Source organism: Methyloversatilis universalis FAM5, from assembly GCF_000214035.2.
GTDB lineage: Bacteria > Pseudomonadota > Gammaproteobacteria > Burkholderiales > Rhodocyclaceae > Methyloversatilis > Methyloversatilis universalis.
Genome location: NZ_AFHG01000041.1, coordinates 55,031 through 109,514 on the forward strand (window position 1 = coordinate 55,031; position 54,484 = coordinate 109,514).

Sequence of the window (54,484 nt, forward strand, 5' to 3'; positions counted from 1 at the left end):
ATGCCAGCCTCCCTATCCAGAACAGCGCGAACGCCTGCCGTTCGCCCAGCCGGAGGCCGCATCGATATGACCCCGCAAGCACAGAACGCCGCCGAAGCCAGCCCGAGCACGCTGGCGGCCGCAACGCTTTTCGTGATGACCCGCTTCGCCGAGCGCCCCTGCCCGGAAGTGGCCCAGATGGTGATCCGCCATCTTGAAGTGGTGGCCGACGACGAGCGCGCCGATCCGCTGATGCGCGAAGTCTGCGGCGCGCTCATCCACCGCTGGTCGCAGCACGCAGCCAGTTCGCCGGTCTCGCGCACCGCCCACTGAGTTCAGTCTTCCCTCGCATCTGATACCCGGAGTTTCCATGTCCCGCTATACCGGTCCCCGCCTGCGCGTGCTGCGCGCCCTCGGCACCGAACTGCCCGGCCTCACGCGCAAGAGCGCCGAGAACCGTACCTCGCCGCCCGGCCAGCACGGCAACCGTCCGAACCGCCGGAAATCCGAATTCGGCGCCCAGCTGATGGAGAAGCAGAAGCTGCGCTACAACTACGGCCTGACTGAAACCCAGCTGCGCGCGGTATTCAGGGAAGCCGAACGGTCGACGCTGCCCACCGGCGAAAAACTGGTCGAACTGCTGGAACGCCGGCTCGACAACATCGTGTTCCGCGGCGGCCTCGCGCCCACCCTTCCGGCTGCCCGCCAACTGGTGCGCCATCGCCACGTGCTGCTCAACGGCCGGCGGGTGAACATTCCGTCCATCCGGCTGCGTGTGGGCGACACGGTCACGCTGACCGAGAAGGGACGCGCGGTGCAGAGCGTGGTCGATGCGCTGGCCACGCCATCGCTCGAGCGTGCCGAATGGATCGCCTTCGATGCATCCGCCCTCAGCCTGCGTCTGGCGCACCTGCCGCCGGGCGATGCCACGCCCTTCCCTTTCGAATCGCAGAAGGTGGTCGAGTTCTACGCGCTGCGCGTGTAGGCCGCTGCCGTCCTCGGGCCAGCCACGCGCCGGCCCCCATCCTGCCAGCCAGCCCGCCTGCGGGGCCAGCCAGTCATGTCCATCCCTGGAGCGCCCATGACCCCCGCAATCACCCGACTGTTCTCTCCTCCGACCTCCGCCGTCCGGCACGTTTCCTGTCACTGCGGCCCGCACCGTCTGCGGGCCGCATGTCCCGGTTCATCCAACGAAAGAGGTCATTCCATGATGTCATCCGCCCTGCGCAGCGCAGCACTGCCGCTGTTCGCCTCCGCCGGCCTGTTCATCGCCGGCCAGGCACACGCCAGCACCACCCATGCGGCCTTCGACACCCCGGTCGATTCGGTCGCCACCGACGGCTTCAACAACCTGACCGCGGCGCGCATCACCAGCGCACAACTGGCCGCGGGCATCGCGTCCAACGTCGAGAGCGAGGGCGGCGCCACGCTGCGCCGGACCTCGGGGGGCGCCTACCCGGCGTCGGCCGGCCTGTACCAGTTCGCCGGCAACGGCTCGACCTTCGAGATCGCGGTCAGCGACGCGGTGGACGGCCTCACCGGTCTCACCTTCCAGAGCTATGTGAATGTCAGCACCGGCAGCAACGGCATCTATGGCCTGCTCGCCGCGAACAACCTTCCGCGCCTGAGCTTCAACGGTGGCAGCCAGTTCCTGATCGCCAGCAGCCAGGTAAGCGAAAACCTCGGCTACACCGACTTCTTCACCGGTCAGTACGTGGCGTCCGATCCGAGCAATCCGAATCACCTCACCTTCAGCTGGGACCTCGCCGCGCTGGGCGTCACCGTACCGGTCACCAGTTTCCGCATCACCTTCGCCACCGACAACCACGCGCAGATCCAGTCCTTCCAGCTCGATCAGCGGGTGGCGGGTGTGACGGCACCCACCGCTCCGGTTCCGGAGCCGGAAACCTATGCGCTGATGCTGGCCGGTCTGGGCCTGGTCGCGCTGGGCGCGCGCCGTCGCAGGCACTGATCCGCTCACACGCCACCGAGACCCGGCCACCGCCGGGCCTCCGCCTGCGGGTGCCTGAGCGCGCCCGCGTCCGCACACGTTCTTCCCGCCTGCTCGTGAACACCCTTATTGCCCGCCCATGGCCGACCGGCGTCCCACTGTCGGCACTGTCGTACTGCCTGCTGTGTGCGCTGCTGAGCGCTTTCGCCGCACCGTCCGCCACTGCGCAGAACCTGCCCGCCGGCGACAGCACCCCGGTACTGCTGCCGGAGGTCGAAATCGTCGGCACGCCCGATCCCGAGCCGACCGGCGAACTCGAACTGCCGCCGGACCGTCCGGTCACCACGCTCAATGCCGAAGCGATCGCGCGGCGCCAGGCCGGCACGCTGTTCGATCTGGTGCGCGACGTGGCCGGCGTATCGGTCGATGGCGGACCGCGCGCATCCGGCATGAAATTCAATCTGCGCGGCTTTTCCGACAACGAGGACGTGCTGTTCAAGATCGACGGCGCGGTGAAGGGCTTCGAGAAGTACCGTTTCGGCAGCGGCGTATTCATCGAGCCGGAGCTGCTGAAGGCCGTTGAAATCGAGCGCGGTCCGTCGCTGAAATCCGGCTCCGGCGCGCTGGGCGGCACGGTGTCGGCCACCACCCGTTCGGCGGCGGACTACCTGCGCCCGGGCGAACGGTTCGGCGCGCAGGCCAAGCTGGGCTACAACGCCAACAGCCACGAGCGTCTGCGCATGACCACCGTGTATGGCCGGCCGAACGGCTATCTCGATCTAGTGGTGTCGGTGGCGCTGCGCGATTCGCAGGACATCCGTCTGCCGGACGGCCGGGCGCTCGAACTGACCGCCACCCATTCGGAAAGCCGCTTCGCCAAGCTCACCTTCTATGCGACCGACGACCTCACGCTGGAACTGAGCCAGACCCGCTACACCGGCGGACCGGAGCGCGCGCCCTACGACGCCACCGCGGGCAGCAGCGGCCAGTTCGGCGTGGTCGAGCGCAGCATCGAGGACAGCACCACCCTTCTGCGCGCCAGCTATGCGCCCGCGGATTCATGGATCGCGCTGCGCGCCACGCTGGCTTACGAAACGACCGACCTCGCCGACGTGCACCGGATAGGCCAGAGCCGCATCTGCGTATCGCCGTCCACCGCCTTCCCGGCCGCCTTCCGCATCGACCGCTGCAACGACGCCTGGCGCTACCGGATCTGGACCGCCGAGGTGTTCAACGACACCCGGTACGCGCTCGGTCCGGTCACCGGCGTGCTCAGCGTGGGCTACCAGGGCATACGCAACAGCCGCGACATTTCGCGCGTCACCTCGCGCGCGCTGACCAACGAACAGGTCTACCCCAACGGTTTCAACGAGGCGCAGCCGCCCGGAGACAAGGACTCCGACGCGCTCATCGTCGAGAACGCCTTCACCTGGGGCGACTTCACCTTCACGCCGGGTGCCCGCATGGACCGCTATCACGTGAGCGCCCAGGGTCAGACCCGGGCGAACATGCTCGCCGCCGGTCAGGCGCCGGACATCCGCTTCACCCGCGTCTCACCCGCGGCGGCGCTGACCTGGGGCATCCCGCGCAGCGATGTGTCCGCCACCGTGCGCTACCACGAAGCTTTCCGGCCGCCGCTGGTAGATGAGTACTTCGCACGCGGCAGCTTTGCCAGCCGCTGCGCGCGCAGCGCCGGCTGGCCGGCCCTGCCCGGCAATCGGGTGCTCTACCCGGAACCGCTGTACGACCCCTCGGGCATCGGCCGGCCCTACGACCCGGCGCTGGATCTCGCACCCGCCAACGAAATCTGCGGTGGGCTGTACCAGCCGCAGGAATCGTCCAACCACGAACTGACGCTGGCCTGGATGCCTCAACCGGCAAGCGCCGCGGACGGCCGCTGGCAGGCGCGCGCGAGCTATTACGACATCCACACCCGCAAGCTGCTCAGTTCGCTGTCCAACGTCGGCGGCGAGGTCGGCCAGCCGGGCAAGGAACGACGCAAGGGCAGCGAGCTGGAAATCAGCTACGACGGACGCCGCTGGTTCTCGTCGCTGTCCTGGTCGCGGATCGACGGACGCATCACCAACGCGGTCGCCGGCACCGACTACGCTCTGTACGGCGTACCGGGCGACACGCTGAGCGTCAGCGTGGGCCTGCGCGGACTGGACGGCCGGCTCGAGGGCGGCGTGCGCATGCGGGACATTGCCGACCGGCAGGCGGTCACCGGCACCGTCGCCACCGTGTGCTCGCGACCGGGCAATCTTGTCGTACCCGGGGTGGGCGTGATCGGTACCCAGTACGGCGTGCGTCTGTTCGAACTGTTCGCCAGCTGGCAGATCACCGCCGACACGCTGCTGCGGCTCAACGTAGACAACCTGACCAACGAAACCTGGTGCATGCAGGACGGCTTCGCCGGCGCGGTCGGCGTTCAGGCGCCGGGGCGCGCGCTGCGCACCTCGATCACGATGCGCTTCTGAGCGCCCGCCCACGATCAAACCCGCCGATCCGAAAGCAACTTATGAAGCGAATCTCATATGTATAAGAGCGATCGAGCCGGCGAAAATGTCACCTGGACGCCGGCTGCAGGGACCCGGCCATGACGCCGGCCTGTCACGGGCGTTACAGCCATGAACACCCGGAATGCACCGGAACTGGACACTTGACCGGCCACCGGGCAGCCGCCGTGGGAAAAATTGCTGCGGAATCATCGTTCAATCCGGGAATGCGCTCATGGCTCGTCTCTTGCTGATCTGCCACATCGCCCGAACAGGGCAGCGGTGCGCACAACCACCGCAGCCCCTCACCGGAACCGGAGACTTCCGTATGCACATCGTCACCGCCGAACACCGCAGCACGCTGTCGCACACCGTCGACCGTCACGATCTGCGCCGGGCTGCCTGACCTTTCAACGCATCATGCCTCACCCGTCCGATCCCTACTGCCAGGGCTTCCTGCCCGATCCCGCGGACCTGCCGAAGCTGTCCGCCAGCGTCGACGCAGTGATGCTCATCATCCGCCTGTCGGCGCGCTACGGGCCGCTCATGTTCCGGCATGACGATGTCGACGACCTGATGCAGCCGCGCTGCCGTCCGGTCGGTGCGCTGGCGCTCGCCGAGCATGACATCAAGCTCGGCGAAGTCGCCGGCTGCGAGTACTGGATCACGCCGGACATTCTCGAAGCGCTGGGCAGCGGCGGCCTGCTGCTCGACGTACAGGAAGCCCGCGGCGACGCCAGCGGTCTCGCTGACCGCTTCGTCCTGCGTCGCGTCAACCACTGATTCCTTCGGTCCGCTTGCGCGCGTCCAGCGTGCATTGCATGCGCACGCTTGACATCCAATCGTTAATAATTATCATTTACGAGATGATGAACGATTGCCCGCAGTCATGACCCTGCCCGCCCATCCGCCGTCCGATGCGCTGAAATCGCGTCTGTCCGCGCTGCTCGATGAGCTCATCCGTCACGACGGATTCGGCTCGCTGAGCGTGGAAGTGCGGCTGCTCAAGCGCGGCCAGAAGGAAGTCATCATCGATTGCGGCAAACAGTACCGCTACGTCATCGATTTCGTGCCCGGCTGAGCCGCGGTACGTCCATCCTCTCCGGCGGCGCGGGGCCGCGGAGCTGCAGCACACCACACAATTTCCGCCTGAACGCTCGCCTTCGCGGGGAAGGGATGCAGGGGCTCTCACCCGAGGTCCGTCATGTCCTTCCATCGCCTGCTGTCCGCCAGCGCACTGTGCGCGCTGTCCGCCGTCCTTTCCTCCACCGCCCTCGCCGCCAGCGCGCGCTGGGATACTTCGCTCGCCGGCTCTGACGGCAGCGGCGCCTCTTCAGCCAGTCCCTGGGCCACCGGCAGCGTCGCCGCCGAATGGAACGTGTTCGACAGCACCACCACCGACAGCACGCCGGACATCGCTGGCAGCGGCAGCCTGAGCCAGCTGAATCCGGCCGCCGGCAGCTTCCTGACCGGCACCGGCAATCTGTACAGCGCCGGCGGTGCGGCGGTATTCTCGGCCACGCTCGATACGGTGCTGAACGGCACCTGGACGGTATGGCTGCGCACCGCCACCCAGGGCACTTCGCTCGACGGTCTGGCCACGCTGAATGGCGTCGCGGCCGAAAAGACCGTGAGCTACAGCGCCGCGCTGGGCGGCTTCGGCGGTAGCGAAGAAGAAGCCTACTGGCGCTGGACGGTCACTGACGTGACCGGCCTGCAGTTTGCCTTCGGCAGTTCGGCCGCCCATACCAGCCTGGACCAGCTCGCGATCTTCGCGGCACCGGTACCCGAACCGTCCACCTGGCTGTCGCTGGCCGCCGGTCTGAGCCTGCTGGGCGCCCTCGCGCGTCGCCGCGCTTGAGCCGGGGGCCGACGATGAATACCTCCCGCGATCCGGAAAGCCTTTACCACACCTTCCACGCGCTGAAAGCCGAACGCCGGCTGCGCAACCGTGACGCTGCCGCCGCGCTCGGCATCAGCGAATGCGAAGCCATCGCCAGCGGCATCGGCCGTGATGCGGTGCGGCTCGCCGCCCCGTTCGACGCGCTGTTCCGTCGCATGCCCGAACTGGGCGAAGTGATGGCACTCACCCGCAACGAAGCCGCGGTGCATGAAAAGACCGGCCGTTTCGAACAGATGTCGGGCGACGACAAGGTCGGGCTGGCGCTCGGCAGCGCGATCGACCTGCGCATCTTCTACGGCCGCTGGGCGCACGGCTATGCGGTGACCGAAAGCACGCCGCGCGGCGAGTCGCACAGTCTGCAGTTCTACGACCGCCACGGCGAAGCGGTGCATAAGGTGTTTGCCCGCGCCGGCACCGATCTGGCCGCATGGGACACGCTGGTGAGCGCCTTCAGAGCAGAGGATCAGCAGGCCGGCGAAAGCGTGCTGCCGCGACCGCCGGCCACGGAGGAACCGTCGGCCAGCGCGGTCGATGCCGCCGCCTTCCGTCGCGACTGGCTGGCCATGCAGGACACGCACGATTTCTTCCCGCTGCTGAAACGCCACGCGGTGTCGCGCCGGCAGGCGATGCGGCTGGCACCGCCGGACCACGCGCTGCGCATCGACAACGCCTCGGTGCGACCGCTGCTGGAAGCGGCCGCCAGCGACGGCGTATCCATCATGTGCTTCGTCGGCAACCCGGGCATGATCCAGATCCACACCGGGCCGGTGCATCGCATCGAGCCCATGGGTCCGTGGATCAATGTGCTCGACGCCGGTTTCAACCTGCACCTGCGGCAGGACCTGGTCGCTGAAACCTGGATCGTGCGCAAGCCGACCGCGGACGGCATCGTCACCTCGGTCGAACTGCTGGACGCGGCGGGCGAAACCATCGCGCTGTTCTTCGGCGAACGCAAGCCGGGCAAGCCGGAACGCGAGGACTGGCGCAGCCTGGTGCGCACGCTGGCCGATCTGCAGGAGGTCGCCGCATGAAGGCGCTGCGCGCAGCCGGCGCGCTCGTCGCGGCGCTGTGCGCGGTGGCCGCGCTGGCCGCACCGCCGGCCCAGCGTCTGGTGACGGTCGGCGGTGCGGTGACCGAAATCGTCCATGCGCTCGGTGCGGCCGACCGCATCGTCGCCACCGACACCACCAGCACCTGGCCAGCCACCGCGCAGGCCCTGCCCAAGGTGGGCTACCAGCGTGCGCTGGCCGCCGAAGGCGTGCTGGCGCTGCGGCCCTCGCACCTGATCGCGACCGCGGACGCCGGCCCGCCTGTGGTCCTGAGCCAGCTGCGCGGCGCCGGTGTGCAGGTGATGCAGCTGCCGGCGGAGCACAGCGCAGCAGAGGTCGGCCGCAGCATCCGGACGGTGGCGGCCGCGCTGTCCATGCAGGCGGCCGGCGAGGCGATGGCCGCCCGCTTCGAGCAGGACTGGGCCGCCGCCCGGCGCGACATCGCCGCCATGCCCGGCAGGCCGCGTGTGCTGTTCATCCTCGACCACGGTGGCGGTACGCCCATGGTGGCCGGCGACGACACCGCGGCCGACGCCATGCTCGCTTATGCCGGCGCCGCCAACGTGATGGCCGGCCGCTTCCGCGGCTACCGCCCGCTCACGCTGGAAGCCGCGCTGGCCGCCGCACCGGACGTCATCGTCACCACAGACGAGGCGCTGGCCGCGGCCGGCGGCCGGGCCGCCTTTCTCGCCCGGCCCGGCCTGTCGGCCTTGCCGGCGGCGCGCAACGGCCGGCTGGTGAGCATGGACGCGCTGCGCATGCTGGGCTTCGGCCCGCGGCTGCCGGAAGCGGTGCGCGAACTGGCACGCGCGGTGCGCGCCTCATGAATGCGCGCACGCTGACGCTGCCGGCCGCATGGCCGGTCGCCACCACGCTGGGGGTACTGGCCGCAGCACTTGCGATGACGGTGGTGCTCGCACTGGGCAGCGGCGCAGTCGCGCTGTCGCCGGGCGCGGTGCTTGCCGCACTGACCGGCACCGGCAGTGACGACGGCGCGGCGCTGGTGGTGCGCACGCTGCGCCTGCCGCGCGTCATGCTCGGCGTCATCGCCGGCGCTGGCCTGGGCATCGCCGGCGCCGCGATGCAGGGGCTGATGCGCAATCCGCTGGCCGACCCCGGCCTGATCGGTGTCAGCAGCGGTGCCGCGCTGGCCGCTGCCGCGGTGGTGGTGCTGGGCGGCCTGCTGCCGGGCAACGGCGGCGCGCTGTCCGCGGTGCTGCTGCCGGCGGCCGCCTTCACCGGCGCCGCGCTCACCACCGCGCTGGTCTATGCCGCTTCGCGTGAGAACGGCCGCAGTTCGGTCACCCGCATGCTGCTGTCGGGCATCGCCATCAATGCGCTCACGATGTCCGGCATCGGCCTGCTCATGTTCATGGGCAGCGACGCCCAGGTCAGGCAGTTCACCTTCTGGACGCTGGGCAGTCTGGCCGCCGCCACCTGGCCTGGCGTCGCGGCCGCCGCTGCCGCCGCCGCGGTCGCGCTGCACGCGCTGCTGCGCCGCGCCGGACCGCTGGACGCGCTGGCGCTGGGCGAAGCACAGGCCGGTCACCTCGGCGTCGACACCGGGCGGCTGAACCGCAGCTGCGTGCTGCTGATCGCGCTGTCGGTCGGCGCCACCACGGCGCTCACCGGCACGCTGGGCTTCATCGGCCTGATCGCGCCGCATCTGGCACGCCGCCTGGTCGGCCCGGCCCACGCCGGACTGCTGCCGGCCAGCGCGCTGTGCGGCGCGGTGCTGGTGGTGCTGGCCGACACCGCCGCGCGCACCTGGGTCGCACCGGCGGAACTGCCGATCGGCGTGCTCACCGCGCTCATCGGCGCGCCCTTCTTCATGATGCTGCTGCGCAGCCGCGCGGCGCGGGAGCTGCACTGACATGCTGTCCGCCCATCATCTCGTCGTCCGCGCAGGCGGACGGCGTCTGCTCGACGAACTGACGCTCACGCTTGAGCCGGGCCAGCTCTGCGTGCTGGTCGGCCCGAACGGGGCCGGCAAGACCACGCTGCTGCGCGCGCTGTCCGGCGACCTGCTGCCGGGCGCAGGCGAAGTGCGCTACGGCGACCGCCCGGTCAGCGCGCTGGATGCACTGCAGCGCGCCCGGCTGCGTGCGGTGCTGGCGCAGCACCAGCGCAGCGATCTCGACCACCTGGCACGCGACGTGGTCGCGCTCGGTCGCTATCCGCACCACCTCGGCCGCCCGACCGCGGCCGACCGCGCCATCGCCAGCGAAGCGATGGCGCTGGCCGGCTGCAGCGCGCTGGCGCAGCGGGTGTGCGGCACGCTGTCAGGCGGCGAGCAGGCGCGGGTACATCTGGCGCGCGCCCTGGCCCAGATCTGGACCGCGCCGGCGGGCGGACATGCGCTGCTGCTGGACGAGCCGGTGGCCGCGCTGGACATCGCCTGGCAGCACCGCACGCTGGCCTGCGCCCGCGATTTCGCCCGGCAGCGCGGCACGGCGGTACTGGCCATCGTGCATGACCTCAATCTGGCAGCACGTTACGCCGATCGCATGGTGCTGCTGGCCGGCGGCCGGCTGCTGCAGGACGGTCCGCCGGATCAGGTGCTGCGCAGCCCGGCGCTGGCCCAAGCCTTCGGCCTGCGCTGCCGGGTGCTGGACGACGACGGCAGCGGCCGTCCGCTGCTGGTGGCCGAAGCGGCCGATTGAGGCAGGCGTGGACGGCCGGTTTCAGGAACAGCCGCCACGCCGGTCCGCGGACCGGCCTGTATCGCAGCCACTACAGCCACCGCAGGCGCCCGCAGATCCGGCACTGCGCAGCGCCGCAAGCCAGCGCCATGCGCGCCGCAGCACCACACCGGCGCACAGCGCGACGATGGCCAGCGCAATCAGATCGGTCAGGCCGTTCATGGGCAGCAGGCCTGAGCAATACGGTAGGTGATGAAGGCCGCCAGCCAGGCCAGCCCGAACAGATAGCCGGCCATCAGCAATGGCGCGCGCCAGCCGCCGGTTTCACGCCGCACCGTGGCCAGCGTGGACAGGCACTGCGGCGCGAATACGAACCAGGCCAGCAGCGACAGCGCGGTCGGCAGCGACCACTGCGCGGCGATCAGCGGCGCCAGCGCCTGTGCGGTGTCGTCAGCGGTTGCGGACAGCGCGTAGACGGTACCCAGCGCACTCACCACCACCTCGCGTGCCGCCATACCCGGCACCAGCGCCACCGCGATCTGCCAGTTGAAGCCCAGCGGCTCGAACAGCGGCAGCAGCAGGTGGCCCAGCATGCCGGCGAAGCTGTACTCGATGGCCGGCCCGGTCGCGCCGGCCGGCGGCGCCGGGAAGGACGCGAGAAACCACAGCAGCACGGTCAGCGCCAGAATGACGCCGCCCACCCTGCGCAGGAAGATGAGCACCCGCTGCCACAGTCCGATCGCCACATTGCGCAGCGACGGCCAGTGGTAGTCCGGCAGTTCCATCATCAGGGTCTGCCGGCGGTCGCGCGTGCCGAAACGCTTCACCAGCCAGGCCACCGCGATTGCGGACACGATGCCCGCCGCATAGAGCGCGAACAGCACCAGCCCCTGCAGTTCCAGCCCGCCGGCGACCGAGCGCGCCGGCACGAAGGCGCCGATCAGCAGCGCATAGACCGGCAGCCGCGCCGAACAGGTCATCAGCGGCGCGATCATGATGGTGACCCAGCGGTCACGCGGATTCTGGATGGTACGGGTGGCCATGATGCCGGGGATGGCACAGGCAAAGCTGGACAGCAGCGGGATGAAGGAGCGGCCGGACAGGCCGACGCCGCCCATCAGCCGGTCGAGCAGGAAGGCGGCACGCGGCAGGTAACCGGATTCTTCCAGCACCAGGATGAAGAAGAACAGGATGACGATCTGCGGCAGGAACACCAGCACGCCGCCCAGCCCGGCCACCAGACCGTCGACCAGCAGGCTGCGCAGCAGTCCGGGCGGCAGCAGCGCACCCAGTGCGTCGCCGGCCGCGGCGGTCGCGGACTCTATCCAGCCCATCGGTGCTTCCGCCCACGCGAACACCGCCTGGAACACCACGAACAGCAGTGCCAGCAGCAGTACCGGGCCGGCCACCGGATGCAGCAGCACCCGGTCGGCGCGGTCGCTGAAGGCGTGCGCCTGCAGGCTGTCCAGCCCCAGCTGGCGCAGGATGTCGCGCACCCGGCGATGATCGTCCGCAAGCGCGTCGCCGCCGCGGGTTCCGGCTGCTACAGGCGCCGGCGCGGGCAGGTCGAGCCGCTCCAGCAGCGCGCGGGCGCCGTCGGCGCGCACCGCCACGGTGGACACCACCGGCACGCCCAGCGCGGCGGACAGCGCATCCGCATCGACCACGTGACCGCGCGCCCGCGCCAGATCGGTCATGTTCAGCGCCACCACCACCGGCAGCCCCATCCGCATCAGCCCCAGCACCAGTCTGAGCTGGCGGGCCAGCCGGGTGGCGTCGACCACCGCCAGCACCAGATCCGGACGGCGCTCGCCGTCGAAGCGGCCCGCCAGCACGTCGCAGGTCACCTGTTCGTCCGGCGAGTGCGGCGCCAGGCTGTAGGTGCCGGGCAGGTCGAGCAGCGCGACGCGACGGCCGGACGGCAGTTGCAGCCGCCCTTCCTTGCGCTCGACCGTGACGCCGGCGTAGTTGGCCACTTTCTGCCGGCTGCCGGTCAGCAGGTTGAACAGCGCGGTCTTGCCGCAGTTCGGATTGCCGACCAGCGCCACCAGCGGCGGGCCGAGCCGTGAGGTATCGACGGTGACCGTGCTCATGAGGCGTCCGCGGGCACCACCTGGATGCAGGCCGCTTCGGCCCGGCGCAAGGCGAAGGTCGACACCCCCACCCGTACCGCCAGCGGCTCTCCGCCCGGCTGGCCGCGGCGCAGTACCTGTACCGGCTCGCCCTCGATGAAGCCCAGTTCGCGCAACCGCGCCACCCACTCCTGCCCCTCATCGGTCGCCGCGTTCACCGCGTGAATGAACAGCCTGCGCCCGCTCGGGGCGTCACTGAGGCGCTGCGGGCGGGGAATACCTGAATCGGACGGGGTCATCGGAGCGGCGAAGGAATCAACAGAACGAAAGGGACCTACCGGATGCTGATCGGGGTGAGGGTCGTATCCGCCCGCCCGATGCGGGCCGGCTGCCTGAGAATCATTATCAGCTTAGCGGGCACTCCGCGTACAGCGTCTGACCCGGATCAAGCGTCGGCAAGCCGACATCCGTAGTGGCCTGAGGCCACGGCCGGGCGATTCACACCAACATGCTGACCGATCAGAAGAGAATTTACATTAATAACCATTCTCATTTACAATCACTCACATGATCGGTCAGCACTGCAGCGCAGCGACGACCGGACGGACCAGCCAGCCCCGGGCAGCGATCGCCCACCCCTGCAAGCCAGTCCTCTTGAAAACGACCTTTTCCAGGACTTGCCCCGCAGATGAAACGCTTGCCCCCGCAGCAGCCGCTGACCCTCGCTGCCGCCATGCTGATGGCCCTCACCTCCACCGCCGGCGCTGAAGACAAGGCCCCGGTCACCGACGGACCGGTACCGCTGCTGCCCGAAGTCCAGGTACGGGACGACCTGGACCGCCCGAATTCGCCGAACCGCGGCTATCAGTCGGGCATCGTCACCTCCGCCAAGACCAAGCAGCTGGCGAAAGACATTCCGCAGGCCATCACCACGGTGACCGAACAGCTCATGCTGGACAGCAACGCGGACACCATGAAGAACGCGCTGCGCCATGTGGCCGGCCTCACCTTCAATTCGGGCGAAGGCGGTCGCATCGGCGACAACATCATGCTGCGCGGCTTCTATTCCTTCGGCGACCTCTATCTGGACGGCATCCGCGACGTCGCCCAGTACAACCGCGAAACCTTCCACGTCGAGCAGATCGACGTGCTGCGCGGCTCGGCCGCCATGCTGTTCGGCCGCGGTCAGGCCGGTGGCGTGATCAACCGCGTGAGCAAGCAGCCGGGCCTGGTAGACCGCACCGAAGTGTCGGCCACCGTGGGCAGCTACGAATACGGCCGTGTCACCGCGGACGTGAACAAGGTGGTCGGCGAGAACGCCGCACTGCGCATCAGCGCGATGAAGACCGATGCCGGCAGTTCGCGCAAGGGCGTGGAATCGGAGCGCGAGGGCCTGGCACCGACCTTCCGCTGGGGCATCGGTACCGCGGACGAATTCTCCATCGGTCATCTCTACCTGACCACCAACAACGTGCCGGACTTCGGCGTGCCCTTCGTTACGCGCCCCAACGTGGGCACGCTGACCGATACCCGGATCACCCGTCGCCCGCTCGACGTGAGTGCGCGCAATTTCTACGGCACCTCGTCCGACTACGAGCGCAACGACACCCATATCAGCACCGGCATCTGGACCCACCGCTTCTCGCAGGACACCGAACTGCGCACCGTGGCACGGGCGGCCAACTACAAGCGCGACCTGTGGGCGGTGGCGCCGCGTCTGCCCGGCGGGGTAAACAGTTCCACCGTGACCGACGCCACCGTGATCACCCGCGGTCGCCAGGCCCGCGGCGGCGAGGAAGACACCTTCACCGTGCAGAGCGATCTGACCACCAGGTTCCAGACCGCCGGCATGAAGCACGAAGCGTTGTTCGGCATCGAACTGCTGCGCGAAAAGGCGGACCGCTGGTCCTACACCGCGATCAACGTGGCCGCACCGACCACCACGGTCGGCAATCCGGATCCGGGTGTCGCGGTACCGGCGGCCTACGGCAACCGCACCCGCTTCAACCCGGCCGGCTACACCGGCAACTCGGTCGGCCTGTACGCACAGGACCAGATCGAATTCATGCCGAACTGGAAGCTGCTGCTCGGCCTGCGTCACGACCGCATGGACGCCGATTACCACACGCTGGCGTCGACCACCGGCATCACCACCAACTTCAACCTGAAGTACAACGAGTGGAGCTATCGCAGCGGCCTGCTGTACCAGCCGACCGACCTGTCCACCTACTACCTGGCGTGGAGCGATTCGTTCAACCCGACTGCCGACCTCTATCAGCTGAACAACAACGTGCGCTATGACGCCGAGCGCAGCCGCACGGTCGAACTGGGCACCAAGTGGGAACTGTTCGAGGGCGCGCTGTCGGTACGCACCGCGCTGTACCGCGCCACCAAGTTCAACGAGCGCAATACCGATCTGGAACAGGCCAATTCCGCGGTGCTGTCGAAGGAACGCCATACCGACGGCATCGAGTTCGAAGCGGCCGGTCGCATCACCGAGAAGTGGGACATTTTCGGTGGCGTGGCGCTGATGAAGGCGCAGATCGACGAACAGTACGACGGCCAGCTGCTGGGTACCTTCGGGGACGTGGTGGCGGCGGCCGGCGGCACCTTCCAGGCCGGTCAGGCCGCCAACGCCAACCGTCCGGTCTATCGCGGCAAGTACAACCCGTACAGCGTGGGCGAGACGCCGCGCAACACGCCGGACTACACCTTCAACCTCTGGACCACCTACCGCTTCATGCCGAACTGGCGTGCCGGCGTCGGCATCGAGGGCAAGGGTTCGCGTCTGGCCTACTCGATCGGCCAGTGCGACTCCGCTGCCGCCAATGCCACCAACGCCTGGGCCTACACCGCCTGCGCACCGATCGCCCAGGGCCGCGCGCCCAGCTTCGTGCGTACCGACCTGATGCTCGCCTATGAGCTGCCGAAGTTCGACGTGAAGCTGAACGTGCTCAACGTGTTCAACAAGCGCTACTACGAAGCGCTGTACGAGAACGGCGGCTTCGCGGTGCCGGGCACCGAACGCGCCTTCCAGCTGACGGTGGCGGTCCGCTACTGAGCGGCGAAAGGCGGTTCGCCGCCGGCTCTCGCGCCCCGCCATCCTTCTCCATCGACCCGCCTTCCTCACGGACGGCGGGTCTTTTTTCGTCCGTCCAGCCGGCGACCCTCAGTCACTGACCGGCTGCAGTCCGTGTCCGGTCCGCAGCACGCGCCGCCAGCCGCTGCCGTCCCGGCACAGCCCGTAGCGGAAGGGCACGGCGTCCCGTCCGGGCGTCTCGAAACGCAGGTCGCGGAACACCGCGCAGTCCGGTGCGTCCGCAGTGAGCGGTTCGGCCACCGGGAACATCGAGAACCAGCGGAAGAAGGCGAACTCGGGGGCGGTCCATGCCGCCTGACTGAGCGCCCTCGCCTCGCCCTCGCCGAAGCGCGGGCGCACCGTCCATTCCGCCTGCGCCACCGGCCGGTAGTGCGCGGTATAGCGGCGGATGAAGCCATCGTCCGCCGCTGCGCCCATCACGTCGCTGCGCCGGGTGTTGATATGGGCGATGTGAAAGCGCGTGCCGTCATCGACCACCGCGGTCCAGTTGAACGGCGACGCCGGTCGCGGAATCGCGTCGATCGCCACCGCGGCAATGCCCTGCCGCGCCGCGTACTGTCGCGCCGCATCCACCGCCTCCGACCGCCCGACCGCACCGACACCGACCCAGACTACCGCCGCTGCCAGTGCCAGTGCGGCAGGCAACCGGCTGCGCCGCCAGAGCGCGCTGGCCAGCAAACCGGCGATCAGCAGACCGGTCAGCGGCAGATCGATGATGAAGGTGGTGCCCCAGCCGAAACGGCGGTCGGAGAGCGGCGCCAGGATGAGGGTACCGAACTGGGTGATCAGGTCGCCCAGGATGTGGATGGCGATACCGCTGCAGGCCAGCCCGTACAGCGCGCGCCAGTCGATCTGCCGCGCGCGCAGCAGCCGCGGCATCAGCCAGGCGATCAGCAGCGCCCACAGCGGCAGCAGGATGAGCGAATGAGTCAGCCCGCGGTGCCCGCGCAGATACGCGAGATCGGACACGAAATTCAGTACGAAATCGAAATCCGGGAAGGTGGCGGCGAAGGCGGCGGTCGCCACCGCCTGCCACACCCGGGGCTGGCCCGGCCCGGCCGGGGGCCGTGCCAGAAAACGTCCGAGTACGGCTCCGGACAGCGCGTGAGTCAGGGTATCCAAAACATCCTTTCGGTCAGATCCGGCGGACGCGCACCGCCGATGGAACAGTGAACGACACAGTGCGCGCCATTGCTGGCGCAGTGCACAACAAACCGGCGTATACTGCCGCTCCGATTCGCTTCATGGCTTGTTGATGGAATCCGCTACCGCGCTCATCGATTTGCAAGCTTCGCGCGACCCTACCCGACTGCGCGAAATCCCGTACAACTACACCTCGCTGTCCGACCGCGAAATCGTCATCCGGTTGCTGGGCGCCCCGATGTGGGACCTGCTGGTCAGCCTGCGCAGCGAACGCATGACCGGCCGCTCGGCCCGCATGCTGTACGAAGTGCTGGGCGACATGTGGGTGGTCCAGCGCAATCCGTATCTCGAGGATGACCTGCTGGACAACCCGAAGCGCCAGGCCGCACTGGTCGGTGCGCTGCAGCATCGGCTGCGCGAGGTTGACCTGCGTCGTCGCCCCGGGCTGGACCCGGCGGCCCGCGATCGCGACCGCAAGGTCGAGGAACTGGTCGAAGCCACTCGCGCCGCCATCCTCGATTTCGACGCCCGTTTCGAGGACACCCGTCGCCTGCGCAGCCGCATCCGCCGCGTGCTCGGCCGCCATACCCGCGACGCCAATATCGCGTTTGACGGTCTGGCCCGGGTTGCCCACGTGACCGACGCCACCGACTGGCGGGTCGAATACCCGATGGTGGTGCTCTATCCGGACACCGAGGACGAGATCGCGCCGCTGGTGCGGGGCTGCATCGAACTCGGTCTCACCATCATCCCGCGCGGCGGTGGCACCGGCTACACCGGGTCCGCGGTGCCGCTGTCGGCGAAATCCGCGGTCATCAACACCGAAAAACTGATCGACCTCGGGCCGGTCGAGCCCATGGTGCTGCCCGGCCTGTCCGAACCCTACGCCACGATACGGACCGGTGCCGGCGTGGTCACCCGCCGGGTGATGGACGCCGCCGAGCACGCCGGTCTGGTGTTCGCCTGCGATCCGACTTCGGCCGATGCGTCCTGCGTGGGCGGCAACATCGCCACCAACGCCGGCGGCAAGAAGGCGGTGCTGTGGGGCACCGCGCTCGACAATCTGGCGAGCTGGCGCATGGTGGATGCCGACGGCTGGCCGATGGAAATCACCCGGCTGGACCACAATCTCGGCAAGATCCACGACGCGCCGCGGGTGCGCTTTTCGATCCAGCGCTTCGACGCCGACGGCCGCACGCCGCGCGGCGAAGCGGAAATCCTCGAAGTGCCGGGCGCCACCTTCCGCAAGGTGGGCCTGGGCAAGGACGTGACCGACAAATTCCTTGCCGGCCTGCCCGGCGTGCAGAAGGAAGGCTGCGACGGCCTGATCACCAGCGCGCGCTGGATCCTGCACAAGCTGCCGCCGGTCACCCGCACCGTCTGTCTGGAGTTCTTCGGCCAGGTGCGCGAGGCGGTGCCGGCCATCGTGGACATCAAGAACTACCTCGACGGCCTGCCCAAGACCGGCAGCGCCCGCGTCATGCTGGCCGGCCTCGAGCACCTGGACGAGCGCTATGTGCGCGCGGTCGGCTATGCCACCAAGGCGCGCCGCCATGGCCGGCCCAAGATGGTGCTGATCGGTGACATCGTCGGCGACGACGAAACCGCGGTCATGAACGCGGCTTCGGAAGTGGTGCGCCTGTGCAACCAGCGCAGCGCCGAAGGCTTCATCGCGGTGTCCGCCGAAACCCGCAAGACCTTCTGGCTGGACCGCGCGCGCACCGCCGCCATCGCCCGCCACACCAACGCGTTCAAGATCAACGAGGACGTGGTCATTCCGCTGCCGCGCATGGGCGACTACTGCGACGGCATCGAGCGTATCAACATCGAACTGTCGATCGCCAGCAAGCTCAGGCTGTGCGATGCGCTGGCCGACTTCCTGCGCGGCGAACTGCCGCTGCATGCCGGCGACGCCAATGTCGACGCCGAACAGCTGATCGGCGACCGCCGCGCCCAGGCGCTGCAGCAGGTCGCCGCGGTGCGCGGCCGCTGGCAGTGGGTGCTGGACAATCTGGACATGCCGCTGGAACGCGCCGAACCGGTGCTGATGTCGCTCGGCGTGGACATGGCGCCGCTGGTCAATCGTGCGGCCAGCCCCACGCTGTTCCACCGGCTGCAGGACTATTCGGTACGCGTGTCGTGGAAGCGCGAGCTGAAGCCGCTGCTGGACGAGATTTTCGACGGCACGCTGTTCCGCCCGACCCAGGAGCGCATCGAAACGATACGGAAAGAGGTGCTGCGCGGCCGCGTGTTCGTCGCGCTGCACATGCATGCCGGTGACGGCAATGTGCACACCAACATTCCGGTCAATTCCGACAACTACGGCATGCTGCAGGAAGCCAATGCCGCGGTCGCCCGCATCATGGCGCTGGCGCGTTCGCTTGGCGGCGTCATTTCCGGCGAGCACGGCATCGGCATTACCAAGCTCGAATTCCTGACGCCGGAAGAACTGGCGCCCTTCGTCGACTACAAGCAGCGCATCGACCCGGACGGCCACTTCAACGCCGGCAAGCTGCTGCCGGGCGGCGATCTGAGCCGCGCCTACACGCCGTCGTTCTCGCTGCTGGGCACCGAGTCGCTGATCATGGAAATGAGCGACATCGGCGGCATCGCCCATTCGATCAAGGACTGCCTGCGCTGCGGCAAGTGCAAGCCGGTGTGCTCGACCCATGTGCCGCGCGCCAACCTGCTGTACTCGCCGCGCAACAAGATCCTCGCCACCTCGCTGCTGATCGAGGCCTTCCTGTACGAGGAACAGACCCGGCGTGGCGTGTCGCTGCGCCACTTCGACGAATTCGGCGACGTGGCCGACCACTGCACCGTGTGCCACCGCTGCGAGAAGCCCTGTCCGGTGGACATCGACTTCGGCGACGTGTCGATCGCAATGCGCAACGCGCTGCGCAAGCAGGGCAAGCGCAAGTTCAACCCGGGCACCGCCGCGTCGATGGCCTTCCTGAATGCCACCGATCCGGCCACCATCAAGGCGCTGCGCGTGGCCATGATGGGCGTGGGCTACAAGGCGCAGCGGCTCGGCCACAAGGTGGGCAAGGCACTCGGCCTGGTGGATCGCCAGACCAAGGCGCCGCCGCCGACGCTGGGCAAGCCGCCGGTCAAGGCGCAGGTGATCCACTTCATCAACAAGCCCATGCCCGGCAACCTGCCCAAGCGCACCTCGCGCGCGCTGCTGGACATCGAGGACGCCGCGGTGGTGCCGGTCATCCGCAACCCGCAGCGCACCGCGGACGAACAGGAAGCGGTGTTCTACTTCCCGGGCTGCGGCTCGGAACGCCTGTTCTCGCAGGTCGGTCTGGCGACCCAGGCCATGCTCTATCACGTGGGCGCCCAGACCGTGCTGCCGCCGGGCTATCTGTGCTGCGGCTATCCGCAGACCGCGGGCGGCAATGCCGAGAAGGGGCAGGAAATCAGCACCTCGAACCGCGTGCTGTTCCACCGTGTCGCCAACACGCTGAACTACCTCGACATCAAGACCGTGATCGTGTCCTGCGGCACCTGCATGGACCAGCTGCAGCAGTACGAATTCGACAAGATATTCCCCGGCTGCCGGCTGCTCGACATTCACGAATACCTGATGGAAAAGGGCGTCAAGCTGGAAGGCGTGCAGGGCGTGCGCTACATGTATCACGACCCCTGCCACACGCCGATGAAGACGCACGCGCCGCTCAAGGTGGTGAATCAGCTGGTGGCCACCGCAGATGGCAGCAGGATCGCGCTGAACGACCGCTGCTGCGGCGAAAGCGGCACGCTGGCGGTCAGCCGGCCGGACATTTCGACCCAGGTGCGTTTCCGCAAGGAAGAGGAAATGCGCAAGGGGGCGGACGCGCTGCGCGCCGACGGCTTCGGCGGCGACGTGAAAATCCTGACCTCCTGCCCGTCCTGCCTGCAGGGTCTGTCGCGCTACGACAACGACAGCAGCACCCAGGCCGACTACATCGTGGTCGAAATGGCGCGTCACCTGCTCGGCGAGGACTGGGCCGCCCGCTACATCGAACAGGCCAACGCCGGCGGCATCGAGCGCGTACTGCTCTGAGACCCCGCTCAGGCCGGCTCCGCGCTGCGGAGCGCCCTCTGTTTGCCGGCGGCACATCGGCCGCCGGCAGCTGCCCGGCAGCGTCACAAGCGCTGCCGGGCCCCCGCCTCAGCGCCGCCGTGCGGCCGCCGCGCCGTCGCGCAGCTCCTGCATGAAATTCTCCAGCACCCGCTCTTCGGACGAGGCGCCGGGCGCCAGTTCGAGCTTCATCGACTCGCCGCCGGCCATGCGCTGGTCCCGCGCGCACACCATGGTGGCCAGCATGGTGCCGAAGCGCTCGGCCCGGCCTTCCTGCTGCAGGTACCGGTTCTGTACCCGGTAGGCCTCGCGCTCGGAACGCAGCGTGGCATTGCAGTCGTGCTGGTAGAGCGCACCCTTCTGGCGGGCTTCCAGCACATGCACGAATTCATGGACCAGGAAGGAATTGTCAGCCGGATTGTCGAGGTCGAGGTCGGCGCGGACCAGGATCTGCTCGCGGTCGTGGTCGTACAGCGCCACCAGCTTTTCGCACTCGCGCGGCTCGTCCGGACAGGCTTCCTCGACCAGCGCGGCCGGTGCCATCAGCCGCAGCGTCGGCAGATCGGCCAGCGGCACTTCCGGATAGCCGGACAGCGCCGAAGCGACACCCAGCAGATAGGACAGCAGAACGGTATCGGCCATGGCGGCGCTCCGACGCGAATCGATGCGGTTCGGACAGCGCACGCGCGAAACCGTTTCCGCTGACGCTCCGGCACACTGCCGACATGCCCGCAGCCGTCGGGCTGCCGAACTCGGGCACGTCGCCCGTGTCGGAGGGCGCGTGCGATGCAAGAATGCGCCGGTCGCACCGCCCCCGCAAGCCAGCCCGAAACGGAGTCCGCCATGTTTTCGAATTCGTCCGCACTGCGTCTGAGCGCTGCCGCACTCAGCGCCCTCACCGCCCTGGCCGCGCACGCGCTGCCGGCCGATCCTCGTGCACCGGCCGCCCGCCCCGGGCAGCCGCCCACGCTGGCCGGCAGCTGGAGCTGGACCGATCCGCAGCAGTGCAGCGAAACCTATGAGTACGCCGCTGACGGCAGCGGCCGGGTGAGCAGCGGGCAGGAACGCGCCGAAATGGCCTACATCTTCGACCCGGTGCCACTGAAGGACGGTTTCTACCGGCTGGAAGCGACCATCACGCGCGACAACGGCGGCACGGACTGCGCCGGCTCGGCCAGCGATGACACCAACGAGCGCTACACCGTCTATCTGAAATTCCACCCGGACGGCGACCAGCACATCGTGTGCATGGAAGCGGATCTGAAGCACTGCTTCGGTCCGCTGAAAAGAGGTCGCGGCTCCAGCCTCTGAGGCGGGGCCGCATGCTGCAGTGCCGGCGGACGGCGGGCCTTGCGCCGCCTACAATCGGAAGATTCCGTCTTCGGAGCACGCCATGATCCCGCCCTCCTCCGTGCATCGCGCGCTGCTGGTCGGCGCACTGTGTCTGGCCGTCTGGCCCGCCGTCGCGCGGGTCAGTTCCGCCGCGCCGCTTTCGGCGCCGCGCATCGAAGGCCTGTGGCGCTGGACTGACGAATCCCAGTGCGTCGAAAGCTACGAGTACCGCGGGGACGGCAGCGGTCGCGTGGTCAGCGGCGACGAAAGCACCGATGTGAGCTATGTGTTCTCGCCGGTGCCGGTGGCGGACGATTTCTTCGAACTGAACGTGACCATACGGCGCAATTCGGGCGGCAAGGACTGTCTCGGCCAGAACGGCGACGACGCCGGGGAAACCTATCGGGTGTTCGTCTACTTCAGGCAGGGCGGTGACAGCCATCTGGTGTGCTACCGCCCGGACATGAGTCAGTGCTTCGGCCCGCTGCAGCGCCAGCCGCGGTTCTGAAACGATGATCCGCCCGTCCGCGCTGTCGGTTTCCGCTCTGCTCGCCGTCATCGTGCTGACCGCCTGTGCCTGGGGCGGCGGCGGTCCGCCGGACGGACGCTGGCAGATCCGGGAAATCGGCGAACTGAAGGTGCCGGCCGACGTCGACGCCCACATCGAATTCCTGCCTGACGGCCGGCTGGCAGGCCGTGGGGGCTGCAACCGCTACACAGGCAGCTGGGCGCGCGCAGGGCACGAAATGCGCTTCGGTCAGATCGCCGCCACCCGCATGGCCTGCATGGGGCCGGGCATGGTGATCGAAGCCCGGCTGTTCGAACTGCTGGACAAGGTGGTTCGTCAGGACAGGCCCGACGACCGGACACTGTATCTGGTGACCGGTGACGGCCGCCGCATCACCGCGACACGCTGACCGGCGCAGGTTTCAGCGCAGCAGCACCTCGACCCGCGCCAGTTCGTCCGGCGCCGCCAGCAGCTTCACCACCTCGCGCAGATCGGCGCGGTCGATGTAATGCGGGGCGCGGCTGGCCACGATTTCACGGCGCACCACGCCGCCGAAGCCGATCACCGTGGCACCGGCTTCACCAGCTTCGAGATCGGTGATGCCGTCGCCCACCATGACCAGCCGGTCAGCGCCTGCGCCCACACGGCGCGCGATTTCCGCCTTGCCACCGCTGCGCGCGAGCGGCGAGGCGGTATCGAAGCCGGCGTAGTGCCCCGCCTCGTCGAAACGCAGATCGACCGCATGCACGCGCGCATCCGGCACACCGAGGAAGCCGGCGATGGCCAGTACCGCCTGGCGGATGCCGCCGCTCACCACATGCACCTCCCAGCCGAGCGCGGCCAGTGCCGCGACCGCCTGCGAGGCGCCATCGACCCGCGTGTCGATGTAGAGCTGGCCGATGGCGGCCAGCGTGCCGGCGTCCGGCCGGATGAGATCGAGCCGGGCAGCGTAGGCCTCTTCCAGCCTGAGCCGGCCGTCCATCGCGGCGTTGGTCAGCGGCACCACCTGGTCGACCACGCCGGCGCGTTCGGCCAGCACGTCGATGCCTTCTATCGTGGACAGCGTGCTGTCGCAGTCGAACAGGATGACCTGCTTCATGCGTCGGCTCCGGCCTTCACCGTGGCATAGCCCCAGTCCAGCCAGGGGGTCAGCGCGACGACGTCCTCGGTATTGACGGTGGCGCCGCACCAGATGCGCAGGCCCGGCGGCGCATCGCGGTAGGCGGAAATGTCGAAGGCGGCGTTCTCGCGCTCGAGCAGCGCGCACAGCCGCTGCACGATGGCCCAGCGCGCATCCAGCGGCTGCGCCTCGAACCACGGGTCGGTGATCTTCAGGCAGACCGAGGTGTGCGAGCGCACGTCCGCGCGGTCAGCCAGGAAGTCGACCCAGTCAGTCTTCGCCACCCAGCTTTCGAGCACCGCGAAACTGGCCTTGCTGCGCGCGATCAGCGCCGGCAGGCCGCCAAGCGACTCGGCCCAGCGCAGCACGTCGATCTGGTCCTCGACGCAGAGCATCGACGGCGTGTTGATGGTGTTGCCCTCGAACAGGTCTTCGGTGAGCTTGCCCTTGTTCATCAGGCGGAACACCTTGGGAATGGGCCAGGCCGGAGTGTGGCGGTACAGCCGCTCGACCGCGCGCGGGCTGAGCACGATCATGCCGTGCGCCGCCTCGCCGCCCAGCACCTTCTGCCACGACCAGGTGGTCACGTCCAGCTTGTGCCAGGGCAGATCCATCGCGAACGCGGCCGAGGTCGCGTCGCAGATCGACAGGCCGGCGCGGTCATCGGCGATCCAGTCGCCATCCGGCACGCGCACGCCGCCGGAGGTGCCGTTCCAGGTGAACACCACGTCACGGTCCCAGCTCACCGCCGCCAGATCCGGCAGGCTGCCGTAGGACGCGACCACCAGACGCGCGTTCGCCAGCTTCAGCACGGGGCCGACGTCGGTCACCCAGTTGGCGCCGAAGGCTTCCCAGGCCAGACAGTCGACCTCGCGTTCGCCGAGCAGGGTCCACAGCGCCATTTCGACCGCACCGGTATCCGAACCGGGCACGATGGCGATGCGGTAGTCGTCCGGAATGCCCAGCACCTCACGGCTGCGGACGATCACCTCCTTCAGCTTGGCCAGGCCTTCCTTCGCACGGTGGGAACGGCCGATGAAGGCGTCCTTCAGCACGTCCAGCGTCCAGCCCGGGCGCTTCACGCAGGGGCCGGAAGAGAAATACGGGCGGGCCGGACGGATTTCAGGCTTGGCGACGGTCATGGCGCTTTCGGGTCGGACAGGGAAAGCCGGCGAGTATAGCGGCGGTGGCATTGCGGCGCAGCACGACGGCCGCCGCATCTGTGCGGTCCAGTCCGCATCGGCATGAAGGACGGCAGACCGCCGTCCAGGGCGCGCGGCGGCCAGCGACCGCGTGAGAGGCAGGCCAGGGCCCGGAACGCGGTCGGCCCCGGTCCGCGGCGACGTTTCAGTTCACGGCGGCCAGCGGCAGATTGAGCAGCAGATTCTGCGGTTTCATCTGCACCAGACCGGCGTCGTCCATGGCCAGCGCCATCCACACCGGGCGCGCCTCGCCGTCGCGGCGCAGTTCGGCGCGCATGTCCGTCGGATCGTCGAAATCGAGGCGGAACAGCGCGACGATGCGGGCGGTCCGGTCAGGCGCCAGCGCGCCGCCCTCGTACAGCGTGTTGAGCAGATCCATCGCCTCGCGGTCGAGCCCGATATGCCAGGCCCAGCGGTCGTCATGGATGTCCTTCTGCGGCGTGATGCGCACCGTGCAGCCGTAGAAGTGGGCGATGAAGCGCTCCATCACCCGGCACAGCGCATCGAGACCGGGCTGGCCGACATTGAGCGGCAGCACCGCGCGGCGCCCGGCGCGCGCGTACAGTTCGGCCGCGTTGGTCGGGTCCAGCACGTCGAGATCGGCCCGGCGCGGCGCGCCGCCCGCCTGCAGGATGAGGCGGCCGATATTGCCGAAGCCGCCGGTTTCGGCGTAGTCGCCCAGCACCTCGGCGTCCGCCATCAGCACCCGGCCGCCCTGCGGCGTGGCACGCTGGCTGCGGAAGAACAGCTCTGCGGCGCGCCACATCAGCGGATCGTCGCAGTCGTGCAGCAGGCCGTGCAGGATGAGCTCGGTCAGCTGCGGCACGAACACCGGTGCGATGCCGGAAAGCCCGTCGAGGAACAGTTCCAGCCAGGCTGATTCGATGTCCGGCTGGGCCAGCACCCGGTTGCGGAAGGCGACGAAGGCGAACCAGTTGTCGCGCGCGTCCGGATCGCGGATGGCCGCGATCTCGCCGTGCTCGACCACCCGCGCCGGCGACTGATCGAGCGCGGCCACCAGCGCGCGCTCGGCCGGGCAGCTGTCATCGACCAGCGCCAGTTCGGGCCGCGCCAGCCAAGCGCGCAGCAGTTCGTCGGTGACCAGCAGCCGCCCCGCCGGGGTGCGGCGCACCAGCGAATAGGACGACTGCGGCCACCAGCGGTGTGTCATCCGCCGCGCACGAGCAGTTCGCCGCGCCCGCTCACGCCCATGTCGCCCATGTAGCGACGGACGGTGCAGGCGCTGGCATCGAGCGCGCCGAACGGACCGGGCAGGCCCTTCCAGCTCGCGTACAGCAGGCTCAGGAAACCCAGACGGTGGCTGCCACAATCGACCACGCCCGGCAGCATCTGCGCTGGCAGCGCGTTCAGGATGAGGGTGCCGCGCTTCATCAGATAGCCCGGATAGGCGCCCACCTTGCCGGCCACCGCGATGGTGCCGGCAATCATGCGGGCGCCACAGTAGTCGCCGGCATTACCGCTGACCAGGATCTGGCCGCGGCGCATGCGATCGCCCAGACGCTCGCCGGCGTTGCCGCCGACCAGCAGCAGGCCGCCGGCCATGCCTTTCATATCGCCCGGGATCGCCGCACCGGCGAAATCGGCCACGTCGCCGGTCACCTCGATGCGGCCGCGCTTCATGCCGGTGCCGCAGAAGGCGCCCGCACTGCCCTTCACCACGATGTCGCCACCGAGCAGGCCCTGGCCGACGTAGGCGCCGGCATCGCCATCGACCGTCACCCGGCCGGACTTCATGCCGGCACCGATGCGCTCAAGCTTCGAACAGTCGCCACGGAACACCACATCGCTGCTGTCGTCGCCCGACAGCTCGAACAGGTCGTCCACCCGCACCGTGCGCTTGCCGACCGACAGCGTCAGCGCCGCGATGTCGGCCAGCGACAGGCCGGCGAGCGCGGTCGGATTCAGGCTGCCCACGTCCACGCGCTGGGCCGGCGCATTGCGCAGTGCAAGAACCAGAGCACTCATTTCAGAATCTCCCGCAGGTGGTACTGGAACTGGCCGAGCTTGCCGCCGTAGTTGCCAGCGGACAAGCGGCGGATGCCGCCGGCCGCGCCGATCTTGCACACCTCGCGCATGCCCACTTCCATCGCCTTCTTGACCGACGCGTCAGTCAGGCCGTCGATCACGATTTCCAGCACCGCGCCGATGCGCTCGTCCAGTTCCGATTTCGTCGCGCCGCGCAGCGTCGGGCAGAAGGCGTCGTTGGTCGAGGCGGACAGCGCCTTGTACTTGGAACCCACCTTGGAACCGGAACGCACCACGCCGCCCGGGAAAGGCATCACCACGTCGGTCAGCTTGCGCATTTCGCGGATGGCGGCCTCACAGGCCTCCAGTGCCTGCACCTGGGTGTCGGCCAGCACCAGGAAGTTGCCGCCACCCACCGATTTCACCATGCGCGCGGTGTCCTGCACCAGGAATTCGCCGTCCATGACCGGCACCCGCCAGTAGCGCTTGCCGGCGATCTGCTTCGAGGTCTGGAAGCCGTCGCCGAAAAAGCGCAGCGTCTTGCCCAGCGGTACCGGATCGCCCTCTTCCAGGCCAGCGAAGATGGCGCTGGTCGGGCTGGTGAGCACGCACTGGCCCACCCGCCGCTCGATCTGCTTGATCAGTTCCTTGCTCGACACCGCGAACAGCAGCACCGACACACCCGGACGGCCATCCGGCGTTTCGGCCGGCGACAGCACGCGTTCGATGCCCGCCTCGGCGCCACAGGCGATGACAGAGGTCGCGAAACCGGTCATCGCGTTGGCCGAATTGAGCGCCCAGGTTTCGTTGTAGGCGGTGATGATGAGGCGTATGCCCCGCATGCCGAACGCTTCGGCGAAGGTATCGTCGATCGATACACCGTTGATGATCATGGGCTCAGCTCCGCTTGCCGCAGGCGTGGGGAATCAGCTTGGAACCGCCGCCGCATTCGCACAGTTCGTCGTCGCTGATCTTGAAGTTGTTCATACGCACCGAATGAAAGCGGCGGAAGTAGGGTTCGATCTTCTTCTCGATGCCGCGATCGAACTCAGGCTTCACCACGTGGGTGTTGCCGCGCACCACCTTCACCACCTTGCCGTCGCGCACCACCAGTTCGCCGTCCTTGAACACCAGGTCCGGCTTCTCGAACATGCGCTCGCGGTCGGCGTTCTCGGTGTAGACCACAATGTCGGCGGCCGCGCCCGGCGCCAGATGGCCCCGGTCGGTCAGGCCCAGGATGCGGGCCGGCGCGGCGCGGGTCATGATGGCGATCTCGTACAGCGAATACTCGCGCTCCAGCGCGGCCAGATTGCTCATGGCCTTCGCGTCCGGATTGATGGTATCCAGCATCGCGTTGCGGAAGCTGCGGTCGGTCAGCAGCTTGATCAGGTGCGGATAGGTCGTGAACGGCGCGCCGTTCGGGTGATCGGTGGTCAGGAAGATGCGCCACGGATCTTCGACCATCAGGAAGATTTCCAGGCCGATCGCCCACTGCAGCGCATTGACGAAGTTCTGGTCCTTGTACTTGAACGGCACCACGCCGCAGCCGGCTTCCATCTCGATGTCCATCACCGCCGACTTCTTCGGCGACGCGAACGCGGCATTGCGGTACTGCGACATGTTGTCGCCGGAGGCGGTCACGGTCTGGCCGAACAGCACCTGGCCGACGTCGGCACTGACGTTCTTGTGGCGATTGATCGCCTCGGCGATGCGTGCGGCGCCTGACGAGAACTTGCGATCACCCTCGGTACCGTAGCTGTGGAACTGGATGTGGGTCAGGTGGATGGGCCGGCCTTCCGCCGCTTCCATCGTCGCCAGCGTGGTATCGACGTTGCCGGCCACGCCCAGATTGCTCGCGTGCACGTGCAGCGGATGCGGCACGCCCAGCTCATGCACCGCGCGGGTGAGCGTCTGGATGATGCGGCGCGGGGTCACGCCGTAGTAGGCGTTCTGTTCGTCGAGATCGAGCTTGCGCTGGTTGAACTTGAAGGCCGAAATGCCGCCCGGGTTCACCACCTTGATGCCCAGGGTCTGCGTCGAATGCAGGATCCAGGCAACGTAGTCGTTGATGCTCTTCTGATCCTCGTTGGCCACCAGCATGCGCAGCAGGAAATCGTCGCTGCCCAGCATCGCGTAGCCGCCGGTGTCGACGATGGGCGTGTCGCCCATTTCCATGTGCGCCTGACGCGCGTTCATCGGAATGATGGCGGGCTCGAAGCAGGAGGTGTAGCCCATCTCGGCGTAGCGGTAGCCGGCAGCCAGCGTGCCCGGAGCGCAGTAACCGCAGCTCGAACGGGTCACCTCTGTACGCGCGACCGGGTCACCGCGGTGGTCTTCCGGCAGCATTTCGCGGGCGATGTTCACCTTGCCGCCGCCGATGTGGGTGTGCATGTCGATCGCACCCGACATCACCACGCGGCCCGACACGTTGTACTCGGCACTCACCTTGTCGCCGTCGGCCAGCGCCGCGACGATGCGGCCATCCTTGACATAGATGTCGCGCACCTGGTCGTTGATGCCGTTCGCCGGGTCGATCACCCGGCCTCCAGTCAGCTTGATGACGCTCACGCGCTCACCTCCTTCAGTTGTGCGGTGATGGCGGCCGCCACCTTCGCAGCGGACGGCAGGCGGGTGGCGCGCAGCGCGCGCAGCGGCAGTGCCGCACCCTTGTCGCCGCGGAAGAAGTGCCCGACGTGATGCACGCCCGGCGTCGACACCGGGATGAACACCTCGGGCTCGTGCTCCAGTTTCAGCGTGGGCGGCGCGATCACCACCTTGGCCTCCGGCGGCGGCGGGGTCTTGTCGTTCAGCGCGCTGATCCACACCACGGTATCGGTTTCGCCCTGCTCGACCAGACGGGCGGTACCGTTGTGCACCGGGTCATACAGCGGAATGCCGCTGGCAAAGCTGGTACGCATCGGATAGCCGGTCTGCCAGGCGTGCACCATCGAGGCGTTCAGTTCGCCATCGGCACCGCCCAGACCGAGACCGTTAGAGCGGGTCGTCACATTGAGCGCACGCACCGCGCTCATGATGGCGTTGATGTTCAGATCCACCTGCGCCGGCTCGAAATCGCCCGCCATCCACACCAGCACCGAATACTTCGCCGCCCGCAGCGCCTCCACCAGCGCCTGCCAGCGTGCGAGTTCGATGCCCAGCGGCGCGGCTTCGCTCACCGGCTGCTTCGCGAGCAGCGCATTCAGCGTGGACAGCGCTTCCGGCATGCGGGCGCGATCAAAGTCGAACACGTCGGCTGCGCGGCCGTCCGGCGACTGCCCGGCCGCGGTGTTCAGCCCGCCACCCAGATAGACGATGCGGCGCGCCGCCGGTGCCGGCTCGAACATCGCCTCGTCGTTCCAGACATAGCGTTCGAAGAAGCGCGAGGCCTTGCTCACGACGTCGGTGCCCACCAGTACGATCAGATCGGCGCGATTCTTCACCTCGGCCAGCGTGGTGGTCACGTAACCCACGTCCTGCACCACCCGGGTCGAACGCCAGCCGATCTCCGAATACAGATGGTCGACCACGCCGCCCGCGGCGTCGGCCAGTTCCATCACTTCACGCATGCCGCCCACATCCAGCGCCATGCCCGCAAACACCGGCTGCGCCGACGCCTTCACGCGGCGGGCCACCTCGGCACAGGCGGCTTCAAGGCTGGCCGGCTGGCCGCCCACGCGGGCGCTGGCGCCATCGTGCGACACGCCCAGACGCGCGAAGCCGGCCTGCGCCTTGGCACAGCCGCCGCCCACCACCGCGAGCGCTTCGCCGGCGGTGTCCACGCTCAGATCGTCACAGGCCAGTCCGCAGAAAGGACAGGCCACCTCGGTGACGACGGTCGAACTCGCTTCATTCGTCATGAGTCATCCGTTTCATCAGGTTAAATCGAACCCGCAGCCTGTAACGATACAACAAGCCCAAAACCCAGGTAGGACGCGCCTTAGCGCGCCGCACCGCAGCATCCGGAGCGCGCGATCCATCGTGGTCAACCTGTTTCACATGCGTAGCAGCGCGATCCGTAAACGACCGGTGCCTGCAGCCGTCAAGGCCGCCGGCACCGTAGCTGCAAGGCGCTTGCCTGACTGGCGCCGGATTTTGGGATAATCCGCCCCTCTTTACACGACCCAGTCTCCGGATGAACGCTCCGCACGCGACCGCCACCGCCCTGCAAGTCCGGGCACCCGCGCGCCTGCACATGGGTTTCGTGGATCTCGACGGCAGTCTCGGGCGCCGTTTCGGCAGTGTCGGGCTCACGCTCGACGGCCTGTTCACGACGGTGCGGGTCAGCCGGTCCGACACGCTGACGGTCACCGGACCGGACGCCGATCGCGCCCGCCGCTACGCCGCGACCGTGAGCGAACGCTTCGGTCTGCCGCCCGCGCGGATCGACATCACCGGCGCCATTCCTTCGCATTCGGGCCTGGGCTCCGGCACGCAACTTGCTCTCGCCGTCGGGGCAGCGCTGGCCCGTTTCCATGGCGTGACAGTCCGTTCCCGCGATGTCGCCGACCTGCTCGATCGTGGCGCACGTTCGGGCATTGGCATCGGGAGTTTTGACGGCGGCGGCTTCATCGTCGATGGTGGTCGGGGTGCGCTGGACGCGCCGCCGCCCATCGTCGCGCAGATGGCCTTTCCTGACGAATGGCGCCTGGTGCTGATATTCGACCGTGCCGCGCACGGCCTGCACGGCGCTGCCGAGAAGGAGGCCTTCCGGGTGCTGCCGCCCTACCGGCCCGGACTGGCCGACCGGCTGAGCCGCCTGGTGCTGATGCGGGCGCTGCCGGCGCTGGCCGAGCGCGACATCGAACTGTTCGGTGCCGCGATCAACGAACTGCAGCACTGCGTGGGCGACTATTTCGCGCCGGCGCAGGGTGGCCGCTACACCAGCCGACTGGTGAGCGAGGTAGCCGAATTCATGGCCGCACAGGGTGCCGCCTGCATCGGCCAGAGCTCCTGGGGTCCGACCGGTTTCGCGCTGGCCGCCTCGGAGCAGGAGGCGCAGGCCCTGGTGGCGTCGGTACGCGCCCGTTACGGGCAGACCGAAGGGCTGGAACTGATGGTGTGCGCTGCGCGCAACGAAGGCGCGCAGTGGAACGAACTGCCGGGCTGATGCCTCAGGTGCAGGCCGGGAACAAGGAACGGACGCGCGTGCGCATCCGGTGAGGCGTCGAGAAAAGACGTAACAGAGAAGCCAGCCTTCGGGCGGAAAGAGCGAGAGAGACCATGGAAAACCCGTACATCCTGCACATGTTCAGCCCCACCAACAACATCAGCCCCTTCGATGTGAACATGGCGTGCGACGCCGGTTTCCAGGTGCTCATGCCCTACTCCGGTGTCGGTCTGGACCAGATCTACGGCCTCACCCAGGACGCCATCTTCTCGCGCGGCCCCAATGGCGTGAAGCGCACCGGCATCTTCATCGGTGGCCGTGACATCGGCATGGCCGCCGACATGCTGGACGCCTGCCGCGGCGCCATGGTGCCGCCGTTCGAGGTGTCGGTGTTCGCCGACCCGTCCGGCGCCTTCACCACCGCCGCCGCGCTGGTCGCCTGCGTCGAGCGCCAGCTGCGCAAGGCCCACAACACCGAACTCGAAGGCAAGACCGTGCTGGTGCTCGGCGGCACCGGCCCGGTCGGCACCGCCGCCGCGGTGCTGGCGTCCAGCGCCGGCGCCAAGGTGCTGGTCGGCAGCCACTCCAGCGCGATGCGCGCCCGGGTGGCATCCGAAGTGGTGAATGCCCGCTACGGTTCGTCGGTCGAGCCGGTCGAAGCCGGTTCCAACGAACAGAAGGAAGGCCTGATGCCCCAGGCCAACGTCATCCTCTGCACCGCCAAGGCCGGCATCCAGGTGCTGAGCAAGGCGCAGCTGAAGAACGCGAAGTCGCTGCTGGTCGCCGCCGACGTGAATGCCGTGCCGCCGGCCGGCATCGAAGGCCTGGGCGTGATGGACGACGGCAAGCCGCTGGAATCCGGTTCCGGCAAGGCGGTGGGCATCGGCGCACTGGCGATCGGCAACGTGAAGTACCTGTGCCAGCGCGGCCTGTTCCAGCGCATGATCAACACCGACAAGCCGGTCTATCTGGACTTCCGCGACGCCTTCGCCACCGCGCGTCAGCTGGTTGCCTGAGTCCGGTCCGGCTCTGACGGAACGGCGGCCGGTGTCTCACTGGCTCATCGTGGCAGGCAGCGCGCGACCGCTTGCGCAGGCCTGCGTCGACGCCGGCATGAGCTGTGACGTGATCGACCCCTGGGGCGACGCCGACACACGGGCACTGGCGCGGCGCCATGCCCGCGCCGTCATCGGCGAGGACGGTTTCGAGACCGCGCTGCCCGGGCTGATCGGGCGCATGCGACGCGAGCACGGCTGGGACGGCATCATCGCCGGCTCGGGCTTCGAAGCACGGCCGGATGCGCTGACCGCACTTGCGGCTTTCGCGCCGGTGCTGGGCAATGACGCAGCAACGGTTGCACGCTGCAAGGATCCGCGGGCAGTCGCGGAAGCCGCCCGGGCAGCCGGACTGCGCAGTCCCGACATCCGTCTGCACGACGGACCGGATGCCATTCCTGACAGCGGCTGGCTGGTGAAACCGCTCGGCGGCTGCGGCGGCCTCGGAATACGGCATGCGCGCAGCGGCGAAGCGGTGCCCGCCGGACATTACGGCCAGCGATGCGTGGCCGGCCAGCCCGCTTCGATGCTCTTTCTGGCCGACGGCCGGCAGGCGCGGGTGATCGGCATGAGCCGGCAGACGCCGGGCAGCCTGGCCGGTCCTTACGCATGGTGCGAAGCGACCGGCGATCTGCCCTGCGACCGCTCGGTCAGCGCGCGACTGGAACGCTCGCTGGACCGGCTGAGCGCAGCCTTCGGGCTGCGCGGGCTCAACGGCATCGATCTGGTGATGGATGCCGACGGCGAGCCGGTGCTGATCGAGATCAATCCCCGCCCGACCGCAACCATGATGCTGTACGGGCACCGGGTTGCCGGCGGTCTGTTCGCAGCGCACATAGCCGCCTGCCGTGGCCGGCTGACGGACGTGAATCCGGTGGCCGGTGCGGTGAAGGGGCTGCGTGTGGTGTACGCGCCCCGCGACATGACGGTCGGCGACGACGCGCGCTGGCCGCGCTGGTGCGGTGACCGCCCTGCGGCCGGCAGCGTCGTGCCGCGCGCCGCGCCGCTGTGCACGGTGCATGCGGAAGCCGGCGACGGCGCGGCGGCAGGCCGGCTGCTGAAGCAGCGCGAACGCGAGGTGCTGGACATGTTCGGCGTCCATCCGGACGCCGCGCAGATGATGACAACAGTCTTTTCCTGAGGAGAACGAAATGAGCAGTCCCGAACACGGACCGGTACTGACCGGCGCACAGCCCAGCGTAGGCAAGCATGTGATGGCTCTGGTCGAAGGTCTGGTGCGCGACGCCGATGCACTGCGCATCAAGGTCGACGCGCTGCCCGGCGGCGGCCGCGTGATCGACGCCGGCATCAACGTGCCGGGCGGCATCGAAGCCGGCCGCCGCATCACCGAAATCTGCATGGGCGGCCTCGGCACCGCCACGTTCAACACGCGTGAAGCGCACTGGCCGCTCATCATCAACGTGCATTCCACCCACCCTGTCGTCGCCTGTCTGGCCAGCCAGTACGCCGGCTGGAGCCTGTCGCACGGCGAGGGCAAGGACGCCTTCCACGCGCTGGGTTCCGGCCCGGGCCGCGCGCTGGCGGTGAAGGAGCCGCTGTACAAGGAACTGGGCTACAAGGACGACGCGCAGCACGCCGTGCTGGTGCTGGAAGTCGACCGTCAGCCGCCGGCCGAAGTGCTGGCCAAGATCCGCCGCGACTGCAATGTGCCGGACGATGGCGTCACCCTCATCCTGACCCCGACCCGCAGCCTGGCCGGCACGGTGCAGGTGGTGGGCCGCGTGCTGGAAGTGGCGCTGCACAAGGTGCACGCACTCGGCTTCCCGCTGCAGCAGATCGTCGATGGCTCGGCCAGCGCACCGATCGCGCCGCCGGCGCCCGACTTCCTGAACGCCATGGGCCGCACCAACGACGCCATCCTGTTCGGCGGCGTCGCCCAGCTCTATGTCGACTGCGAAGACGACGCCGCGGCAGACCTGGCGCAGAAGCTGCCCTCCTCCGCTTCGCGCGACTACGGCCGTCCGTTCGCCGAGGTGTTCAAGGAAGTGAAGTACGACTTCTACAAGATCGACCCGATGCTGTTCGCGCCGGCCCGCGTGGTGGTGAGCAATCTGCGCACCGGCAAGAGCTTCCGCGCCGGCCAGATCAACACCGAGCTGCTGGCGAAGTCCTTCGGCGAGGGCAAGTGAGCCCGTGCTGAAGTCGCATCCGGCGGGTCAGGCGAGGCCTTCGCCTGACATCGCCATCGTCACCGACGATCCGGGCTGGCACGGCAAGCGGCTGGTCGAGGCCTTCCGCGCGCGCGGTCTCAGCGCGCGCTATGTCGCGCTCGGCGAGTGCCACATCGACCTGCAGCGCGGCATTTCCGGCGTGGTGATGCCCGGCTTCGAACAGGCGCTGCCGCAGGCGGTGTTCGTGCGCGGCGTGGCCGGTGGCTCGCTGCAGCAGGTGGTGCTGCGCATGGATTTCCTGCACTACCTCGGCGAACTGGGCATACCGGTCTACAACCACGCGCGCGCGATCGAGAAGAGCGTGGACAAGGCGATGACCAGCGTGCTGCTGCATCACGCGGGCATCCCGACGCCGCCGACCTGGGTGACCGAACAGGACGCCGAGGCGCGCGCGGTGCTGATGCGCGAATTCGCCGCCGGGCACGACGTGCTGGTAAAGCCGCTGTTCGGTTCGCAGGGCGAAGGCATCGTGCGGCTGAAGGCCGGCGACGCGCTGCCGGCAGCGGAAACGCTGGGCAATGTCTGGTACATGCAGCGCTACAGCGCACGCTCGCGCGACAGCGTGGGCGAGTGGTCGGACTGGCGGGTCATGGTGATTGCCGGCCGGCCGGTGGCCGCCATGCTGCGTCGGGGCAAGAGCTGGCTCAACAACGTCGCCCAGGGCGGCGTGTGCGAAGCCATTCCGGTGTCGCCGGACGATGCGCTGATGCAGCTGGCGGTCGACGCCACCCGCGCCTGCGGCATGGATTACGCCGGCATCGACATCCTGCGTGACGACCACGGCCAGCTCACCGTGCTCGAAGTGAACAGCATACCGGCATGGAAAGGCCTGCAGGGCGTGACCAGCCTGAACATCGCGCAGGCGCTGGCCGACGATCTGATCACGCGCATCCCGCGCGCGGGCGAGATCGCGTGCTGAGCGCGGTGAACCACGAAACGCTGGAAGCGCTGTTCCGCCGCGCCTGCCGGCTCGACATCGAAGCGCTGAAGCCGGGCAATGTCGGCCTGCACGGCGACGGTCACCGCATGCAGGTGGCCGACTTCATCGCCAGCGCCGACGCGGCAGCGGCGCCGCTGTGTCGCCCCGGCGCCACAGTCGGCGAACGGATCGAGGACGCGATGCGCGCGACCTGGGCCGCGGTCGGCTGCAACACCAATCTGGGCATCGTGCTCGGCTGCGCACCGATTGCGCATACCGCACTGCAACGAAAGCCGGACGAAACGCTGCGCCATTCGCTGCAGCGCACACTGACCGCGCTCGATGTCACCGACGCGTCACACGCCTATGCGGCAATCCGTCTGGCGCATCCGGCCGGCATCGGGGAACGATCCGAACACGATGTGGCCGAAGCGCCGTCGATCACGCTTAAGCAGGCGATGGACATCGCGGCGCACCGCGACAGCATCGCCGCACTGTACGCAAACGGACATGCACTGGTGTTCGATCATCTGCTGCCCAGATTTATTGCAGCGCGTCGTTCATGGTGCAGCGAAGCATGGGCGGCGACCACTGTGTTCATGTTCTGTCTCGCATTGATTCCCGACACCCATATCGCGCGCAAACATGGTGCGGAAACGGCGCGTTCGATCCGCGAAAAAGGCGTGCAGATGTACGATCGGCTTGAACAATGCGGCGATCCGGTTATGATGCAAGACGCGCTGCTGGCATGGGATGAAGAGCTTAAAAACCACGGAATCAATCCCGGTACGAGCGCCGACCTCACCGTGGTGACGGCCTTTCTGGCCGGTGTGATCGAAGAAACCTGCGCCCAGCGCGAGAAGAAGTTTTGATCCTGTGTTTCGCACCCCGGAACATGGGTTATCCACCCGGGGGGGGAAACCCCCTATAACTGCCTTGTAAATGAGGAGATTCAATATGGCGAAGATTAACGGTCTGCGTGTCGGCGAGTCCCTGGTTGGTGACGGCAACGAAGTTGCTCACATCGACCTGCTGATTGGCCCGCGCGGCAGCGCTGCCGAGACCGCGTTCGCGAACGCCCTGGTCAACAACAAGGATGGTTTCACCTCCCTGCTGGCCGTCGTTGCCCCGAACCTGGTCGTCAAGCCGGCTACCGTCATGTTCAACAAGGTGACCATCAAGGGCGCCAAGCAGGCTGTCCAGATGTTTGGCCCGGCACAGCGTGGCGTTGCCATGGCCGTGGCTGACAGCGTTGCTGACGGCACCATCCCGGCTGACGAAGCCGACGACCTGTTCATCTCGGTTGGCGTGTTCATCCACTGGCTGGCCGAAGACGACGCCAAGATCCAGGACTACAACTACCGCGCGACCAAGGAATCGATCGCACGCGCAGTTGCCGGCACCCCGACCGCAGCCGAAGTGGTTGCCAAGAAGGGCTCGGCCACGCACCCGTTCGCTGCCAACTAAGTCTTACGACTCGGTTACAGCACACGTGCTGAAGACGCCTCCGGCCGCAAGGCCGGAGGCGTTTTTCTTTTGTTCAGTCCTGACGCGACCGTAAGGCGCGGTCTCCGGCATCACGCTCTCACGCGTCCTTCCGTTTCACCCGGTTTCCATGCGCAGCACACTCCAAGCCCCCACACGCGCCACCCGCAGGGAATGGACGGGTCTCGCGGTCATCGCGCTGCCCTGTCTGGTCTACGCGATGGACCTCACGGTGCTCAACCTGGCCCTGCCGGCGATCAGCGCCGACCTCAGGCCCGACCCGGCGCAGCTGCTGTGGATCATCGACATCTACGGCTTCATGGTGGCCGGCCTGCTCATCACCATGGGCACGCTGGGCGACCGCATCGGCCGGCGCCGGCTGCTGCTGATCGGTGCCGCGGCCTTCGCGCTCACCTCGCTGCTGGCCGCCTTCGCACATACGGCCGAAACGCTGATCGCCGCCCGCGCGCTGCTGGGCATCGCCGGTGCCACGCTGGCGCCGTCCACGCTTTCGCTCATCCGCAACATGTTCCATGACGAGCACGAACGGCAGTTCGCGATCGGTATCTGGATCACCGCGTTTTCGGTCGGCAGTGCCATCGGTCCGCTGGCCGGCGGTCTGGTGCTGCAGCACTGGAGCTGGGGCGCCACCTTCCTGCCCGCGGTGCCGGTCATGCTCCTGCTGCTGGCACTCGGCCCCACGCTGCTGCCGGAGTACCGCGACCCGCAGCCCGGACCCATCGATCCGGCCAGCGTGGTGCTGTCCATCGCCGCGGTGCTGAGCTGCATCTACGGGCTGAAGCAGGCCGCGGCACACGGGTTCGGCCTGACCGAAGCCGCCGCGCTGGCGGCCGGCATCGTGTTCGGTCTGCTGTTCGTGCGCCGCCAGCGCCAGCTGACCGATCCGCTGCTCGACCTCGCGCTGTTCGCGCGACCGGCCTTCAGCGCCACCATCGCCGCCTACGCGCTGTCCTGCCTTGCCATCTTCGGCGTCTACATCTTCATCACCCAGTATCTGCAGTGGGTGCTCAGCCTGTCGCCGCTGCAGGCGGGTCTGGCCATCCTGCCGTGGTCGCTCGGCTTCGTGTTCGGGTCGCTGCTCACGCCGCGCCTCGCGCGCCGTGTGGCGGCCTCGCGCATCCTGATCGGCGGCATGGCGGTGACCACCGCCGGCTTCGCGCTGCTGTGCGCCACCGGCGGGCCGCACACGCTGCTGGTGCTGATCGCCGCCACCGTGGTCATGAGTCTGGGCATGGCACCGGTATTCACCGTGGGCAATGACATCATCGTCAGTTCGGCGCCGGCCGAACGCGCGGGCGCGGCCGCGGCGCTCTCGGAAACCAGTGCCGAATTCAGCGGCGCGCTGGGCATCGCGCTGTTCGGCAGCCTGGGCACGCTGATCTACCGGCACGGGCTGGAGGCTCGACTGCCGGGCAGTGTCAGCCCCGGCACCCTGGGCGACACGCTGGAACAGGCTGCGGCCGCCGGCGCTGCCGGCGAAGCGCTGGCGACCGCGGCGCGGGCCGCTTTCACCGACGCGCTGCAGTTCACCGCGCTGTGCGGTGCGCTGCTGGTCGGTGCGGCCTGCGTGCTGGTGATCCGGCTGCTGCGCACGCGGGACTGAGACGCGCGCCTCAGCCTTGCGTCTCCAGCCGCTCCGCCAGTTCGATCACGCTCGTGACCGACAGATCGACCGCTGCCGCTGCCTGCGCCTCGCCGAGTCCCGGGCCATGCTCGTCCGGGCGCGCGACAAAGGCGGTACGCAGGCCGGCGGCGGCGGCGGCCTCCAGATCGGATGAATGGGCAGCCACCATCATCACTTCATGGGGCGCCAGATCGAAGGCATCGGCGGCCGACAGATAGACCACTGGCTTGGGCTTGTAGTCACGTGCCAGTTCGGCCCCGGTGATCGCGTCCCAGGGCAGGCTGTTGCGCCGCGCCAGATTCACCATCAGCGCGATATGCCCGTTCGAGCACGGCGCCAGCCGGTAGCGCGCACGCAGCCGCTGCAGGCCGGGCGCCACGTCCGGCCAGGCATCGAGGCGGTGCCAGGCCAGGTTGAGGTCGACCCGGACCGCCTCGGCGGTGTCCTGCAGTCCGTGCTGCGCCAGCACGATATCGAGATTGCGGCGGTGCAGGCGGTCGAGCTTGCAGAACGGAATGCGGCCGGCCCGCACTTCCTCCATCGCCGGCTGGTACTGCGCCCGCCAGTCGTCGGCGAAGGCAAATGGATCGACCCGGTCGCCGAACACCGCCGCGACCTCGCGCGCGATCGAGCCGCGCCAGTCCACCAGGGTGCCGAACACGTCGAACACCAGCGCCCGCACCTGCTTCACTGCCTCCTCCATGCCGCTCTCCTCCGCTCCGCTGACCCGTGACTGCACGGCATGCGATTATCCGCGCTCCGCACTTCAGGCGCATGCACCATGCCACCGCAGCCGCTGCACATCCGCCCCGCCATTGCCGACGACGCGGCGGACATCACCCGTCTGGTAAACACCGCCTACCGGCCGCAGGCAGGGGAGGAAGGCTGGACCCACGAATCGGCCCTGATCCGCGGTGCGCGCACCGACCCGGCCGCGGTTGCGGCACTGATCGCCTCATCCGGCGACCATGCGGTCCTGCTGACCGGCCTGCTCGACGACGCCCTGGTCGCCTGCGTGCGCATCGAAGCGGATGCCGACGGCGCCCATATCGGCATGCTTGCGGTGACGCCGGCCCGGCAGACCGGCGGGCTCGGCAGGCAGATGCTGCAGGCGGCCGAAGACTGGGCGCGCACGCGCTTCGGTGCCACCGTGGCGCTGCTCACCGTGATCGGCGAACGCACCGAACTGAAGGCCTTCTACCTCCGGCGCGGCTACCGCGACTGCGGCCGGCGTCTGCCCTATCCGGCCGACGGACGCAGCGGCCAGCCGCTGCGCGGTACGCTCGATCTGCACCTGCTGGAAAAGGATCTGGCCGAGCGCGCGTGAGCTTGCCGGCGACGCCGGCACACCGTCACAATCGCCCGCGCACCGCACCCCTCTGCCACCACACACGACCTCTCAGGACGAACAACTGCGATGACCCTGCAGCGCCTGCTCGTTTCACTGCTTCTGTGCGTGACCACGCTCGCCGCCTTGGCCCAGCCGACACAGACCGTGGTCGACATTCCGAGCCGGCCCGGCGTGACCGAACGACTGCTGGTCGTTTCACCGCCGGCGGCACGCGGGTCGGTGCTGCTGCTGGCCGGAGGTCACGGCGGTCTGCAGATCCAGTCCGGCGGCGGCATGAAGTGGGGCGACGGGAATTTCGTGGTGCGCACCCGCCGCCCGTTCGCCGACCGCGGCCTGCGGGTGGCGGTGCTCGACGCGCCCTCGGACCGGCAGACCGCGCCCTTTCTCGCCGGCTTCCGGCAGACACCGGAACACGTGGCCGACATCCGCGCCGCGATTGCCTGGCTGCGCAGCCAGGGGCCGGGACCGGTGTGGCTGGTGGCCACCAGCCGCGGCACGCAGTCGGCCGCCCATGCCGCCATCGAACTGGCCGACGCCGGCGGCCCGGACGGTCTGGTGCTGACCTCCACCATCCTGTCAGACAGCCGGGGCCGGCCGGTGCCGGCCATGGCCCTCGAACGCCTCCGCATCCCGGTGCTGGTGGTGCATCACGACCAGGACGGCTGCAGCCACTGCGCGCCGGCCGACCTGCCTGCGCTGACCGGGCGGCTGAGCGGCGCATCGCGCAGCGAAACCATGATGGTCAGCGGCGGTGAAAGCCGCGGCGACCCCTGCGAGGCCTTCGCCTTCCACGGTTTCAACGGCATCGAAGCCGAAGTGGTGGGCCGCATCGTCGACTGGATGCAGCTGCCCTGAGCCGGCCACGTCCTGCCCCGCCCCGCACTCTCCTTTCCATCCCTTCACGGAGCCCGCACTTGAACACCCGGAAATCCACCGTCCTCTCCGCCTTCGCCCCGCTCGCGCTGGTCGCGCTGCTGCATGCCGGCACTGCCGGCGCCGCCGCACCGGCCGCCTTCACCGGTCCGGATTTCAGCGGCACTTATGACTGCACCGGGCAGGATCACCACGAAGGCCCGTATACCGGCACCGTCACGCTGGAGCGGGTGGCCGCCCAGAGCACCGGGGCCTACGGCGCCTACACCTTTACGCTGGACGTGCCCGGCTATGGCGTCTATCGCGGTCACGCCGCCTCGCACGGCCGGCAGATGGCCATCCACTTCGCGCTGCCGGACCAGAGCACCCGCGACTACGGCACCGGCATCGCCCGCTTCGAACGCAGCCGCTCCGGTGACTGGCGCTTCCGCAAGTTCTACTACGAACCGGAATTCAAGGACGGCAACCACGGCTTCGAGGACTGTGTCCGCCGCAAGCGGGACTGAGATCGTCCTGTAACACTGGGCGGTCACACTGCGCTGCGATCCTTGATTGCTGTCATGAAGTGAGTTGATACACGGTTGGCCGACCTCCCCCCGGGTCGGCCATTTTTTTGCCGCGCACATCGTCCTGTCACGAGGCGGTCACAGTTCATTCATAAAGTCCGCAGCGGCGAATCGCCAGACCCCGGACTCCCAGATCATGAGCATCGAATTCACCGACGTGAGCCCCGCGCTGCGTCGCATCGTCATCACCGGCCGGCTCGACGTGCCGGGCACCGACGCCATCTCGACCCGCTTTGCCGCACTGGCCGCCAGTTCCGAGCACCGCATCGTGGTCGATCTGACCGGCGTGGCGTTTCTCGCCTCGATGGGCATCCGTGCGCTGGTGATCAACGCCAAGGCACAGCAGCAGCGCGGTGGCCGGCTGGTGCTGTTCGTGGGCCAGAACGACGCGGTCGGCAAGGTGCTCGACGCCACCGGCATCCCGCAGATGATTCCGGTCTTCAGTGATCTGGCCGACGCCGAGCGTGCGGCACTCGCCTGACGACGACACACGGGTACTGCACGGCTTCGGCGCCGCGATGGCCGACGCCACGCGCTGGCTGCATGCCCGCAGCGCGGCGCAGGCGGTGCCGGCCGACGCGGTGGCGCGGCTGGACCAGTGCCTGGACGAAGCGCTGGCCAACATCGCCGCCCACGGCGGCGACGCCGCGCTGCCGGTCACGCTGCATTTCGATGTCAGTGCACTCGGCGGCCGCTGCGAAGCGGTGCTCGTCATCCGCGACCACGGCGCCGCCTTCGATCCGCTGACCATCGAGCCGCGCCCGCAGGCGGGATCGCTCGAAACGCTGCAACCGGGCGGGCTGGGCATCACGCTGATGCGTCATTTCGCCGACCGCCTGCATTACCGCCGCGAGGACGCCTGCAATCACCTCACGGTGGTGGTGGCCTGGTCCGAAACCGTCTGATCCGCGGCGCGCATTCCCGCCCCCTGAATACGCCTCCACAGCCCTTCATGTCTTCCGACCCGATACGGCGCACGCCCTTCCAGCGCAGCGCCACCGACCGCCGTGCACGCAGCGACGCGGTACCCGGCTGCCGTCGCGGCAGTGATCGCCGCAGCCGCCCGATCACCTGGCTGGCGCTGTTCCGCGACGCTGACCCGGAGCGGGTCGAAAACGCTCTGGCCGGCTGCGAAGTGCTGGCGCTCCCCGCCGGCACGCCGCTGCTGCGGCCGGGCGAGGCGAATGACGCGGTCTATCTGCTGCTGTCCGGAAGACTGGGGGCGGTGCTCGACAGCCGTGCGCCCGCGACCTCGGCGGTTGAAGTGCTGCCGGGCGAAACCGTGGGCGAAATGTCCGCCGGGGACGGCCAGCCGGTGTCGGCGCTGGTGCTTGCGCTGAGCGACGCGCGGGTGCTGCGGCTGCCGCGCGAACTGTTCTGGCAGCAGCTCAGCACGCTGCCGGGCATCGCCCGCAACCTGCTGTCGGTGGTGTCGGTGCGCATGCGGCGCAGCAACGAAGTCATGCTCAGAGCACAGCGACGCCAGCTGGAACTGGAATACCTGCAACAGGAACTGGACGTGGCGCGCCAGCTCCAGGCCAGCATGCTGCCGCACCGCGAACCGCTGTTTCCGGAGCGCAGCGACATCGACGTGGCCGCCCGCATCGCGTCCGCCTCGGCGGTGGGCGGCGACCTGTACGACGCCTTCCTGGTCGACCCGCACACGCTGTTCTTCTGCGTCGGCGACGTGTCCGGCCACGGCATTCCGGCCGCGCTGTTCATGGCGCGGGTGGTGGGCCTGGTCCGCATCACCGCGATGGGTGTCCGCGCACCGGAGCTGCTGCTGCGCCAGGTCAACGACCAGCTGTGCGAAGGCAACGAGGTGAACATGTTCGTCACGCTGCTGTGCGGCTTTCTCGACACGGTCAGCGGCCGGCTCCGCTACGCCGCCGGCGGTCATCCGCCGCCGGTGCTGCTGAACGACGAGGGCGCGCGGCTGCTGCCGTTGCCGCGCGGCGCCCTGCTCGGCGTGTTCGAACAGGTCGCGTTCGAAGCCGCCGAAGTCACGCTGCACCCCGGCGATACGCTGCTCGGCTATACCGACGGTCTGACCGAAGCGCCGGATACGGACGGAGAGGAATTCGGCGAGTCGCGCCTGCTGGCCCGCACCGCCCGCCACGACGGCGACGCTGCCACGCTGATCGCCGCGCTGCGCGATGCGGTCAGCGCCCACGCCGGCGGCCGTCCGCTGCCGGACGACCTCACGCTGCTCGCGCTGCGCCGCCCGCCGCGCTGACGCGTCAGTAGGTTTCGGCCTCGATGCCCAGCACCGCCTGACGGACGTGGCCTTCGGAGCCGGGCACGAAGCTGCATTCGGTCGACGCCCCCTCGCAGCCGCCGAGGATGGGGCAGCGGCCGAACAGTTCGGCCGCCCAGTCGACGAAGGCGCGAACCTTGGGCGACAGATGACGGTTGTGCGGATAGACCACCGAAATCGGCATCGATGACGGCCGCCACTGCGGCAGCACCTCGCGCAGCGCGCCCGACTGCAGGTGGGCCTGCACCATGAAGCGTGGCGGCTGGATCAGGCCGAAACCCTGCAGGCCGCTGGCGACGTAGGCATCGCTGTCGTTCACCGACACCTTGCCCGGTACCTTCACCTCGGTCACCTCGCCCTCCACGACGAAATCAAGGTCGTAGATGCGTCCGGTGCGGCTCGAAAAATAATGCACCGCGCGATGATGCTGCAGGTCGGCCAGCACGCGCGGTTCGCCGTGACGGTCGATGTAGTCGGGCGACGCGCAGGTGACTGTTTCCATCGTGCCGATGCGCCGACCCACCAGCGACGAATCCTGCAGTTCGCCGACGCGGATGACGCAGTCGACGCTCTCGCGCACCAGATCGACCGGGCGGTCGCCCATGCCGATCGCCAGTTCGATGTCCGGATAGCGGCTGTGGAATTCGCACATGCGCGGAATCAGCACCAGCCGGCCGATCGGCGGCGGCACATCGATGCGCAGCTTGCCGCGCGGGCCGCGCGACACCTCGCGGAACGACGTTTCCGCCTCCTCGACGTCGGCCAGGATGCGTGCGCAGCGTTCGTAATAGGCCGCGCCGTCCGGCGTCAGGCTGATGCGACGCGTGGTGCGGTTGAGCAGCCGCACCTGCAGCAGATTCTCCAGCTGCTGTACCGCGGTGGTGACGGTGGCGCGCGGCAGGCCAAGGCTGTCGGCCGCCCGCGTGAAGCTGTTCGAATCCACCACCCGAACGAAAACCTGCATGGCCTGGAAGCGATCCATGGCACTCCCCGCGGTGTAAACAGACGCCTGCTGCCGTCCGACCGGGCGGCAACAGTGGTGATCAATTGTTCAGACTACGATAACAGTGTTATCGGATTTGCACAGTTTATCCATCAATCACCAACATCGACAATCCGCTCACGCCTTGACGCCGGCATGCCTGGCCCGGATTGACCGATGACTTCCGCCGTACCGCCCTCCTCTGCCACGCCGCCCGCCGGCGCCTCCGCCCCTCAGGCCGCGCTCCGGATACGCAATCTGGACATTGCCGGCCCGAACGGCCGGCTGCCGCTGCGCCTGTATCAGCCGGCGGCCGAAGCGCTGCTGCCGCTGGTGCTCTACCTGCACGGCGGCCGTTTCGTCGGCGGTTCGCTCGACGACGCCGAGCCGATGGCCCGCCACATCGCCGGCCACCTGCCCGCGGTGGTGGTGTCGGTCGATTACGCGCTGGCGCCGGCACACCCCTTCCCCGCCGCGCCGGAAGACGCCTATGCCGCGCTGCGCTGGGCGGCGGAACACGCTGCCTCGCTGGGTGCCGACGACCGGCGCATCGCGGTGGCCGGCGAAGAGGCCGGCGGCAATCTGGCCGCCTCGCTCGCGCTGATCGCGCGCGACCGGCAGGACCTGAAGATCGCCGCCCAGGTGCTGATCGGCCCGATGCTGGACCCGAGCATGACGCGCGCCGGTCATGCCGCACCGCTGCCCGCCGCGGTCAGCGCCGCGGATTTCGCGCACTGCTACCGCCAGTACCTGCCGCAGCTGTCGCAGCGCCTGCACCCGTATGCCGCACCGCTGGAATCCTGCCGCCAGGCCGGCCTGCCGCCCGCCTACATCGCCACCGCGGCCCAGGACCTGCTGCACTGCGAAGCCGAAAGCTATGCCGGCGCACTCATTTCGGCTGGCGTGCACACCCAGGTCGAACGCTACGCCGGCGCCGATCATGCCGCTCTGCTCGCCCATCCGCAGCTGCGCGACTGCCTGCTGCAGTTCCTGCGCTGCCGGCTCGGCGCCTGCAGTGACGCCGGGCGCCCCTGAACACCACAACAACAGCCACACATTCATCGCAACCGGGAGCTCTGCCATGACCTTGCCCTACAGGCGCACCACCCTCGCACTGCTGCTCACCTCACTGCTCGCCGGCGGCGGCTTCGTCGCGCTGCGCGCGCAGGCCGACCCGCCGAAGGCGGCCGCCGCACCGGCCGCACCCGCGGTCGAGGTGGCGGAAGTGAAGCCGCAGACCATCATCGACTGGCAGGACTATTCCGGACGGCTGGAAGCCGTTGACCGCGTGGACATCCGTCCGCTGGTGTCGGGCACGCTCACCGCGGTGCACTTCCGCGACGGTGCCTACGTGAAGAAGGGCGAGGTGCTGTTCACCATCGATCCGCGTCCGTACGCGGCGGAGGTGGAGCGCGCGCAGGCCCAGCTGGCCGCCGCCCAGACCCGCGCCGCCTACAGCGCGACCGAACTGGCGCGCGGCCAGCGTCTGTCCGCCGACAACGCGATCGCCAAGCGCGACCTGGACGAGAAGCAGAACGCGGCCCGCGAAGCCGATGCCCAGGTGCAGGCGGCACAGGCCGCGCTGACCGCGGCGAAACTCAATCTCGAATACACCCGCATCGTGGCACCGGTGTCCGGCCGCATTTCGCGCGCCGAAGTGACGGTGGGCAATATCGTCGCCGCCGGCGCCGGTACGCCGCCGCTCACCACGCTGGTGTCGGTCGACCGCATCTACGCCGCCTTCGACGTGGATGAACAGAGCTTCCTGAAATACGTGAATCCGGCGCAGCGCAGCAAGGCCGAACCGGTGCCGGTCTATCTCGGCCTGGCCGACGAGGACGGTTACTCGCGGCGCGGCGGCATCTCGTCGGTCGATAACCGGCTCGACACCTCGTCCGGCACCATCCGCGTGCGCGCGGTGTTCGACAACGCGGACGGCCGGCTGCTGCCGGGCCTGTATGCGCGCATCCGCCTGGGCGGCGGCGCGCCGCGCGAGGCGGTGCTGATCGACGAACGCGCCATCGGCACCGACCAGGACAAGCGCTACGTGCTGGTGCTCGACGAGCAGAACCGTACCGCCTACCGCGAGGTGCGGCTGGGCGCACGGCAGAGCGGCCTGCGCGTGATCGAGAGCGGACTGGCGGCCGGCGAGCGCATCGTCGTGAGCGGCCTGCAGCGCACCCGGCCGGGCGACACCGTGGCGCCGAAAGAGGTGCCGATGAACCGCGAAAGCCTGGTCGACGCCCCGGCGCAGCCGGCCCGTCAACGTGCCGCCGTGAAGGCCTGATGCCATGAACATTTCAAGGTTCTTCATCGACCGGCCGATCTTCGCCGGCGTGCTGTCGGTCATCATCCTGCTGGCCGGCGCGCTGTCGCTGTTCCAGCTGCCGATTTCCGAATACCCGGAAGTGGTGCCGCCCTCTGTCGTGGTGCGCGCCCAGTTCCCGGGCGCCAACCCCAAGGTGATCGCCGAAACCGTGGCTTCGCCGCTGGAAGAGGCGATCAATGGCGTCGAGGACATGCTGTACATGCAGTCGCAGGCCAACAGCGACGGCAACCTCACGCTGACCGTGTACTTCAACCTCGGCATGGACCCGGACAAGGCGCAGCAGCTGGTGCAGAACCGGGTCGCGCAGGCGATGCCCCGGCTGCCGGAAGACGTGCAGCGCCTGGGCGTCACCACGCTCAAGAGTTCGCCCACGCTCACCATGGTGGTGCACCTGATTTCGCCGGACGACCGCTACGACACCACCTATCTGCGCAACTATGCGGTGATCAACGTGAAGGACCGCCTGGCGCGCATCAAGGGCGTCGGCGAGGTCGGCCTGTTCGGCGCCGGCAACTACGCGATGCGCGTGTGGCTGGACCCGCAGAAGGTGGCCCAGCGCGGCATGACCGCGACCGACGTGGTGCGCGCGATCCGCGAACAGAACGTGCAGGTGGCCGCCGGCGTGATCGGTGCCTCGCCCAGCGGCCGCGACGTGCCGCTGCAGCTTTCGGTCAATGCGCAGGGCCGGCTGCAGAGCGAGGAGGAATTCGCCAACATCATCCTGAAGTCCTCGCCGGACGGCAGCATCACCCGGCTGGCCGACGTCGCGCGTGTTGAACTGGCTGCGTCGGAATACGGACTGCGTTCGCTGCTGAACAACAAGCCGGCGGTGGCGCTGCCGATCCGCCAGGCACCGGGTGCGAACGCGCTCGACGTGTCGGCCGCGGTACGCGAAACCATGGCCGAACTGGCCAAGGATTTCCCGCCCTCGGTCGAGTACCGCATCGTGTATGACCCGACGCAGTTCGTGCGCGCGTCGATCAAGGCGGTCATCACCACGCTGCTGGAAGCGATTGCGCTGGTGGTCCTGGTGGTCATCGTGTTCCTGCAGACCTGGCGCGCCTCCATCATTCCGCTGCTGGCGGTGCCAGTGTCCATCGTCGGCACCTTCTCGCTGATGCTGGGCTTCGGCTACTCGATCAACGCGCTGTCGCTGTTCGGCATGGTGCTGGCCATCGGCATCGTGGTCGATGACGCCATCGTGGTGGTCGAGAACGTCGAGCGCAACATCGCCGAAGGGCTGTCGGCACGTGAGGCGACCTATAGAGCGATGCAGGAAGTGAGCGGCCCCATCATCGCGATCGCGCTGACGCTGGTGGCGGTGTTCGTGCCGCTGGCCTTCATGACCGGCCTGACCGGCCAGTTCTACAAGCAGTTCGCGATGACCATCGCGATCTCGACCGTCATTTCCGCCTTCAACTCGCTCACGCTGTCGCCGGCGCTGGCCGCCCTGCTGCTGAAGGGCCACGATGCGAAGCCGGACGCGCTGACCCGGGTGATGAACGCGCTGTTCGGCGGCTTCTTCGCGCGCTTCAACCGCTTCTTCAACCGCAGTTCGGAGCGCTACGGCAGCGGCGTGAAGGGCGTGATCCGGCACAAGGGCGCGGCCATGGGCGTGTATGCGCTGCTGCTCGGCGCGACGGTCGGTCTGTCGTATCTGGTGCCCGGCGGCTTCGTGCCGGCGCAGGACAAGCAGTACCTGATCAGCTTCACCCAGCTGCCGGCCGGTGCGTCGATCGACCGGACCGAGGACGTGATCCGCCGCATGGGCGACATCGCGCTGGCGCAGCCTGGCGTCGAGAGCGCGGTGGCCTTCCCCGGGCTGTCGATCAACGGCTTCACCAACAGTTCGAGCGCCGGCATCGTGTTCGCCACGCTGAAGCCCTTCGACGAGCGCCGGAGCCCGGAACTGTCGGCCGGCGCCATCGCTGCGTCGCTGAACGCCAAGTTCGCCGACATCAAGGACGCCTACATCGCGGTGTTCCCGCCGCCGCCGGTCATGGGTCTGGGTACGCTGGGCGGCTTCAAGCTGCAGCTGCAGGACCGGGGTGCGCTCGGCTACGCCGAACTGGATGCGGCCAAGGAAGCTTTCATCGCCGCCGCCGCGAAGGCGCCAGAACTGGGTCCATCCTTTTCCAGCTACCAGATCAACGTGCCCCAGCTCGACGTGGATCTCGACCGGGTGAAGGCCAAGCAGCTCGGCGTCGGCATCACCGACGTGTTCGACACCATGCAGATCTATCTCGGCTCGCTGTACGTGAATGACTTCAACCGCTTCGGCCGCGTCTATCAGGTGCGTGCCCAGGCCGACGCGCCCTTCCGCGCCGAAGCCGCCGACATCCTGGCGCTGAAGACGCGCAACGCGAATGGCGACATGGTGCCGCTGTCCTCGCTGGTCAAGGTGAAACAGAGCTTCGGCCCGGAAATGGTGGTGCGCTACAACGGCTACACCGCGGCCGACATCAACGGCGGCCCGGCGCCCGGCTATTCGTCCGATCAGGCGCAGGCCGCCGCCGAGCGCATCGCGGCGGAGGTGCTGCCGCGCGGCGTGAAGTACGAATGGACCGACCTGATCTACCAGAAGATTCTGGCCGGCAACGCCGGAGTGTGGGTGTTCCCGATCAGCGTGCTGCTGGTGTTCCTGGTGCTGGCCGCGCAGTACGAAAGCCTCACGCTGCCGCTGGCGGTCATCCTGATCGTGCCGATGAGCATCCTGGCCGCGCTGACCGGTGTCTGGCTCACCGCCGGTGACAACAACATCTTCACCCAGATCGGGCTGATGGTGCTGGTCGGGCTGTCGGCGAAGAACGCCATCCTGATCGTCGAGTTCGCCCGCGAACTGGAACTGCGCGGACACGGCATCGTCGAGGCCGCGATCGAAGCCAGCCGGCTGCGGCTGCGCCCCATCCTGATGACCTCCATCGCCTTCATCATGGGCGTGGTGCCGCTGGTCACCTCGAGCGGCGCCGGCTCGGAAATGCGTCATGCCATGGGCGTGGCGGTGTTCTCCGGCATGCTGGGCGTCACCTTCTTCGGCCTCTTCCTGACGCCGGTGTTCTACGTGCTGCTGCGCAAGGCCTCCGGCCGCAAGCTGACCCACGCCGGCCATACCCCGCTGCCCGATGTCGCAGCGGCGGCCCACTGATCCGGAGCAAGACATGAACGCATTCGATCTCTCTGCCCTGCGTCGCGGCGTCGTGCTGAGCGTAAGCCTGCTCGTGCTGGCCGGCTGCTCGGTCATGCAGACCTACGAGCGCCCGGCGGTCGATACGCCGCAGGCCTTCAAGGAAGCGGCGGCGGGCAACAGCGACTGGAAGCCGGCCCAGCCGTCGGAAGACCAGGCGCGCGGCGAATGGTGGACCGTGTTCGGCGACGACCGCCTGAACACCCTGGTCGCCCGGGCCATGGACGCCAACCAGGACCTGAAGGCCGCGGCCGCGCGGCTGGCCCAGGCGCGGGCGCTGGTGCGCGACGCCCGCTCGCAGCAGTCGCCGCAGGTGGGCGCGGGCTTCGGCCCGACCCGCCAGCGCCAGTCGCCCGCCGCCCGCGGTCTGGACGACGGCGCTGACGGCAGCGCGCTCACGCTGTGGCGCGCCCAGGCCACCGTGTCCTATGAGGTGGATCTGTTCGGCCGGGTCGCCGCCGGCGTCGACGCCGCAACCTTCACCGCGCAGCAGCGCGAGGCGCTGTTCCGCTCACTGCAGCTGGCCTTGCAGGCCGACGTTGCCCAGACCTATTTCCTGCTCGGCGAACTGGACGCCGAACAGGCGCTGTATGCGAGCACCGTCACGCTGCGGGCCGATGCGCTCCGGCTGATGCAGCGGCGCTACGACGAGGGCGACGTGAGCGAGCTGGAACTGGCCCGCGCGAAGACCGAACTGGCGTCGGCGCAGTCGGAATCGCTGGGCGTGTCGCGCCGGCGCGCCAGTGCCGAACACGCGCTGGCGCTGCTGACCGGCCGTGCGCCCGCGGACTTCGCGCTGGAGGCCCGGCCGCTGCAGGCGGTCACGGTGACGGTGCCGCCCGGCCTGCCATCCGCACTGCTGGAGCGGCGACCGGACATCGCTGCCGCCGAACGCGCGATGGCGGCCGCCAACGCCCGCGTCGGCATCGCGCAGGCGGCCTGGTTTCCGCGGCTCAACCTGACCGGTGCGCTGGGCTACGAATCGTCCGAACTGGGCAATCTGTTCCAGTGGAGCACGCGCAGCTTCGTGCTCGGGCCGCTGGTCGGCACTGCGCTCACGCTGCCCATCTTCGACGGCGGCGCGCGCGAAGCCGGTCTGGAGCGCGCCCGTGCCGCCTATGAGGAAGATGTGGCCCACTACCGGCAGACCGTGCTGAACGCCTTCCGCGAGGTCGAAGACCAGCTGGCCGCGCTGCGCATCCTGGCGCAACAGACGCAGACCCAGAACGAGGCGGTGCGCGCCGCCGCGCGCGCGGCAGAACTGTCGCAGATCCGCTACCGCGAAGGGTCGGTCAGCCAGCTCGACGTGATCGACGCCGACCGCAGCGTGCTGCTGCAGCGCCGGGTCGCCACCCAGCTCGAAGGCGAACGCGCGCGGGCTGCGGTCGGTCTCATCCGTGCGCTGGGCGGCGGCTGGGCGCAGGCTGCACCGGACACGACATCCGCATTACCATCCGACGCAGGGCCGGACCAGATCCTGCACGCACGCAATCACTGAGGAGAAGCACCATGAACACGCAACAGAAAGTCGCCTTCATCACCGGCGGCAACCGCGGCATCGGTCTGGAAACCGCACGTGGCCTGGGCAAGCTGGGCATCGAAGTGGTGATCGGCGTACGCAATCCGGACAAGGGCGAAGAAGCGGTCGCCGCGCTGCGCGCCGAAGGCATCCACGCCTCGGCCATCGGCTTCGACGCGGAAAAGCCGGAAAGCTTCCGCACCATCCATGATCACTTCGAGCGGGTCTATGGCCGGCTGGACATCCTGGTAAACAACGCCGGCATCGCGCTGGCCGACTTCTTCGCGCCGAATGCCAGCACGGTGTCGCAGGACGTGCTGCGCCGTACCTTCAACGTCAATCTGTTCTCGGTGATCGAACTGACCCAGGTGCTGCTGCCGCTGATCCGCAAGGCGCCGGCCGGCCGCATCGTGAACCTGTCGTCCATCCTCGGTTCGCTCGGTGTGCACAGCGCGCCGGATTCGCCGATCGGCCCGGCCAAGGAAGTGGCCTACAACGCCTCCAAGACCGCACTCAATGCCTTCACCGTGCATCTGGCGGCGGAACTGAAGGGTACTGCGATCAAGGTGAATTCCGCCCACCCGGGCTGGGTGAAGACCGACATGGGCGGCCCGAACGCGCCGATGGAACTGGCCGACGGCGGCAAGACCAGCGTGCAGCTGGCCACGCTGCCGGCGGACGGCCCGACCGGCGGCTTCTTCCACATGGGCGAAGCGCTGCCCTGGTAAGCGACAGGATTCAAGCAGCAAGCTTCAAATCGAGGCCGTGCGGCAATTCATCGCCGCACGGCCTCGCCGGCAGTGTCGGCTTATCGGGTCACTGTGCCGCCCTCCGGCGCAGAACACTTGTGCGCCGCGGCTCGCCCGCGTGCCGCACCCGCGCTAGATTCGCGGCTCCTCATCACGTTTCCGGAGCCCGTCTTGAGCCGCCCTGCCATCCTCGTCGCCCGCTACGTCCTGCCCGAACTGCTGGACCGCCTGTCGCAGCATTTCGAGGTCGAATCCAACCAGGCCGATCAGCTGCTGTCACCGTCCGAACTGATCGCCCGGCTGCAGGGCAAGCGTGGCGCCTTCATCACCGCCAACGAGAAGATCGACGCCGCGCTGCTCGACGCCTGCCCCGACCTGCGTGCGGTGTGCACGATGGCGGTGGGCTACAACAACATCGACCTCGCCGCCTGCACCGCACGCGGCATCGCGGTGAGCAACACGCCGGACGTGCTGACCGAATCGACCGCCGACTTCGGCTTCGCGCTGATGATGGCGGCCGCCCGCCGGGTCACCGAAAGCGAGCGCTTCCTGCGCGCCGGACAATGGACCCACTGGACCTACGGCCTGATGAATGGCGTCGACGTGCATGGCGCCACGCTGGGCATCTTCGGCATGGGCCGCATCGGCCAGGCCATCGCGCGGCGCGGCGCACTCGGCTTCGGCATGAAGGTGATCTACCACAACCGCAGCCGGCTCTCGCCGGACATCGAGGCGCCGCTGGGCGCGCGCTGGGTGGACAAGGACACGCTGCTGCGCGAGGCCGACCACCTGGTGCTGGTGGTGCCCTACTCGCCGGCAGTGCATCACGCCATCGGTGCGGCCGAACTGGCGCGGATGAAACCGACCGCCACGCTGACCAATATCGCGCGCGGCGGCGTGGTCGATGATGCGGCGCTGGTCGACGCGCTGCGCGCGCAGCGCATCGCCGCCGCCGCGCTCGACGTGTTCGAGGGCGAACCGAAACTGCACCCGGGCCTGCTCGGCCTGCCCAACACCGTGCTCACGCCGCACATCGCGAGCGCCACCGGCGCCACCCGCAAAGCCATGGCCGACCTCGCCGCCGACAACCTGATCGCCATCCTGACCGGCGGCACACCGCCGACGGTGCTGAATCCGGAGGTACTGCAGCGCTGAGGCCGCATCGCGGCGAGGCGCCGCGCCCACAAAACCCGCTCAATCCTGCACCCGAACCTCCGGTGGGAGCGGCGCCCCCCGCCGCTATCGGGCCTTCAGTCACGCGCCGTCTCCGTTTCAACGTCGAAATCGCGGCGAGGGCGCCGCTTGTATGTTCACCTTCGGCAAGCGTAGTAGTGGACGCTTGTCGGGCGGAGGGACGAGCGCCGCATCTGACGGCAAGCACGTACAGACAGTGGGAGAGATGTCCCGCCTTCACCCCAAGCACCGATGAGGAATCCTTCGGACCGCGTCCGTCACGGTACCGACCATATCCTGCAAGCCTGTGCCCCGGTGATCCCGACAAGCCCTTCAACCTTAGTCCGGAGGTGCTCATCGTGACAAGTCAGACCGAATCCACTTGCTTTGGCATCGACGTCTCCAAGCGCTGGCTGGACATCGCCGAGCACGGCCGCTCGCCGGTACTGCGCATTGACAACACCGCCGCGGCCATCCGCGGCTGGCTGCGCACCTTGCCCCCGGGCGCTGTGCGCTTCGCCTGCGAGTCGACTGGCACCTACCACCGTCT

Annotated in this window: 50 protein-coding genes and 1 pseudogene; 37 read left to right on the forward strand and 14 right to left on the reverse strand. The window is 68.5% G+C overall.

Annotated elements, in window-relative coordinates; genetic code table 11:
- Window positions 1–66: 66 nt before the first annotated feature.
- From METUNV1_RS06930 to METUNV1_RS06980, 11 genes are all read left to right on the forward strand, one after another.
- Window positions 67–312, forward strand: a complete 246-nt coding sequence (locus METUNV1_RS06930; protein WP_008060201.1) for a hypothetical protein — start codon at window positions 67–69, stop codon at window positions 310–312.
- A 37-nt stretch (window positions 313–349) separates the two neighbouring features.
- A complete protein-coding gene (rpsD, locus tag METUNV1_RS06935; protein ID WP_008060203.1) occupies window positions 350–964 on the forward strand; it encodes a 30S ribosomal protein S4 in 615 nt (204 codons plus the stop codon).
- Between the two features lie 222 nt (window positions 965–1,186).
- On the forward strand, window positions 1,187–1,951 hold the full coding sequence (locus tag METUNV1_RS06940; protein ID WP_008060206.1) for a PEP-CTERM sorting domain-containing protein: 765 nt from the start codon (window positions 1,187–1,189) through the stop codon (window positions 1,949–1,951).
- Window positions 1,952–2,046: 95 nt separating this feature from the next.
- The gene (locus tag METUNV1_RS06945) at window positions 2,047–4,407 is read left to right on the forward strand and encodes a TonB-dependent receptor domain-containing protein (protein ID WP_008060208.1); all 2,361 of its coding nucleotides are present in this window, start codon (window positions 2,047–2,049) and stop codon (window positions 4,405–4,407) included.
- A gap of 438 nt (window positions 4,408–4,845) precedes the next feature.
- Window positions 4,846–5,208 carry a DUF779 domain-containing protein gene (locus METUNV1_RS06950; RefSeq protein WP_008060212.1) on the forward strand — a complete coding sequence of 121 codons (363 nt, stop codon included), beginning with the start codon at window positions 4,846–4,848 and terminating at the stop codon, window positions 5,206–5,208.
- A gap of 106 nt (window positions 5,209–5,314) precedes the next feature.
- Window positions 5,315–5,506, forward strand: a complete 192-nt coding sequence (locus tag METUNV1_RS06955) for a hypothetical protein (protein WP_008060221.1) — start codon at window positions 5,315–5,317, stop codon at window positions 5,504–5,506.
- Window positions 5,507–5,629: 123 nt separating this feature from the next.
- Entirely contained in the window at window positions 5,630–6,286 is a 657-nt protein-coding gene (locus tag METUNV1_RS06960; protein ID WP_008060225.1) for a PEP-CTERM sorting domain-containing protein, read from the forward strand.
- 14 nt (window positions 6,287–6,300) lie between these two features.
- Window positions 6,301–7,359 (forward strand): hemin-degrading factor, encoded by a 1,059-nt coding sequence (locus METUNV1_RS06965; RefSeq protein ID WP_043359283.1) that lies wholly within the window; start codon window positions 6,301–6,303, stop codon window positions 7,357–7,359.
- On the forward strand, window positions 7,356–8,204 hold the full coding sequence (locus METUNV1_RS06970; protein WP_008060230.1) for a heme/hemin ABC transporter substrate-binding protein: 849 nt from the start codon (window positions 7,356–7,358) through the stop codon (window positions 8,202–8,204). Before METUNV1_RS06965 ends, METUNV1_RS06970 begins: the two co-directional genes overlap by 4 nt.
- Window positions 8,201–9,250 carry a FecCD family ABC transporter permease gene (locus METUNV1_RS06975; protein WP_008060232.1) on the forward strand — a complete coding sequence of 350 codons (1,050 nt, stop codon included), beginning with the start codon at window positions 8,201–8,203 and terminating at the stop codon, window positions 9,248–9,250. The genes METUNV1_RS06970 and METUNV1_RS06975 overlap by 4 nt, the downstream gene beginning before the upstream one ends.
- A gap of 1 nt (window position 9,251) precedes the next feature.
- Window positions 9,252–10,040: a heme ABC transporter ATP-binding protein gene (locus METUNV1_RS06980; protein WP_008060234.1), complete on the forward strand. Its 789-nt coding sequence runs from the start codon at window positions 9,252–9,254 to the stop codon at window positions 10,038–10,040.
- Window positions 10,041–10,061: 21 nt separating this feature from the next.
- On the opposite strand, the gene METUNV1_RS06985 is transcribed toward METUNV1_RS06980, so the two are convergent.
- The 3 genes from METUNV1_RS06985 to METUNV1_RS06995 are packed head-to-tail and all read right to left on the reverse strand — an operon-like array spanning window position 10,062 to window position 12,390.
- On the reverse strand, window positions 10,062–10,241 hold the full coding sequence (locus tag METUNV1_RS06985; protein WP_008060235.1) for a hypothetical protein: 180 nt from the start codon (window positions 10,239–10,241) through the stop codon (window positions 10,062–10,064).
- Complete coding sequence (gene feoB / locus METUNV1_RS06990) at window positions 10,238–12,112, reverse strand: ferrous iron transporter B (RefSeq protein ID WP_008060237.1); 1,875 nt, start codon at window positions 12,110–12,112, stop codon at window positions 10,238–10,240. Before feoB ends, METUNV1_RS06985 begins: the two co-directional genes overlap by 4 nt.
- A complete protein-coding gene (locus METUNV1_RS06995) occupies window positions 12,109–12,390 on the reverse strand; it encodes a FeoA family protein (protein ID WP_081471334.1) in 282 nt (93 codons plus the stop codon). The genes feoB and METUNV1_RS06995 overlap by 4 nt, the downstream gene beginning before the upstream one ends.
- A gap of 389 nt (window positions 12,391–12,779) precedes the next feature.
- On the opposite strand from METUNV1_RS06995, the gene METUNV1_RS07000 reads away from it, so the two are divergent.
- Entirely contained in the window at window positions 12,780–15,152 is a 2,373-nt protein-coding gene (locus tag METUNV1_RS07000; protein WP_043359286.1) for a TonB-dependent receptor, read from the forward strand.
- A gap of 108 nt (window positions 15,153–15,260) precedes the next feature.
- Here the strand turns inward: METUNV1_RS07000 and METUNV1_RS07005 are convergent, their stop codons facing one another.
- Window positions 15,261–16,313 carry a metal-dependent hydrolase gene (locus METUNV1_RS07005; RefSeq protein ID WP_043359288.1) on the reverse strand — a complete coding sequence of 351 codons (1,053 nt, stop codon included), beginning with the start codon at window positions 16,311–16,313 and terminating at the stop codon, window positions 15,261–15,263.
- Between the two features lie 133 nt (window positions 16,314–16,446).
- Between METUNV1_RS07005 and METUNV1_RS07010 the strand changes: the two genes are divergently transcribed.
- Complete coding sequence (locus tag METUNV1_RS07010) at window positions 16,447–20,382, forward strand: DUF3683 domain-containing protein (protein ID WP_008060261.1); 3,936 nt, start codon at window positions 16,447–16,449, stop codon at window positions 20,380–20,382.
- A gap of 108 nt (window positions 20,383–20,490) precedes the next feature.
- Here the strand turns inward: METUNV1_RS07010 and METUNV1_RS07015 are convergent, their stop codons facing one another.
- Window positions 20,491–21,042: a DUF6647 family protein gene (locus tag METUNV1_RS07015; protein ID WP_008060264.1), complete on the reverse strand. Its 552-nt coding sequence runs from the start codon at window positions 21,040–21,042 to the stop codon at window positions 20,491–20,493.
- A 201-nt stretch (window positions 21,043–21,243) separates the two neighbouring features.
- Here METUNV1_RS07015 and METUNV1_RS07020 point away from each other — a divergent pair, with 201 nt between their 5' ends.
- The 3 genes from METUNV1_RS07020 to METUNV1_RS07030 all read left to right on the forward strand — a co-directional run bounded on the left by METUNV1_RS07020 (window position 21,244) and on the right by METUNV1_RS07030 (window position 22,649).
- Window positions 21,244–21,711 (forward strand): hypothetical protein, encoded by a 468-nt coding sequence (locus tag METUNV1_RS07020; protein WP_008060266.1) that lies wholly within the window; start codon window positions 21,244–21,246, stop codon window positions 21,709–21,711.
- Window positions 21,712–21,793: 82 nt separating this feature from the next.
- On the forward strand, window positions 21,794–22,240 hold the full coding sequence (locus tag METUNV1_RS07025) for a hypothetical protein (protein WP_008060270.1): 447 nt from the start codon (window positions 21,794–21,796) through the stop codon (window positions 22,238–22,240).
- Window positions 22,241–22,244: 4 nt separating this feature from the next.
- Complete coding sequence (locus METUNV1_RS07030) at window positions 22,245–22,649, forward strand: META domain-containing protein (protein WP_008060272.1); 405 nt, start codon at window positions 22,245–22,247, stop codon at window positions 22,647–22,649.
- Between the two features lie 12 nt (window positions 22,650–22,661).
- Here the strand turns inward: METUNV1_RS07030 and METUNV1_RS07035 are convergent, their stop codons facing one another.
- The 7 genes from METUNV1_RS07035 to METUNV1_RS07065 all read right to left on the reverse strand — a co-directional run bounded on the left by METUNV1_RS07035 (window position 22,662) and on the right by METUNV1_RS07065 (window position 30,405).
- Complete coding sequence (locus METUNV1_RS07035) at window positions 22,662–23,339, reverse strand: HAD-IB family phosphatase (RefSeq protein ID WP_008060274.1); 678 nt, start codon at window positions 23,337–23,339, stop codon at window positions 22,662–22,664.
- Window positions 23,336–24,502: a phosphoserine transaminase gene (locus METUNV1_RS07040; RefSeq protein WP_008060276.1), complete on the reverse strand. Its 1,167-nt coding sequence runs from the start codon at window positions 24,500–24,502 to the stop codon at window positions 23,336–23,338. The genes METUNV1_RS07035 and METUNV1_RS07040 overlap by 4 nt, the downstream gene beginning before the upstream one ends.
- Before the next feature lie 205 nt (window positions 24,503–24,707).
- A complete protein-coding gene (locus METUNV1_RS07045; protein WP_008060278.1) occupies window positions 24,708–25,733 on the reverse strand; it encodes a DUF6352 family protein in 1,026 nt (341 codons plus the stop codon).
- Window positions 25,730–26,548, reverse strand: a complete 819-nt coding sequence (locus METUNV1_RS07050) for a formylmethanofuran dehydrogenase subunit C (RefSeq protein ID WP_008060280.1) — start codon at window positions 26,546–26,548, stop codon at window positions 25,730–25,732. The genes METUNV1_RS07045 and METUNV1_RS07050 overlap by 4 nt, the downstream gene beginning before the upstream one ends.
- Window positions 26,545–27,441 (reverse strand): formylmethanofuran--tetrahydromethanopterin N-formyltransferase, encoded by an 897-nt coding sequence (gene fhcD / locus METUNV1_RS07055; RefSeq protein ID WP_008060282.1) that lies wholly within the window; start codon window positions 27,439–27,441, stop codon window positions 26,545–26,547. Before fhcD ends, METUNV1_RS07050 begins: the two co-directional genes overlap by 4 nt.
- Window positions 27,442–27,445: 4 nt before the next feature.
- A complete protein-coding gene (locus METUNV1_RS07060; RefSeq protein ID WP_008060283.1) occupies window positions 27,446–29,116 on the reverse strand; it encodes a formylmethanofuran dehydrogenase subunit A in 1,671 nt (556 codons plus the stop codon).
- Window positions 29,113–30,405: a hypothetical protein gene (locus tag METUNV1_RS07065; protein WP_008060284.1), complete on the reverse strand. Its 1,293-nt coding sequence runs from the start codon at window positions 30,403–30,405 to the stop codon at window positions 29,113–29,115. Before METUNV1_RS07065 ends, METUNV1_RS07060 begins: the two co-directional genes overlap by 4 nt.
- A gap of 275 nt (window positions 30,406–30,680) precedes the next feature.
- Between METUNV1_RS07065 and METUNV1_RS07070 the strand changes: the two genes are divergently transcribed.
- The 8 genes from METUNV1_RS07070 (at window position 30,681) to METUNV1_RS07105 (ending at window position 38,930) form a co-directional block, all read left to right on the forward strand.
- Window positions 30,681–31,655, forward strand: a complete 975-nt coding sequence (locus tag METUNV1_RS07070) for a beta-ribofuranosylaminobenzene 5'-phosphate synthase family protein (protein ID WP_043359290.1) — start codon at window positions 30,681–30,683, stop codon at window positions 31,653–31,655.
- Between the two features lie 113 nt (window positions 31,656–31,768).
- Complete coding sequence (locus tag METUNV1_RS07075; RefSeq protein WP_008060288.1) at window positions 31,769–32,671, forward strand: NAD(P)-dependent methylenetetrahydromethanopterin dehydrogenase; 903 nt, start codon at window positions 31,769–31,771, stop codon at window positions 32,669–32,671.
- Between the two features lie 31 nt (window positions 32,672–32,702).
- Window positions 32,703–33,851, forward strand: a complete 1,149-nt coding sequence (locus tag METUNV1_RS07080) for an ATP-grasp domain-containing protein (protein WP_043359292.1) — start codon at window positions 32,703–32,705, stop codon at window positions 33,849–33,851.
- 10 nt (window positions 33,852–33,861) lie between these two features.
- Complete coding sequence (gene mch, locus METUNV1_RS07085) at window positions 33,862–34,860, forward strand: methenyltetrahydromethanopterin cyclohydrolase (protein ID WP_008060290.1); 999 nt, start codon at window positions 33,862–33,864, stop codon at window positions 34,858–34,860.
- A gap of 4 nt (window positions 34,861–34,864) precedes the next feature.
- Entirely contained in the window at window positions 34,865–35,821 is a 957-nt protein-coding gene (locus METUNV1_RS07090) for an ATP-grasp domain-containing protein (protein WP_008060291.1), read from the forward strand.
- A 5-nt stretch (window positions 35,822–35,826) separates the two neighbouring features.
- Entirely contained in the window at window positions 35,827–36,693 is an 867-nt protein-coding gene (locus tag METUNV1_RS07095; RefSeq protein ID WP_043359320.1) for a triphosphoribosyl-dephospho-CoA synthase, read from the forward strand.
- Window positions 36,694–36,778: 85 nt separating this feature from the next.
- Window positions 36,779–37,288 carry a formaldehyde-activating enzyme gene (gene fae, locus METUNV1_RS07100; RefSeq protein WP_008060293.1) on the forward strand — a complete coding sequence of 170 codons (510 nt, stop codon included), beginning with the start codon at window positions 36,779–36,781 and terminating at the stop codon, window positions 37,286–37,288.
- 148 nt (window positions 37,289–37,436) lie between these two features.
- Window positions 37,437–38,930: an MFS transporter gene (locus METUNV1_RS07105; RefSeq protein WP_008060295.1), complete on the forward strand. Its 1,494-nt coding sequence runs from the start codon at window positions 37,437–37,439 to the stop codon at window positions 38,928–38,930.
- A gap of 10 nt (window positions 38,931–38,940) precedes the next feature.
- Here the strand turns inward: METUNV1_RS07105 and METUNV1_RS07110 are convergent, their stop codons facing one another.
- Window positions 38,941–39,654 carry a haloacid dehalogenase type II gene (locus METUNV1_RS07110; protein WP_008060297.1) on the reverse strand — a complete coding sequence of 238 codons (714 nt, stop codon included), beginning with the start codon at window positions 39,652–39,654 and terminating at the stop codon, window positions 38,941–38,943.
- A 78-nt stretch (window positions 39,655–39,732) separates the two neighbouring features.
- On the opposite strand from METUNV1_RS07110, the gene METUNV1_RS07115 reads away from it, so the two are divergent.
- The 6 genes from METUNV1_RS07115 to METUNV1_RS07140 all read left to right on the forward strand — a co-directional run bounded on the left by METUNV1_RS07115 (window position 39,733) and on the right by METUNV1_RS07140 (window position 43,977).
- Window positions 39,733–40,278: a GNAT family N-acetyltransferase gene (locus METUNV1_RS07115; RefSeq protein WP_008060304.1), complete on the forward strand. Its 546-nt coding sequence runs from the start codon at window positions 39,733–39,735 to the stop codon at window positions 40,276–40,278.
- A gap of 90 nt (window positions 40,279–40,368) precedes the next feature.
- Complete coding sequence (locus METUNV1_RS07120) at window positions 40,369–41,157, forward strand: alpha/beta hydrolase (RefSeq protein ID WP_008060305.1); 789 nt, start codon at window positions 40,369–40,371, stop codon at window positions 41,155–41,157.
- A 59-nt stretch (window positions 41,158–41,216) separates the two neighbouring features.
- Window positions 41,217–41,681, forward strand: coding sequence for a hypothetical protein (locus tag METUNV1_RS07125; RefSeq protein WP_008060306.1), 465 nt, complete (start codon window positions 41,217–41,219; stop codon window positions 41,679–41,681).
- A 196-nt stretch (window positions 41,682–41,877) separates the two neighbouring features.
- Window positions 41,878–42,222 carry an STAS domain-containing protein gene (locus tag METUNV1_RS07130; RefSeq protein ID WP_008060307.1) on the forward strand — a complete coding sequence of 115 codons (345 nt, stop codon included), beginning with the start codon at window positions 41,878–41,880 and terminating at the stop codon, window positions 42,220–42,222.
- The gene (locus METUNV1_RS07135; RefSeq protein ID WP_008060308.1) at window positions 42,206–42,646 is read left to right on the forward strand and encodes an ATP-binding protein; all 441 of its coding nucleotides are present in this window, start codon (window positions 42,206–42,208) and stop codon (window positions 42,644–42,646) included. The genes METUNV1_RS07130 and METUNV1_RS07135 overlap by 17 nt, the downstream gene beginning before the upstream one ends.
- Window positions 42,647–42,693: 47 nt before the next feature.
- Window positions 42,694–43,977: a PP2C family protein-serine/threonine phosphatase gene (locus tag METUNV1_RS07140; RefSeq protein WP_008060309.1), complete on the forward strand. Its 1,284-nt coding sequence runs from the start codon at window positions 42,694–42,696 to the stop codon at window positions 43,975–43,977.
- A gap of 4 nt (window positions 43,978–43,981) precedes the next feature.
- Here the strand turns inward: METUNV1_RS07140 and METUNV1_RS07145 are convergent, their stop codons facing one another.
- On the reverse strand, window positions 43,982–44,980 hold the full coding sequence (locus METUNV1_RS07145) for a LysR family transcriptional regulator (RefSeq protein ID WP_008060311.1): 999 nt from the start codon (window positions 44,978–44,980) through the stop codon (window positions 43,982–43,984).
- A gap of 177 nt (window positions 44,981–45,157) precedes the next feature.
- On the opposite strand from METUNV1_RS07145, the gene METUNV1_RS07150 reads away from it, so the two are divergent.
- From METUNV1_RS07150 to METUNV1_RS07180, 7 genes and pseudogenes are all read left to right on the forward strand, one after another.
- Window positions 45,158–46,015, forward strand: coding sequence for an alpha/beta hydrolase (locus METUNV1_RS07150; RefSeq protein WP_008060314.1), 858 nt, complete (start codon window positions 45,158–45,160; stop codon window positions 46,013–46,015).
- Window positions 46,016–46,061: 46 nt separating this feature from the next.
- Window positions 46,062–47,267 (forward strand): efflux RND transporter periplasmic adaptor subunit, encoded by a 1,206-nt coding sequence (locus METUNV1_RS07155; RefSeq protein WP_008060316.1) that lies wholly within the window; start codon window positions 46,062–46,064, stop codon window positions 47,265–47,267.
- Between the two features lie 4 nt (window positions 47,268–47,271).
- Window positions 47,272–50,454, forward strand: a complete 3,183-nt coding sequence (locus tag METUNV1_RS07160; protein ID WP_008060318.1) for an efflux RND transporter permease subunit — start codon at window positions 47,272–47,274, stop codon at window positions 50,452–50,454.
- Between the two features lie 13 nt (window positions 50,455–50,467).
- Complete coding sequence (locus METUNV1_RS07165; protein ID WP_043359297.1) at window positions 50,468–51,991, forward strand: efflux transporter outer membrane subunit; 1,524 nt, start codon at window positions 50,468–50,470, stop codon at window positions 51,989–51,991.
- An 11-nt stretch (window positions 51,992–52,002) separates the two neighbouring features.
- Window positions 52,003–52,740 (forward strand): SDR family oxidoreductase, encoded by a 738-nt coding sequence (locus METUNV1_RS07170; RefSeq protein ID WP_008060321.1) that lies wholly within the window; start codon window positions 52,003–52,005, stop codon window positions 52,738–52,740.
- A 192-nt stretch (window positions 52,741–52,932) separates the two neighbouring features.
- A complete protein-coding gene (locus tag METUNV1_RS07175; RefSeq protein WP_008060323.1) occupies window positions 52,933–53,916 on the forward strand; it encodes a 2-hydroxyacid dehydrogenase in 984 nt (327 codons plus the stop codon).
- 368 nt (window positions 53,917–54,284) lie between these two features.
- Window positions 54,285–54,484: pseudogene (locus METUNV1_RS07180) on the forward strand (IS110 family RNA-guided transposase); the annotation flags it as partial.

What these genes read in the sequence shown, in the direction of transcription:
- METUNV1_RS07110 (WP_008060297.1), bottom strand. Translation starts at nt 39,654, where the DNA reads ATGGAGGAGGCAGTGAAGCAGGTGCGGGCGCTGGTGTTCGACGTGTTC.
- METUNV1_RS07140 (WP_008060309.1), top strand. Translation starts at nt 42,694, where the DNA reads ATGTCTTCCGACCCGATACGGCGCACGCCCTTCCAGCGCAGCGCCACC.
- METUNV1_RS07075 (WP_008060288.1), top strand. Translation starts at nt 31,769, where the DNA reads ATGGAAAACCCGTACATCCTGCACATGTTCAGCCCCACCAACAACATC.
- METUNV1_RS06950 (WP_008060212.1), top strand. Translation starts at nt 4,846, where the DNA reads ATGCCTCACCCGTCCGATCCCTACTGCCAGGGCTTCCTGCCCGATCCC.
- METUNV1_RS07070 (WP_043359290.1), top strand. Translation starts at nt 30,681, where the DNA reads ATGAACGCTCCGCACGCGACCGCCACCGCCCTGCAAGTCCGGGCACCC.
- METUNV1_RS07145 (WP_008060311.1), bottom strand. Translation starts at nt 44,980, where the DNA reads ATGGATCGCTTCCAGGCCATGCAGGTTTTCGTTCGGGTGGTGGATTCG.
- METUNV1_RS07065 (WP_008060284.1), bottom strand. Translation starts at nt 30,405, where the DNA reads ATGACGAATGAAGCGAGTTCGACCGTCGTCACCGAGGTGGCCTGTCCT.
- METUNV1_RS07035 (WP_008060274.1), bottom strand. Translation starts at nt 23,339, where the DNA reads ATGAAGCAGGTCATCCTGTTCGACTGCGACAGCACGCTGTCCACGATA.
- METUNV1_RS07165 (WP_043359297.1), top strand. Translation starts at nt 50,468, where the DNA reads ATGAACGCATTCGATCTCTCTGCCCTGCGTCGCGGCGTCGTGCTGAGC.
- rpsD (WP_008060203.1), top strand. Translation starts at nt 350, where the DNA reads ATGTCCCGCTATACCGGTCCCCGCCTGCGCGTGCTGCGCGCCCTCGGC.
- METUNV1_RS07000 (WP_043359286.1), top strand. Translation starts at nt 12,780, where the DNA reads ATGAAACGCTTGCCCCCGCAGCAGCCGCTGACCCTCGCTGCCGCCATG.
- METUNV1_RS07105 (WP_008060295.1), top strand. Translation starts at nt 37,437, where the DNA reads ATGCGCAGCACACTCCAAGCCCCCACACGCGCCACCCGCAGGGAATGG.
- METUNV1_RS07160 (WP_008060318.1), top strand. Translation starts at nt 47,272, where the DNA reads ATGAACATTTCAAGGTTCTTCATCGACCGGCCGATCTTCGCCGGCGTG.
- METUNV1_RS06980 (WP_008060234.1), top strand. Translation starts at nt 9,252, where the DNA reads ATGCTGTCCGCCCATCATCTCGTCGTCCGCGCAGGCGGACGGCGTCTG.
- METUNV1_RS06955 (WP_008060221.1), top strand. Translation starts at nt 5,315, where the DNA reads ATGACCCTGCCCGCCCATCCGCCGTCCGATGCGCTGAAATCGCGTCTG.
- METUNV1_RS07040 (WP_008060276.1), bottom strand. Translation starts at nt 24,502, where the DNA reads ATGACCGTCGCCAAGCCTGAAATCCGTCCGGCCCGCCCGTATTTCTCT.
- METUNV1_RS06975 (WP_008060232.1), top strand. Translation starts at nt 8,201, where the DNA reads ATGAATGCGCGCACGCTGACGCTGCCGGCCGCATGGCCGGTCGCCACC.
- METUNV1_RS07010 (WP_008060261.1), top strand. Translation starts at nt 16,447, where the DNA reads ATGGAATCCGCTACCGCGCTCATCGATTTGCAAGCTTCGCGCGACCCT.
- METUNV1_RS07120 (WP_008060305.1), top strand. Translation starts at nt 40,369, where the DNA reads ATGACCCTGCAGCGCCTGCTCGTTTCACTGCTTCTGTGCGTGACCACG.
- METUNV1_RS07115 (WP_008060304.1), top strand. Translation starts at nt 39,733, where the DNA reads ATGCCACCGCAGCCGCTGCACATCCGCCCCGCCATTGCCGACGACGCG.
- METUNV1_RS06995 (WP_081471334.1), bottom strand. Translation starts at nt 12,390, where the DNA reads ATGACCCCGTCCGATTCAGGTATTCCCCGCCCGCAGCGCCTCAGTGAC.
- METUNV1_RS07050 (WP_008060280.1), bottom strand. Translation starts at nt 26,548, where the DNA reads ATGAGTGCTCTGGTTCTTGCACTGCGCAATGCGCCGGCCCAGCGCGTG.
- METUNV1_RS06970 (WP_008060230.1), top strand. Translation starts at nt 7,356, where the DNA reads ATGAAGGCGCTGCGCGCAGCCGGCGCGCTCGTCGCGGCGCTGTGCGCG.
- METUNV1_RS06985 (WP_008060235.1), bottom strand. Translation starts at nt 10,241, where the DNA reads ATGAACGGCCTGACCGATCTGATTGCGCTGGCCATCGTCGCGCTGTGC.
- METUNV1_RS07020 (WP_008060266.1), top strand. Translation starts at nt 21,244, where the DNA reads ATGTTTTCGAATTCGTCCGCACTGCGTCTGAGCGCTGCCGCACTCAGC.
- METUNV1_RS07150 (WP_008060314.1), top strand. Translation starts at nt 45,158, where the DNA reads ATGACTTCCGCCGTACCGCCCTCCTCTGCCACGCCGCCCGCCGGCGCC.
- METUNV1_RS06960 (WP_008060225.1), top strand. Translation starts at nt 5,630, where the DNA reads ATGTCCTTCCATCGCCTGCTGTCCGCCAGCGCACTGTGCGCGCTGTCC.
- METUNV1_RS07170 (WP_008060321.1), top strand. Translation starts at nt 52,003, where the DNA reads ATGAACACGCAACAGAAAGTCGCCTTCATCACCGGCGGCAACCGCGGC.
- METUNV1_RS07045 (WP_008060278.1), bottom strand. Translation starts at nt 25,733, where the DNA reads ATGACACACCGCTGGTGGCCGCAGTCGTCCTATTCGCTGGTGCGCCGC.
- METUNV1_RS06940 (WP_008060206.1), top strand. Translation starts at nt 1,187, where the DNA reads ATGATGTCATCCGCCCTGCGCAGCGCAGCACTGCCGCTGTTCGCCTCC.
- fhcD (WP_008060282.1), bottom strand. Translation starts at nt 27,441, where the DNA reads ATGATCATCAACGGTGTATCGATCGACGATACCTTCGCCGAAGCGTTC.
- METUNV1_RS06965 (WP_043359283.1), top strand. Translation starts at nt 6,301, where the DNA reads ATGAATACCTCCCGCGATCCGGAAAGCCTTTACCACACCTTCCACGCG.
- METUNV1_RS07130 (WP_008060307.1), top strand. Translation starts at nt 41,878, where the DNA reads ATGAGCATCGAATTCACCGACGTGAGCCCCGCGCTGCGTCGCATCGTC.
- METUNV1_RS07015 (WP_008060264.1), bottom strand. Translation starts at nt 21,042, where the DNA reads ATGGCCGATACCGTTCTGCTGTCCTATCTGCTGGGTGTCGCTTCGGCG.
- mch (WP_008060290.1), top strand. Translation starts at nt 33,862, where the DNA reads ATGAGCAGTCCCGAACACGGACCGGTACTGACCGGCGCACAGCCCAGC.
- fae (WP_008060293.1), top strand. Translation starts at nt 36,779, where the DNA reads ATGGCGAAGATTAACGGTCTGCGTGTCGGCGAGTCCCTGGTTGGTGAC.
- METUNV1_RS07155 (WP_008060316.1), top strand. Translation starts at nt 46,062, where the DNA reads ATGACCTTGCCCTACAGGCGCACCACCCTCGCACTGCTGCTCACCTCA.
- METUNV1_RS06930 (WP_008060201.1), top strand. Translation starts at nt 67, where the DNA reads ATGACCCCGCAAGCACAGAACGCCGCCGAAGCCAGCCCGAGCACGCTG.
- feoB (WP_008060237.1), bottom strand. Translation starts at nt 12,112, where the DNA reads ATGAGCACGGTCACCGTCGATACCTCACGGCTCGGCCCGCCGCTGGTG.
- METUNV1_RS07025 (WP_008060270.1), top strand. Translation starts at nt 21,794, where the DNA reads ATGATCCCGCCCTCCTCCGTGCATCGCGCGCTGCTGGTCGGCGCACTG.
- METUNV1_RS07030 (WP_008060272.1), top strand. Translation starts at nt 22,245, where the DNA reads ATGATCCGCCCGTCCGCGCTGTCGGTTTCCGCTCTGCTCGCCGTCATC.